The organism is Aeromonas sp. 604443, assembly GCF_049170315.1.
GTDB lineage: Bacteria > Pseudomonadota > Gammaproteobacteria > Enterobacterales > Aeromonadaceae > Aeromonas > Aeromonas veronii_A.
In genome coordinates, this window is the sequence record NZ_JAAKMI010000009.1 from 113,417 (window position 1) to 166,247 (window position 52,831).

Consider the following 52,831-nt stretch of genomic DNA (forward strand, 5'->3'; position numbering starts at 1 on the left):
CGGGTGCGGGTGCCCTGACCGCGAGCCCGCTGCCAGGCCAACGCGATTTTGAGTGCGGTATCGACCGACTCTGAGCCGGAGTTGGTATAGAAGACATGGCCAAAGCCCTGGGGAGCGATCTCCACCAGCCGGTTGGCCAGCTCGAACGGCAAGGGGTGGCCCATCTGGAAAGTGGGGGCGAAATCGAGGTGGGAAATCTGCTGGGAGACCGCCTCGGCAATCTCGCGCCGACCATGGCCCGCGTTGCAACACCAGAGTCCGGCAGTGCCATCCAGTATCTTGCGGCCATCCTCTGAGTGATAATACATCCCCTCCGCCGACTTCAGGATGCGCGGCGCCGCCTTGAACTGCTGGTTGGCGGTGAACGGCATCCAGAAGGCGGACATGTCGGAGGGGGTATTGATGTCGCTGATCGGTTTCATGGTCACCTCATCCTTAAGGTGTTTAGCAACTATTGGCTATTGCCCATTAAATTAAACACCTGAATCCATAAAAAAGGGCTCATTATCGCCCTGTCTGATGCCACCCCTAGCTAGATGACTCTACAGGGTGGTATAAGATATTTAACACAAATTTAATAATAGTAAACAGTCAAGGAGTGTCTATCGATGGATATCGGTCACCGTCTCAAGGCGGTTCGCACCAAGGCGGCCCTCTCCCAGCGCGAGCTGGCCAAACGCTCGGGCGTGACCAACGGATTCATCTCCCAGATCGAAAAGAATCAGGTGAGCCCGTCAGTTGCCTCCCTGCGCAAGGTGCTGGAAGGGATCCCCATGTCACTGGCCAGCTTCTTTACTGACGAGACCGAAATGGACTCCGAAGTGATCTTTCGCGCCGCCGATATGCCGGATCTCGGCACTCACCCCATCAGCTACCGGCTGGTGGGCCACAGCCGTGCCAACCGTGCCATCGGCATGTTGCAGGAGGTGCTGCCACCGGGCGCCGACACTGGCGACGACATGCTGAGCCACGAGGGTGAAGAGTGCGGCATCGTCATCAAGGGCGAGGTTGAAGTGACCGTGGGTGAGCAGATCTACCTGCTGACACCGGGGGACGGCTACTACTTCGACAGCCGCACTCCTCACCGTTTTCGCAATGTGGGCGAGCAGGAGTGCGTATTGATTTCGGCCAATACCCCCGCCAGTTTCTAACAGGGTGATAAGGGGTCAGCCAGCCGCCAATGTTTAATGAATTGTTACAAAATGGATTTACAAGTGGCAGGATGTTTAGCATATTGATACGCGGACAATGACTTTTGCCGGTTCAAGGAGTGAACATGAGTGACCTGACCCTGGCCCAGTGGCAACACAAGGCCGCCCATCTGACCCTGCCCTCACAAGCCTTTATCAACGGTAGCTATCGGGATGCCGTCGATGGTGCCACCTTCGACTGTATCAACCCGGCCAACGGCAAGCTGCTGACCAGGGTAGCAGCCTGCGATGCCGCCGATGCCGAGCTGGCGGTACAGGCCGCGCGTGATGCCTTCAACGACAAGCGCTGGAGCGGCCTGCCGCCGAAACAGCGCAAGCTGATCATGCAGCGCTTCGCCGAACTGATGCGTCTCAACAAGGTGGAGCTGGCACTGCTGGAGTCGCTGGACATGGGCAAGCCCATCGGCGATGCCATGGGCTACGATGCTCCTGCCGCCGCCAACTGCATCGCCTGGAACGCCGAAGCGATCGACAAGATCTACGATCAGGTCGCGCCGGTCGAGGAATCCGCCCTGGCGCTGGTGACCCGGGAACCGCTCGGAGTCGTTGCCGCCATCGTGCCGTGGAACTTCCCGCTGGTGATGGCCTGCTGGAAGCTGGGGCCGGCGCTCGCTACCGGCAACTCGGTCATTCTCAAACCTTCCGAAAAGTCCCCCCTGACCGCCTTGCGTATCGCAGGTCTGGCCAAAGAGGCAGGCATTCCTGACGGCGTGTTCAACGTACTCCCGGGCTTTGGCCATACCGTGGGCGAGGCGCTGGCCATGCACATGGATGTGGATTGCATCACCTTCACCGGATCCACCAAAATCGGCAAGCATCTGGTGGAGTGCTCCGGCAAGTCGAACCTCAAGCGCGCCTTTATGGAGTGCGGCGGCAAGAGCCCCAACATCATACTGGCAGATGCGCCGGACCTGGACGCCGCGGCCAAGAGCGCCGCTGGCGCCATCTTCTACAACCAGGGCGAGGTGTGTACCGCCGCCTCTCGCCTGCTGGTGCAAAACAGCATCAAGCCGCAATTTATGGAGCGACTGCTGGCCCATGCCCGCGAGTGGATCTCAGCCAACCCGCTCGACCCTGCGACCCGCATCGGCGCCATGGTGGATCACATCCAGATGGAGCAGGTGCTGCGCTATGTCGAGATTGGCAAGCAGGAGGGAGCCAAGCTACTGCTGGGAGGCAAACGCACCAATCTTGAGAGCGGCGGCTTCTATATCGAGCCCACCATCTTCGACGAGGTGACACCCGAGATGCGGATCTTCCGCGAGGAGATTTTCGGCCCTGTGCTGGCAGTGACCGGTTTCGACACGCTCGAAGAGGCCATTGCTCTGGGCAACGACACCGACTACGGGCTGGCGGCGGCGATCTGGACCGCGGATCTCAACAAGGCGGTGAAGGGTTCCCGCGCCCTGCGTGCTGGCACCGTATTCGTCAACAACTGGGATGGCGGCGACATGACCATGCCGTTTGGTGGCTTCAAGCAGTCTGGTAACGGTCGTGACAAGTCGCTGCACGCGCTGGAGAAGTACACCGAGCTGAAAAGTACCTGGATCCAGCTCGAATAAAGGTATATATAGCCATCATCATCAGCAATGGGGGAGAAATCCCCCCTTTTGCATTTTGGTCTTCCATCAGGCGGCACAATCGATATAATCATCAAATAAGCAAACCATTAAATATAAAGACAAAAATGCTATTTTTTCTGGGAAGCGTACTTTTTCTGGTGATCGGGTTGCCCCTGCTGTTTTTCGTGCTGGGGCACGGCGAGGCCTACGTGACCTGGGGCCCCTGGATCTCCGCCATCGCCCTGATGTTGTGGCTGTTGATGGACGTCGACAAGATCCGTCGCGGTAAAGGCTGACCTGCCAGCCACACTCCTCCTATCCCTCAAACTTCGTTTATTCGCTTCTTTCCCCGCAAAAGGATCGCTACACTGATTTTTTGCGATGTTTTCCCGCATCCAACGCTTCAGTAAAGGTCATCCGCATGCCGCAACAGATCCAGCGTCAGGGCGTCATCTACGCCCTGTGCGCCTATACCCTTTGGGGCATAGCCCCCATCTATTTCAAGACCATCTCTGCCGTCCCGGCCGCTGAAATTCTGACCCACAGGATGATCTGGTCCTGCGTGCTGCTGATGGTGCTCACCCTGGCTGGCCGCCAGTGGCACAAGGTGCAGGCAGTGCTGCGTCAGCCAAAAGTGCTGCTCACCCTAGCTTTTACCTCGGTCACCGTTGGCGGCAACTGGCTGCTGTTTATCTGGGCCATCAACAACGGCCACATGCTGGATGCCAGCCTCGGCTACTACATCAACCCGCTGTTCAACGTGCTGCTGGGGATGGTGTTTCTGAGCGAGAAACTGCGCCGCCTGCAGTGGTGGGCGGTGGCGCTGGCCTTTGCCGGGGTGGCGATCCAGCTTATCGCCTTTGGCTCCCTGCCCTGGATTGCACTGGTGTTGGCATCGAGCTTCGCCATCTATGGCCTGGTGCGCAAAAAACTGGCCCTCGATGCACTTACCGGTCTGCTGATCGAAACCATGATCATGCTGCCACCGGCAGCAATCTATCTGTGGGGCATTGCCGACAGCCCCACCAGCCATCTCACCCAGAACGACTGGCACCTCAACCTGCTGCTGATCGCTGCTGGCGCCGTCACCACAGCCCCTCTGCTCTGCTTCACCGCCGCCGCGACACGGCTCAAGCTCTCCACCCTGGGCTTCTTCCAGTACATAGGCCCCAGCCTGATGTTCATCCTCGCTGTCACTCTCTACGGCGAGGAGCTGGCAATGGACAAGGCTCTTACTTTCGCCTGTATCTGGAGCGCGCTGCTGATCTTCACGCTGGATGGGCTGCGCAACGGCAAGCGTCCTGCTGCAACGAGCAATATAAAGCCTTCAAAATCAAATCAGTAGCTAACAAAGTCATCAGAAGCGATATGCCATTTTCTCGCCCCCTGACCTGTTAAACCGGTAGCCTTGGACTCAATGTGGGAATAGGATCCGCACTCCCTATTCTCCATCCAGCTATAAGGAATTACAGCTATGACTCGAAAATGGTCGCTCCCCATCGTGGCAATCGCGGGGGGAGCGTTACTCTGGCTTGGCAACACCTTTGGTATGAAATGGGCCCTGATGGCCCTGATCGGATTCGGCTTTGGCTTCACCCTCTCCTTCAGCCGCTTCGGCATCGTGTTCGGTTGGCGCGAAATGCTGACCAAGCGCAACAGTTACTATGTGCGGGTTCACCTGCTCACCATCGCCATCGAAATTCTGCTGTTCACCACCTTCCTCTCCTTTAGTCACGCCCTGTTTGGCGATGCCATGGTGGGCAACGTGATGGCTATCGGCATTCCCTTCATCGTCGGTGCCTTCCTGTTCGGCATCGGCATGCAGCTGGCAGGCGTCTGTGCCACCGGCACTCTTTATTGCTGCGGCGAGGGACAACCCCGCTTCTGGCTGGTGCTGATCTGCTACGGAATCGGCACCCTCATCAGCAACCAGTTCCGCCCCGAACTGGAGGCCACCTTCTCCAGCCATGTGGTGCTGGCCAAGGATTTGACCGGCAATATCTGGAGCGGCATGCTGCTCAACCTGGCGCTGGTCGCCGCGCTGTTCCTGCTGTTTCGCAACAGCGAACTCAAGCGTACCGGCGAACTCAAGCCCCTCTTCAGCGGCGGCAACCTGTTCTGGCGCGATGGCCGCTTCACCGTGCTGACCGGCGGCATCATCATCGCCATACTCAACTCCACTGTCGTCGCCCTGCACGGCTCGGCCTGGACCATCACAGGCGCCGTCTATGACATGGCGCTGCGCGGCGCCTCTCTGTTCGGCCTGTTCGAGGGCAACCCCAAGCTGGCCCAGCCACTCTTCATCAATCCCATGGTCGGCATGTTCTGGCTCGGCATTCTGGGGGCCATGCTGGCGCGCTGCATCAGCGGTGGCGGAAACTTCGCCCCGATGCGGATCGGCAACAGTCTGGCATCCATCCTCGGCGGCCTGCTGATGGGGATGGGCGCCATGTACAGCGCCTGCAACCTCGGCGGCTTCTTCGACGGCACCGCCTCCGGCAGCCTGCACGGCTGGGTCTGGATGCTGATGGCCCTCGCCGGCAGCCTGATCGGTATTCGCCTGCGCCCGCTGTTCAAGCTCTAAGCCACAGGCCGGTACTCGCCAACAAGGGAGTCGGGTCACACCAAATAAAGAGAGCCAGTCCGCTTGCGTGGGCTGGCTCTCTTTTTTCTGTCGCGCCGGGATCACACCGGCCCGTCAGCTAGCACGTCATCAGAACCACTGGCCGTGGCGCTTGATGTAGATGGTCTTGACGGTCTGGGTCAGCCCCATGTAGGCCAGCATGGTGATCACCAGCCACATGAAGTACTTGGGCCCATCCAGAGTGATGAAGCCGAAGTGCTCAGCCACAGGCGAGAAGGGCAGGTAACAGCCGATGGCAATGGCGATCGAGGTGGAGAGCAGCACCGGCAGGGTAGCGGTACTCTGCAGGAACGGGATCTTGCGGGTACGCAGCATATGTACCACCAGCGTCTGCGACACCAGCCCCTCGATAAACCAGCCGGAGTTCATGATGGCCTGACCGTTGACCAGCGGATCCATACTGCCGTTGGCGGTGGCATAGAGGGCGCCAGCACCGAACACGAACCACATCAGGCAGTAGGTGCTGATATCGAACACCGACGAGGTCGGGCCGAGCCAGAGCATGAAGCGCTTGATGTTGCTCGCCTCCCACTTGCGCGGCCGCTTGAGGAACTCGGGATCCATCTTGTCCCACGGCAGCAGCATCTGGGAGACGTCATACACCAGGTTCTGGATCAGCATCTGCATCGCCAGCATGGGTGCCCATGGCAGCCAGGCGGAAGCCACCAGCACCGAGAAGACGTTGCCGAAGTTGGAACTGGCGGTCATGTTGAGGTACTTGAGGATGTTGCCAAAGGTCTCGCGCCCCTTGATCACCCCCTCCTCCAGCACCATCAGACTCTTCTCCAGCAGGATGATGTCGGCGGTCTCCTTGGCGATGTCGGCACCGCTGTCCACCGAGATCCCTACGTCCGCATCCCGCAGCGCCGGCGCATCGTTGATGCCGTCACCGAGGAAACCGACGGTGTTGCCGTTGGCCTGCAGCGCCTTCACCACCCGCGACTTCTGCAGCGGGGTGAGCTTGGCGAAGATGGTGGTCTGCTTGACCACCTCGCACAACGCCACGTCATCCATTCCTTCGATATCCTTGCCGAGCAGCGGTAAGCCGGGCTCCAGCCCTACGTCACGACACACCTTGCTGGTGATGATGGGATTGTCACCGGTCAGCACCTTGACCGCCACACCATAGTCGTTCAGCGCACGGATGGCCGGTGCGGCCGAATCCTTGGGCGGATCGAAGAAGGTGAGGAAGCCGCGCACCACCAGATTGACCTCATCACTGGTACGATAGCTCTGCTTGCACTCGCCTGCCGGGATCTCGCGGGTCGCCACGATCAGTACCCGATAGCCCTCGGCATTGAACTCCTCGCTCTGGCGCAGCAGGGCAAGGCGATCGGCGTCGGTCAGATCCCGCACCTCCTGGCCATCGGCGATCTGGCTGGAGACGGCCAGCATCTCTTCCACCGCCCCCTTGGAGACCATCAGCTGCTGGCCACGCTCATCCTGTACGATCACCGACAGACGGCGGCGCACGAAGTCGAATGGCAACTCATCCACCTTGCTGTAACCAGCCGGCTTGCAGCCAGCTCCCAGCACATCGGCATGCTCGATCACCGCGATGTCCATCAGGTTCTTCATGCCGCTCTGATGATAACTGTTGAGCCAGGCCAGCTGCAGGATCCGGTCGTCCCGGTTGCCACGCACGTCGTAGTGGTGCTCGAGGATGATCTTGTCCTGGGTCAGGGTACCTGTCTTGTCGGTGCAGAGCACGTCCATGGCACCGAAGTTCTGCACCGAGTTGAGCCGTTTGACCACCACCTTGCGCTTGGCCATGGCCACCGCCCCTCGCGCCAGGTTGGCGGAGACGATCATCGGCAGCATCTCGGGGGTGAGCCCTACCGCCACCGCCAGCGCGAAGGTGAGCGCCGACATCCAGTCACCACTGCTGATACCACTGAGCATAAAGACGATGGGCACCATCACCAGCATGAAGCGGATCAGCAGCCTGGTGACGCTGTTGACGCCGCGATCGAAACTGGTCTCGATGCGCTTGTGGCTCACCACGTTGCGGGCCAGCGAACCGAAGTAGGTGTCGCTGCCGGTGGCCACCACCACAGCCTTGGCTGTACCGCTCACCACGTTGGTGCCCATGAAGCAGATGTTGGGCTGATCGAGCAACCCCACGTCCCCTGTGCTGTTGCCGTCTGCCGACTTCTCGGCCACAGCTCCCAGAGTGTCATACTTCTCTACCGGCAGTGCTTCACCGGTCAGCACCGCCTGGCTGATGAAGAGATCGCGGGATTCAATCAGCTTGATGTCGGCGGGGATCATGTCTCCCGCCTGCAAGTGCACTATGTCTCCGGCCACCAGCTCGGTCATTGCCACCTCCTTGCGCTGGGGGGTAGCGCCCGGCGAGGGACGACGCTGTACAGTGGCAGTGTTGCGCACCAGTGACTTGAGCGCCTCGGCCGCCTTGGCGGAACGGTACTCCTGCCAGAAGCGCAGCAGACCGCTCAGGCCCACCATGACACCGAGGATGATCACCTTGACCCAGTCCTCATCACCCGGCTCGGCCATCAGCACGTCCATCACGTAACTGACCAGCCCAAGCACCATCAAGACCATCACAAACGGGTTTTTGAACGCCTGCAGCAGCTGGATCAATGGATGGGGCGGCTTGTCGTGGGTCACCTCGTTGGGGCCAAACTGGACCAGACGGTTGGCCGCCTCGGTCGCGGTCAGGCCGTCGATATTGCCGCGCACGGCAGTGAGGGTGTATTCGAGGGACTTGTCGGCCTCGTCGAGCACCCGGGAGGAGAGCTTCTCATTGGCACGGCCCGGGGCGACGAACCCCTGTTGCTTGTGCCGGCTGGCAGTATGTTGTTGCTTCATAACTTTAAATCCTGATTTTCGCTTGCAGAAGGGCCCTGTCGCGGGCCAGGCCAGGCGTCAGTACTGATATCGAAAGCTGTGAACCCGACTCGTTGCCGGCACGCTCAACTGGCGCGCACGGGGCGGCTCGTCAGACAAATGTCTGCCGTCGAGCTAACCTGCATGGTTGGGTCAGATCAGGGGTCAGAACACCGCATCCCGTCCCCGCAGGGGGGATCAGGAGTGGGGAGACGTGAACCCCGAGGGTCGAGGTTTGGGCTCTTCGGTCATACGATATCCTCCGAGTGGGGTGGAGAGAGGGCCGGACGAACCATGGACAGCGATACACACTGTCGTTGGCAGGCATGGCCGCGAGTCTGCATTATCAGCGGACCAATCCGGTGATCCCGCAACTAGAGCGGCATCACCCATAAAGAAAATCAGGATTACGACAGTTTGAAATAACTGGATGCGGGCAGGAAATAGTATCAGTGATATCTGGCGGGTAAGAACATCGGAGAAAACCACGCCTATAGAAATATTACAGCGCGACCCTTGCCACCGCCGAAATATATTAATCAATCACATCATTTATTTTAATGTGCAACCTGCCATATCGAAAACGAAATAGTTTTCAATATGAGATTATCCATCTTGTTATTTTACGCTTGATCCCTTCCCGACCACGGCACGGATGCATGGTTCCGACGCTGTGACGGCCCTGACGGGCAGTACCGGGATGCATGATGAAGCGTTCAATTGCAGGGGTCGCGAGGCGCGCATGGCTCGCAGATGAGCGGAACGATCCAGATTTACAACCGGAATCCCTGATGAAGGCGGGATAAAGAGGTTGTGAGAGTCGATGCTGACTCATATAGATGCTGCACTCTATGCTTGTGATTCGAGCAATCAGAGTGAGAGAGAAGATAAAATATTCGGCCTCAGCTCTGGTAAACCCGCATCGCGATTTGCAATCGGCTACAACTGTCGCAGTCCATAATATTTACCTGTCTATTGATAACACGCAGAGATTCTAACCAAAAGGATCTTCAGGCGCAAAGTTTAATTCTATTTTTTTACCCTGTAATTTCCTGGAAATATAATAACTATTCCTATTAGGAAAAGATTCGATAACTCATGATGTTGGCAAATCAGGTCTGCACCACCATCCGATCACGCTGACCATAGAAAACGGGAGGCCTGGCCTCCCGTTCTTCTCGAATCCCATCTCTAGCCGCAGCATCACTGCGCCGGCTGGGAAACCCCTTCCAGATGGATTTCAACCCGACGATCCGGTGCCAGACAGGCAATCAGCTCCTGTTTGGAACGGCTGGCGCAGTTGTTGCCAGTAACCGGATTGGCCTTGCCACGCCCTTCGACCCGCACCTTGTCAGCATACAAGCCTTTGGCTACCAGATAGCTGGCCACGCTCTGGGCCCGCTTCTCGGAGAGGGCCAGGTTGTAGTTGTCGGAGCCGATGCGGTCGGTATAACCGACCACGGTCGCGACGCCATCCTTCGGATTGGCCGCCACAATCTGGCTGAACAGGGCATCGAGCGCCTGGCTGGCGGCTGGTTTCAGGGTCGCCTTGTTGAACTCGAACAGCACATCGGAACTCAGGCTGAAGGTCTTGGGCTCCACCACCACAGCCGGGGCAGGCTCGGCTGCCGGAGCTGGCGCCGGCACAGCAACCTCACCCCCTTGCTGACCGAAACGATAGAGCATGCCGAACGAAATCAGGCCGTTATCCAGCTCGATGCCTGAGCGATCGAGAGAGGCATCTCCCAGCGGCGTAGTGTACTGGTACTCCAGACGGGCGGCCCAGTCACGATCGATGGCGTACTCGGCACCCAGCGCCCCGACAAATGCGGCGCCATGCTTTTTACCGGTCTCGCTGCTATTGGCGAAGCTGATCTCGCTATCCGTCCAGGCATAGGCACCGCCGAGCCGGCCATAAAGATCGAGCACATTCGTTGCCGGGAAGCTGATCTTCATGGTGGCCTGAATCATCTGGCTCTTGGCTTCGGTATTGAGGGTATTGGCGCCGGTGCCCGAGGTGGTGTCGTATTTGCCAAGCCAGTCATAACCCAGCTCGAACCCCAGGTTGGGGTTGAGCTGGTAACCGGCGAACAGACCCAGACCCAGATCATCCGTGTTCTCGCTGGTATTACCCAACGTCTGGGCAATCGACTCGGCATACTGGTTGTGGTCAACGCCATAGTAATTGGACCAACCGGCCTTGCCACCGACATACCAGGTATTGTCCTGAGCAGCGGCCTGCACGGCTCCGGCCGCCAGCAAACCACTGACCAATACGGCAAGCATGGATTTATTCATATTTTCGCCTCTGCAATAAGTCGTTATGGGCGCCTGAGTGCGCACTCTTCCCTGTGTGAAGCCGTCAGGCGGCCTCTCCGCTATTCAGGGTATCCCATCCGAACGCAGCCTCAAATGACCAGCATCTCAGGAGTGTGAAGCGGCCTGCATTATCGCGCCATCGTCGGCCAAAATGGTCTTTGCCAGCATTCTGGCCTGCTCCAACGCCAGTGGCTGCTGATAGCTGTGAGCCATCACGATCGCCCCCTCCAGCAACAGGCAAAGCTCGGTGGCCTGTGCCAGAGAACAGTTGAGCTGGTTTATCACCCAGCCCAATAACGCCTGCTTGTGGGCCATCACCAGCTTGCGCACCGGATGGCGTGGGTCGGCAAACTCGGCGCTGGCGTTGATAAAGTTGCAGCCATAGAAATCAGAGCGGCCAAACCACGCCGCGAAACCATCGAACAGCGCCTGGAGGCGAGCTTCACGTCCGCTCACACCGGCCAGCCGCTGGTCAAGCAAGGCGAAGAACTCCCGGTCACGAGCGAGCAGCACCTCCTCAATCAAGGCATCCTTGGTCGGGAAGTGGCGATAGAGGGTGCGCTTGGTACTCCCCGCCTCGGCCCAGATGCGATCTATGCCGGTGGCATGAAAGCCATGACGGTTGAACAGACGGTAGGCCGTCGCCACCAGTTGTTGACGCTTCTCACTCATGATTTGCCTCTTGAAGTACACCGATCTGTCTACCTAATGTGCCTAATCAGTTCTGGCAAACCAAGAGGAAAGCATGATGACAAAATGGTATGGCCCGTTATGGGCAGGTGTGGGCGCCGCACTCACCATCGGCATATTGGGATGGCTCAATCTGAGCTGGCATGTCGCGCTAGTCATGGCACCTTTCGGGGCCAGCTGTGTGTTGTTGTTTTCCCTGCCAGATAGTCCGCTGGCGCGCCCCAAAAACGTGCTGGGTGGACACCTGCTGACGGCCTGCGTCGGACTGGTCATCGGCCTGCTTCCCCTCCCTGCTGAAATGCAGATGGCTCTGGCAACCGGGCTGGCCATCGCCCTGATGCAGGGACTGAATATTCTTCACCCTCCGGCGGGCGCCAATCCCTTGCTGATCCTGATGACAGGACAAGAGCCAGCCTTCCTGTGGCAAACGGTGCTGCCCGGCACCCTGCTGCTGATGGCACTGGCCCATGGATTTCAATGGCTCAGACAGAAGTTCCCAATTGCAGCCTAAAAACAGAGGGAGGACAACGCCTCCCTCCTGCTTCATCGCGATCCCGCCATCAACTAGCCAGGAATAGCCGGTAGGCGGGGTCGTCGCTCACCTCTTTCCAGCCGTAGCCAATCTCGCGCAGGTAGTCGTGGAAGGCTGCCACGTCTTCATCCGGCAGCTCGAAGGCGCAGAGCACGCGGCCATAGTCGGCACCGTGGTTACGGTAGTGGAACAGGCTGATGTTCCAGCGACAACCCAGTGTCTCGAGGAAGCGCATCAGGGCGCCCGGCTGCTCCGGAAACTTGAAGCTGTAGAGACGCTCACCAAGGGGCCGGGCCGGGCGGCCGCCAATCATGTAGCGCACATGATTCTTGGCCAGCTCGCTCTCGGTCATGTTGACCACTGGATAGCCGTTGCCACCGAGCTGATCGATGATCTGGCCGAGCTCTTCGTCACCGCCGGTGAGGCGCACCGAGACGAACAGCGACGCCTGTTCGGCATCGGCGTAGCGATAGTTGAACTCGGTCACCATGCGGGGGCCAAGCTGACGACAGAAGTCGAGGAAGGCCCCCTTGCGCTCGGGGATGGTCACCGCCAGCATGCCCTCGCGCTTCTCGCCGATCTCGCAGCGCTCCGACACGTAGCGCAGGCTGTGGAAGTTAACGTTGGCGCCGGAGAGAATGGCCGCCATCCGCCCCCCTTTGACCTGCTCCCGCTCGCTGTAGGCCTTGAGGCCCGCCAGCGAGAGGGCGCCCGACGGCTCGGCGATGGCGCGGCAGTCGTCGAAGATGTCTTTCAGTGCGGCGCAGATCTGGTCGTTGGAGACGGTCACCACCTCGTCCAGATACTGGTTGCACAGGCGGAAGGTCTCCTCGCCGATGCGCTTGACCGCCACCCCGTCCGCAAACAGCGAGACCCGCTCCAGATTGACCGGCTCGCCGGCCGCCAGCGCCGCCTTGAGACAGGCAGACCCTTCAGCCTCCACCCCGATCACCTTCACATCCGGCAGCAGTTGCTTGATATAGACCGCCACCCCGGCGGCCAACCCACCGCCGCCCACCGGCACAAAGACGTGAGTGAGGTGGGTATCCTGCTCCAGCAACTCCTTGCCGATGGTGCCCTGCCCGGCGATCACCTCGACGTCGTCAAACGGCGGGATCAGGGTGTAACCCTCCAGCTCGGAGAGGCGGCGGCTCTCGCCGTAGGCCTCGTCGAAACTGTTGCCAAACAGCATGACGTTGCCGCCCTGCCGGCGCACCGCGTCGATCTTGATATCCGGCGTGGTCTTGGGCATCACGATGATCGCCTTGATGCCGAGCTTGGCGGCCGACAGGGCGACCCCCTGTGCGTGGTTGCCAGCAGAGGCGGCGATAACGCCGCGCGCCTTCTGCTCCTCGGTCAGGGTGGCGATCTTGTGATAGGCGCCGCGCAGCTTGAAGGAGTGGACCGGTTGCAGATCCTCCCGCTTCAGGCTGACATGGTTGCCGAGCCGCTCGGAAAGTTTCTTCAGGGTTTGCAGGGGGGTCACCCGCGCCGCCTCATAGACGGGGGAGAGCAACACCTTGCGTAGATAATCCGCCGCAGAGACCATGATTTATTCCCCCAGCATCGAGCGATCGCGAACCGCGCCCTTGTCGGCACTGGTGGCGAACATGGCGTAGGCGCGCAGGGCAAAGGAGACCTGACGCTGACGATCGAGCGGCTTCCAGCCCCGAGCCTCGACGGCGACGCGGCGGGCGGCCAGCACGCTGTCGGCCACCTCCAGCACCATGCTGCGGGCCGGGATATTGATGCTGATGATGTCGCCATCCTCCACCAGACCTATGGTGCCGCCAGAGGCTGCTTCCGGCGAGACGTGGCCGATGGAGAGGCCCGAGGTACCGCCGGAGAAGCGGCCGTCGGTGATCAGGGCGCACGCCTTGCCGAGCCCCATGGACTTGAGATAAGTGGTGGGGTAGAGCATCTCCTGCATGCCCGGACCCCCTTTCGGCCCTTCGTAGCGGATCACCACTACCTCGCCTGCTTTCACGGTACCATCGAGGATGCCGCTCACCGCGCTCTCCTGACTCTCGAATACCCGGGCCGGGCCACGGAAGGTGAGGTTCTCCTCATCCACCCCGGCGGTCTTTACGATGGCGCCGTTGACCGCGAGGTTGCCAGAGAGCACCGCCAGCCCCCCCTCCTGGCTGTAGGCGTTATCCAGCGAGCGGATGCAGCCTTCGGCGCGGTCCAGATCCAGCTCCGGCCAGCGGCAATCCTGACTGAACGCCTTGGTGGTGCGGATCCCGGCCGGCCCGGCGCGGTAGAAGTCCACCACCTCCTGACTCGGCTGGCGGCTGACGTCATATTCATTGAGCTGTTCGACGAGGGAGCAACCCAGCACGGTACGGGTATCCCCATGCACCAGGCCCGCTTTTTCCAGCTGACCCAGAATGGCGACCACGCCACCGGCACGGTGCACATCTTCCATATGGTATTTCTGGGTAGAAGGCGCCACCTTGCAGAGCTGCGGCACCTTGCGCGACATGCGGTCGATGTCGGCCATGGTGAAGTCGACGCCCGCCTCCTGGGCCGCCGCCAGCAGGTGCAGCACGGTATTGGTGGAGCCACCCATGGCGATGTCGAGCGCCATGGCGTTCTCGAACGCCGCCTTGGTGGCGATGTTGCGCGGCAGTGCCGAGGCATCGTCCTGCTCATACCAGCGTTTGGCCAAAGTCACGATGCGCTGGCCCGCCAGCTTGAACAGCTGCTCGCGGTCGCTGTGGGTCGCCAGCAGCGAGCCGTTACCCGGCTGGGAGAGACCCAGCGCCTCGGTCAGACAGTTCATGGAGTTGGCGGTGAACATGCCGGAGCAGGAGCCGCAGGTGGGGCAGGCACTGCGCTCCACCTGTTCGCTCTGGGCGTCGGAAACCTTGGGGTCGGCGCCCTGGATCATGGCGTCCACCAGGTCCAGCTTGATGATCTGGTCGGAGAGCTTGGTCTTGCCCGCTTCCATCGGGCCGCCGGAGACGAAGATCACCGGGATGTTGATGCGCAGGGCGGCCATCAGCATCCCCGGAGTGATCTTGTCGCAGTTGGAGATGCAGACCATGGCGTCGGCGCAGTGGGCGTTGACCATGTACTCCACCGAATCCGCGATAAGCTCGCGCGACGGCAGGGAGTAGAGCATGCCGCCGTGGCCCATGGCGATGCCGTCATCCACGGCGATGGTGTTGAACTCCTTGGCGACGCCGCCAGCGGCTTCAATCTCGCGCGCAACCAGCTGGCCCAGATCCTTGAGGTGGACGTGGCCCGGCACGAACTGGGTGAAGGAGTTGACCACGGCGATGATGGGCTTGCCGAAATCCTGATCGGTCATTCCGGTGGCACGCCACAGGGCGCGGGCCCCGGCCATGTTACGTCCGTGGGTGGTGGTGGCGGATCTCAACTTCGGCATGTCTCTACTCCCTGAATGCCCATATGGGCTCGATGCGTTATGCGGTGATGATACGAGTGGATCGGAATCGATCCTGGTGAAAGCTCCTCTGGGAAGTTCTCACCGGAAGCGACTCGGGGAGGCACAGCGCCTCCCCTCTCTCATCAGTCGTTGACTGGCGTCAGCCAGCCCCACTTGTCCTCGGTCTTGCCATTGAACAGGCCGAAGAAGGCGTTCTGCAGCTGCTCGGTCACCGGGCCACGGCTGCCAGCCCCTACCTTCATCCGATCGACGGAGCGCACCGGGGTCACTTCGGCGGCGGTGCCGGTCATAAAGATCTCGTCTGCGACGTAGAGCGCCTCACGGGGCAGCGCCTGCTCGCGCACCTCGTAACCCAAGTCACGCGCGAGCGTCATGATGGTGTCGCGGGTGATGCCGGGCAGGATGGCTGCGGTGGCAGGCGGGGTAAACAGCACGCCATTCTTCACCAGGAACAGGTTCTCCCCCGCCCCTTCGCTCAGGTAGCCGTTCACATCCAGCGCCAGCCCCTCGGCAAAGCCGTTGCGCTTGGCCTCGCGGCTGATCAGCTGGGATGACAAATAGTTGCCGCCCGCCTTGGCGCCAGTGGGAATGGTGTTGGGAGCGAGCCGGTTCCATGAGGTGACGCACACATCCACCCCGTTTTTCAGCCCCTCTTCCCCCAGATAAGCGCCCCACGGCAGGGCAGCCACCATCAGGTCAGCCTTGGCATCCAGCGGCGGATGCAGCCCCAGCCCCACGTTGCCGACAAAGGCCAGCGGGCGCAGGTAGCCGCTCTTCAGGCCGTTCTCGCGCACCACGGTGCGGCAGGCTTCATTCACTTCGGACTCGCTGTAGGGGACATCCATCCAGTAGATCTTGGCGGAGTCGAACAGGCGGCGGGTGTGCTCCTGCAGACGGAAGATGCAGGTGCCTTTGGGGGTATCGTAGGCACGCACCCCCTCAAACACCGAGGAGCCGTAGTGCAGGGCGTGGCTCATCACGTGCACCTGGGCATCCTGCCAGGGCACCAGTTTGCCATTGAACCAGATGTATTGCGGGTGAGTGGCGGATTGGGAAGGCTGTGACATTGGCTTGGCTCCTTAAGCTCTGATTCGGGGTTGCTGTTCCAGTGCATCGACCCGGGAGACGTCCACCAACTTCACCAGCTGGCTCCACAACTGCTGGATGGGACGTACCGACTCGACAGTAACCGTGATCCGCAGCTGTTGGCAATCCTGCTCCATATTAAGGGCGCAGAGATTGAAACCGCGGTGACGCACCACCCGCAGCACCCGCTCCATCACTTCCGGTCTGGGCTGGGCGTGGATATGCAGGGTGTGTTGTGCAAATGCGGGCTGGGCAAGGGTGTGCGGGTTCATGGGCGTTGCTCCATCATCTGGTGGTTGGCGACTCCCGGCGGAACCAGGGGCCAGACGTTTTCTTCCTCTGAAATAGCCACATGCAGCAGGTAGGCACTCTCGCTTGCCAGCAGGCGATCGAGGGCTCCGGCTATCTGCTCCTTGCATGTGATGGTCTCACCCGGAATGCCGAAAGCGGCAGCCAGGGCAACGAAATCGGGGTTGTCGGAGAGGATGGTCTCGCTGTAGCGGCCGTCGAAGAACAGCTCCTGCCACTGGCGCACCATGCCGAGGCGCTGGTTATCCAGCAGCACCATCTTCACCTTGAGCTGGGCGCGGCGGATGGTGCCGAGCTCCTGCACGTTCATCATGAAAGAGCCGTCACCGCTTACCAGCACCACTTCATCCTCCGGGCGCGACATCTTGGCGCCGATGGCGGCGGGCAGACCGAAACCCATGGTGCCGAGGCCGGCGCTGGAGAGGTGGTTGCGCGGGCTGGTGAAACGCATGTGCTGGGCCACCCACATCTGGTGCTGACCCACGTCGCAGGCGACCACGCTGCTCTCCGGCAACTTGGCAGATAGCTGTTTGAGCAAAGCCGGAGCGTAGATGGCCTGACCCGGATGGTCGTAGCGAAACGCATATTCGCGGGCCATGGCGGCGCAGTGTTCACGCCAGGGGGCGATGTCGAGAGTCATGGCGAGGCGTGGCAACACCTGCTTGAGATCCGTGGTGATACCCACCTCGGCGGCGCGGCGCTTGCCGAACTCGGCGGCATCCACATCGAGATGGATCACCTTGGCTTCGGGAGCAAACTCCTCCAGCTTGCCGGTCACCCGATCATCGAAACGGGCGCCCACCACCAGCAGCAGATCGCACTGCTGCACCGCGTAGTTGGCGGCCTTGGTGCCGTGCATGCCGAGCATGCCCAGATAAACGGAACTATCGGGGTCGAGCGCTCCAATCCCCTTGAGGGTGGTGACCGCAGGCATGCCGGTTGCGGCAGCAAAGTCGCGCAACTGCTGCTCGGCATTGGCCATGCCCACTCCGCCACCGACGTAGAGCACCGGACGCTCGGCGGCAGCGATCAGAGTGCGGGCTGCGGTCAGCTCCGAGAGGTTGAGCACCTCCGGCTCTTCTACCGCAAACAGCGGGCTCTGGGGCGGCACGGCGGCCAGCTGCACATCCTTGGGGAGATCAATGAGCACAGGGCCGGGGCGCCCTTCGGTGGCGATGGCGAAAGCTTCTGCCAGCACCCGCCCCAGATCGGTGGCATCGGTCACCATGAAGGAGTGCTTGGTGCAGGAGAGGGACATGCCGAGCACGTCGACCTCCTGAAACGCATCGGTGCCGATGGCGGAACAGGGCACCTGTCCACTGATGGCCACCAGAGGCACCGAATCGAGCAGCGCCTCCGCCAGACCGGTTACCAGATTGGTAGCTCCGGGGCCGGAAGTGGCGATGCAGACCCCCACCTGACCGGAGGCGCGGGCATAACCGACCGCGGCCATGGCGGCACCCTGCTCGTGGCGGCAGAGCTGATGGGCCAGACCACCGTCATACAGGGCATCGTAGACCGGCATGATGGCCCCGCCCGGGTAACCAAACACCTGGGTCACACCCTGTTTTTTGAGAGCCTGTACCAAAAACTGCGCGCCGTTCATGTGGAAAATCCTGTCCTTTGGTCGAAAAAAAACCCCCGGGCTGTGAGGCTCGGGGGTCGCTTGTTTCGTTCTGTCCGGTGGTGGGTCTATCCCTTGTTCCGTGCAGCTAAACGAGCCCCGAGCGGTGAGATAATAATCACCACTAGGACCACAATAATGCTGACGAAACGGGAGGCCATGTTCATAGTTACAACCGGAAATCCTGTGAAATTGGGGCGGTTTCTACCGCGAATGGCTATTAGAACTAGCACGGTGATTTTTATTGGGCAAGCCTTTTTTCTGTGACAACCCACTGATTTTGGCTATTCCTCAGCCGGAACTATGGAATAAAAAACCAACAATAAGCAGTTAGTCAGAACATATATCAACTCAAGGACGGGATTTATGTCATTAGCTGTGGTTTATAGCCGTGCCAGCCTCGGGATCGCGGCCCCGCAAGTTACAGTGGAAGTCCACCTATCCAACGGCCTGCCCGCCTTCAACATGGTCGGCCTGCCGGAAACCTCGGTGAAGGAGTCGCGGGATCGGGTGCGCAGCGCTCTGCTCAACGGCAATTTCGAGTTCCCGAGCAAACACATCACGGTCAATCTGGCCCCCGCCGATCTGCCCAAGGAGGGGGGCCGCTTCGATCTGGCCATCGCCATCGGCATTCTCGCCGCTTCCAAGCAGATACCCGCAAAATACCTGCTCGATCACGAATTTTTGGGGGAGTTGGCCCTGACCGGAGAGATCCGCCCCGTACTCGGGGTACTGCCTGCCGTACTCGCCTGCCGGGATGCGGGACGCACCCTGCTGGTGCCGCGGGAGAACGGCCCGGAAGCCTCCCTCATTCAGGATGCCGAGGTGCGCACCGCCCACCAGCTGCTGGCAGTCACCGCCTGGCTGGCAGGACAATACGAACTGCCACTGCCGAATCCCCAAAGCGCGGAGAGCCTGCCCGATGTGCCAGACCTGCAGGATGTGATTGGCCAGTCACAGGCCAAGCGGGCGCTGGAGATCGCCGCTGCCGGCAGCCACAACCTGCTGTTCATCGGCCCACCCGGCACCGGCAAGAGCATGCTGGCGAGCCGATTGCCCGGCATTCTGCCGCCGCTCAGCGAGCAGGAGGCGCAGCAGACCGCCGCCATCCACTCCATCGGCGGCCTCACTCCGCGCGCCGGTCACTGGCACCACAGACCCTATCGCACGCCCCACCACAGTGCCTCCGCAGTAGCGCTGGTGGGCGGCGGCAGCCACCCAAGGCCCGGCGAAATATCGTTGGCCCACAACGGGGTACTGTTTCTGGATGAATTGCCCGAGTTCGAGCGCAAGGTGCTCGACTCCCTGCGCGAGCCGCTGGAGACGGGCCACATCACCATCAGCCGTGCCGCCCGTCAGGTAGACTTTCCCGCTCGCTTCCAGCTGGTGGGCGCCATGAACCCCAGCCCCTGCGGCCACTATGGTGACGGCCAGACCCGCTCCAGCCCGGATCAGATCTTGCGCTACCTCGGCAAGCTCTCCGGCCCCTTTCTCGACCGCTTCGATCTGACGGTGGAAGTGCCACTGCTACCCAAGGGCAGCCTGACCGGCAAGGCGGAGCGGGGGGAGTCGAGCCAGCAGATCCGCGATCGGGTACTGGTGGCACGGGAGCGCATGCTGAGTCGCAACGGCAAGCTCAACAACCTGCTGGATAGCCGTGAGATAGAGGATATTTGCCGCCTATCACCGCAAGATGCCGAATTTTTGGAGAACGCCATCCAGAAGCTGGGGCTCAGCATCCGGGCCTGGCATCGCATCCTGCGGGTGTCACGCACCATCGCCGATCTGGCCGGGCAACCCGCCATCAGCAAGGAGCATCTTATCGAGGCGCTCGGTTATCGCGCCATGGACAGGCTGCTGTCGCGACTGCGCAGCAGCTGACAGAAGGGAAAGGGTGAGTCCGACCCCATAACGGCTCTGAATGGTCTCACGGGCAATCGGCTGATATTATGGCCACAGATCTGACCACTTGATGGCCCTTTATCGACAGCAAGACGGACCCGACTCATGCCCAACAAGCTGACAGAGCGACTGCGCGGCAGCCTCTCCACCCTGCTCTATTTTTTCAACACCCTCTTCTGGTTTGTCCCCATCTTCTCGCTGGGTCTGCTCAAGCTCCTGCTCCCCCTCAAGGGGTGGCGCACCCTCTGCAACTGGCTGCTGGATGGCTGTGCCAGCTGCTGGATCGGTTTCAACAATTTGATCCAGAAAACCATCATCAAAACCCCTTTCGATGTGGTCGGAGTGGACAAAGGGCACCGGAATGAGTGGTATATGGTGATTGCCAACCATCAATCCTGGGTCGACATACTGGTACTGCAGCGGGTTTTTAACCAAAAAATCCCCTTCCTGAAGTTTTTCCTCAAGAAAGAGCTGATTTGGGTACCTTTTCTCGGTCTGGCATGGTGGGCGCTCGACTTCCCCTTCATGCGGCGATATTCCAGGAAATTTCTGGAAAAGCATCCCCATCTGAAGGGAAAAGACATTGAAACAACCCGTAAAGCCTGTGCCAGGTTCCGCCACATTCCAGTGAGTGTGATGAACTTCGTCGAAGGCACCCGCTTCACCAAGGGCAAACATCAGAAGCAGGGTTCGCCCTATCGTCACCTGCTCCACCCGAAAGCAGGCGGCATCGCCTTTACCCTGGCAGCCATGGGTGACCAGTTGCATCAACTGGTGGATGTCACCATCGCCTATCCGGACGGCATCCCCAGCTACTGGGACTTCATGTGTGGTCGGGTCGGGCAAATCAAGGTTCAGGTCCGCTATTTGCCGATCGACCGCAAGCTGGTGGGGGATTACTTCAATGACCCCGAGTTCCAACAAGAGTTTCAACAGTGGTTGAACGGGATCTGGCACGAGAAGGACCAGACCCTGAGCCAACTGCTGGCAACCAAGGCGCAGTAAACATTCATGCTATCCCTGCTTCCCGGCCCGCTGGTGCTGATCATCAGCGCGGGCCTGACCATCCTTTTCACCGCCTGGTGCGCCAGCCTGATCCTGCTGGTGTCGCTGGCCAAACTAGTGCTGCCGATCCCGGCCTTTGGTCGCGCCTGCAGTCGCCTCAATAACCGCTTCATGCGCCTGTGGCTGGCCTGCAATGCGCTGGTGATCAGCCTCACCACCCGCATTGACTGGCAGGTTGAGGACAATACCAAGCTGCGCAAGGATGGCTGGTATCTCATCATCAGCAACCATATGAGCTGGACCGATATCGTGGTGCTCGGCCACCTGTTCCGCGATAGGATGCCGGTGCCCAAGTTCTTTATGAAGCACGAGCTCATCTACATCCCGCTGTTGGGGCTCGCCTGCTGGGGGCTCGATATGCCCTTTATGCGCCGCTATTCACGGGAATTCCTGCTGCGCAACCCGCACCTGCGCGGCAAGGATATCGAGACCACCCGCAATGCCTGCGAGAAGTTTCGCCACATCCCCACCACCGTCATCAACTTCGTGGAAGGGACCCGCTTCACCGAGCAGAAACGGGACGCATCACGCTCCCGCTATCGTCACCTGATGCCCCCCAAGGCGGCAGGATTGGCCTTCACGCTGGCAGCCATGGGCGAACAGTTCGACAGCCTGATCAACGTCACCATCCGCTATCCGGACAACGCCGAGACCCCGTTCAAGGACTTCCTGATGGGACGGGTAAAACGCATTCAGGTGCGGATTGAGGAGCTGCCGGTGAATGAACAACTGATAGGAGATTACTTCAACGACAAGCAGTTCAAACGCGGTTTTCAGGAGTGGCTAAACCAGCGCTGGCAGGAGAAAGACGAGGTGCTGGAGGGGTGGCAGAGCGGTCAGTCACCGCTGCCAGTTGCCGCCAAATCCGGGAATGAATCCAAAGAGAGCGCAGAAGCCAACTCGGCCAACTGATCTTCGGAAAAGACAGCAATCCCGTGGCGGCGCAGCAGGGCGGTGGTCTTGCCCTCGCCCGCCACAGAAACACCTTCGAAGCGGCCGTTATAGATACGGCCGCTGCCACACGAGGGGCTCCCCTCTTTCAGCAGGGCGAAGCGAATGCCCTGCGTCTGACAGATTTCCAGCGCCAGCTCGGCGCCGCGATCAAACTCGTCAGTCACATCCAGTCCGCTCGCCGTCACTACGCGCTCGCCCTGCCGCTCGGCAGGAAGGCGCGGGGTCGGCAGACCGCCCGCCACTTCGGGGCAGAAGGCCAGCGCCCGTCCTTCGGCTCCCAGCGCACTCAGCCAGTCGCTGACGATTCCCTTGCTCTGACCGTCGTAACGCACCGGCTGACCCAGCAAGCAGGCGCTAACTAAAACCTTCCCTCTCATACTTCTGCTCTATGAATTTTATTGAACCCAACCCATCCGGAATTTTTTGCTGTTTCAATAATGAAATCCATGTCTATCAAATCACCATCGGACAATAATTCTTCACTCATTTCTACAGAACAATAAAAGCACTGTTCATTGTCTGCCCACCCAACAGTCGCTAGTGTGTAGACTTGCATATCTTCATGCAAACGGAGCCCAACAAATGGAACGAAGGGCAAGCTAAGCTCTTTGGCGCCAGCACAAAAACAGGTTTTATCCACATCTCGCACAATTAGCGAAAGTTTCACTTTGTAATTCATAGCAACAACGATCTCTCTTTTACGCTTCTGCTCCGTGCATCACCTGATCGAACATCACGCAGCAGGGGCTCTCCAGCCGATAGAGAATGGCGGGGCGCTGTTTGCCGGTGCGCTTACGGCCGGTATCTACCAGAATGTCGGCGCGATGGATCCGCTTGCGAAATGCCGCCGTATTCATGGGTGTTTGCAGGATGATTTCGAAGGCGCGCTGCACCTCGGAGAGGGTGAACTCGGGCCCCAGCAGTTGCAGCGGCAGGGTGCTGTAGCGGCTCTTGATCCGCAGCCGCTCCAGTCCCTTGGCGATAAGCTGGACATGGTCGAAGGCGAGGCTCAGCCCCGGCAGGTTGGCGAGCGGATGCCAGCAACCGTGGATCGCCTCCACTTCCGGATCCACCAGACAGAGATAGACCAAGGTCGTGGACCAGCCGCGGGGATCCCGCTCCAGATTGCCGAGGGTGCAGACCTGCTCGCTGTAGCAGTGACCGAGCCCCCACTCCGCCAGCAGACGGCGCTGGGCGGCATCGAGATCCCGATCCCGGGTCTCGTCGATGCGCAGCGCAGGCAGTTGCCAGCAGTGGGCAAAGGGGGGGCGATCGCGGGTCTCGAGCAGCAGCTCGAGCCGCTCCTCATGCAACCGCAGCACCACCATATCCAGACTCATTCTCAGCATGCCGATCGCCCTGCTCGCCTTCCATTAATGTTTGGTAGATAATATCACACGAATAGTATGTGCAGGAGCCAATCATGGGAACCGTCGCCAGCCTGGATATTGATGCGCAGAAGGGCTTTACCCCTCTCTGCCCGAACGAACTGCCCGTCGCGGGCGGTGATGATATTGTGGCTGCGCTCAACGCTCAGGCCACCCTCGCCACGCTGCGGATCGGCAGCAAGGACTCTCACCCTGCCAATGCCGACTGGGCCGTCTCTGACCCTGCCGGTATGCTGTTGCCGCTGGATCTGCCCAACGCCGACCTCACCTGGCCGGTGCACTGCGTACCGGGCAGCAAGGGCTTCGAGCTGCTCGACGGCCTGCCCGCTCCCATCGACTATGACTTCTTCGTCTGGAAGGGGGTCGAGCCGGATCTCCATCCCTACGGCACCTGCTTCCACGACCTGGCAGAACGGCGCAGCACCGGACTCATCGAATTCCTGCAAGCCCGCCAGGTCGATACCGTACTGGTCGGCGGCCTTGCCACCGACTACTGTGTCAAAACCAGCGTGCTGCAACTGCGCCGCGCCGGTTTCCGGGTAATCGTCCATCTCGATGCCTGCCGTGGCATCGCCCCCGAGACGGTTGCCAGCGCCCACACCCAGATGATCGAAGCTGGCGCCGAACTGGCCCAGACCCTGATCGATGTACAACGCCTGCTGGACGCCTGATATGCCACCGATTCTTACCAGCCTGCTCGACACCGACGCCTGCACGTTACATATGCGGCAGGGGAGCTCCATCGTGCTCACCAGTCTGCGAGGAGCCTGATATGCCCCCAATCCTCACCAGCCTGCTCGACACCGACGCCTACAAGCTGCATATGCAGCAGGCGGTGTTCCATCGCTATCCGGATGCCGAGGTGGTGGCCGAGTTTCACAGCCGCAATGAAGAGGATCTGCTGCCCATGATGGGGCAGATCGAGGAGCAACTGCGCCTCGCCGGTTCCCTGCGACTGACCAGGCCAGAGCTCGATTTTCTGGCCGAGCGTCCCTTCTTCACTCCTGACTACCTCGACCACCTGCGCCGCAAGCCGCTCGATGCCTCGCTGCTCAAGGTGTTCGAGCAGGATGGCCGCATCAATGTGCGGGTCGAGGGCCCGTGGCAGGATGTGATCCTGTGGGAGATCCCGGTGCTCGCCATCATCAGCGAGATGCGCAACCGCTTCCGCTACCCCCAGTTCGGCGTCAGCCACGCGCTGGATCGGCTCGATCAGAAGATCGATAAGCTGGAACGGGAGCTGAGCAGCGACGAGATGAGCGAGTTCAACCTCATCGACTTCGGCACCCGCCGCCGCTTCTCCCATGCGGTACAGGATGCGGTAGTGGGTCGCCTCAAGGAGCGTCTGCCGGCGTTTCGCGGCACCAGCAACTATATGCTGGCCCAGAAGTACAAGCTGCCCGCGGTCGGCACCCAGGCCCATGAGTGGTTCCAGGCGCACCAGCAGCTCGGCTTCCCGCTGGAGCACAGCCAGCGCGCAGCCCTCACCAGCTGGCTGGACGAGTTCACCGACCATCTCGGCATCGCCCTGACCGACTGCATCACCATGGATGCCTTCCTGCGCGACTTCGACTTCGAGCTGGCCAGCAGCTATCAGGGCTTGCGCCACGACTCCGGCGATCCCGTGGTGTGGGGCGAGAAGGCGATCAGCCACTATCAGCGCCTTGGCATCGACCCCACCGACAAGACTCTGGTCTTCTCCGACGGGCTCAACCTCGACAAGGCGGTGCAGCTGTTCCGCCACTTCCGTGGCCGCATCAACACCAGTTTCGGCATCGGCACCAAGCTCACCTGCGATCTGCCCGGTGTCAGCCCGATGAACATCGTCTTCAAGCTGATCGAGTGCAATGGCGGCCCGGTCGCCAAGATCTCCGACAGCCCGGGCAAGACCCTCTGCCGGGATGCGGAGTTTATCCGCAACCTCAAACAGGCGTTCCACGTCGGGGTCTGATCTTCCCCAACACCAGAAAACAAAAAGCCCGCTGGTTCGCACCGGCAGGCTTTTTTAATCAACTCAAAAGGTATCAGTCTTTCTTGGCCAGCAGGAACTGCACCAGCTTGTTGAACTGCTCTTGAGAGGTGATGGATTCAATCTTCACCATGTACTTGCCGTTCACCAGGAAAGCCGGTACACCGCGAATGTTGTAGCTCTCGGTGTTGCGATCGAACTGGGAGACCATGCCGGAGACGGCGAAGCTGTCGACAGCACCGTCGAACTCTTCAGCCGGTACGCCGTTATCCACGAAGATCTTCTTCACATCGTCACGGCTCATCGGCGGCTGACGCTGGGTGTGGATCTTGGTAAAGATGGCCGGAGTCAGCTTGGCTTCGGCATTGAGCAGGCTGGCAACGGCATAGGCGCGCTGCATCTCGGGGCCCATCTCGCGGCCGAGGAAAGCAACCGGGTTCTTCTTGAGGGGCACACCCTCTGGCAACCCGGCCTTCAACTGTTCAACGATCGGTTCGAAGGTAGCGCAGTGCGGGCAGTAGTAGGAGAAAAACTCCATTACTTCCGGCTGGGCACTGCCAGTCTGTTTGACCACATCGTAGTTGACGCCTTCCTTGAACTCGGGGGCGGCGTGAACCATGGGGATCATCAGCATGGCAGCAAGGAAAAATAGAACTTTTTTCATGATGTTTCCTGTTAAGGGATCACTGTGAGGCACGCCCGGCGAACCGAAGCAGTGCCAAGCCTATTGTTTCGCCATGCTGACGTCAATGGTCAGGGCCGGAGATCGAGTCCCGCTTGCCGCGCAAGATCCCTTCTATTTCACCAGTTTGGCATCAGACTCAACGGCGGTGCCTTCAGTACTTCCAGCTGATCGTGCCAAAGGTGGGGCTATCTGCTGGCCGCCGGATAAGTTACCACCCCGGCATAAGGGTCAACGGCGGTGCCTTCAGCGTCTCCAGCTGATCGTGCAGTGTCGCTATCTGTTGACGCCAGTAGTGATCGGTATTGAACCAGGGGAAGTGACGGGGGAAGGCGGGATCTTCCCAGCGCCGCGCCAGCCACGCCATGTAGTGAACGATGCGCATCGCCCGCAGCGGCTCGATCAGCGCCAGCTCCCGCGAGTCGAACTCCATAAACTCCTCGTAGCCCGCCAGCAGAGTGTCGAGCTGGATCTGCTGCTCGTGGCGCTCGCCGCTCAGCATCATCCAGAGATCCTGAATCGCGGGGCCGGTGCGGCAATCATCGAGGTCGACAAACATGGGGCCATCGCGCCACAGGATGTTGCCCGGGTGGCAATCGCCATGCAGGGAGATCTGCGCCACATCCAGGGTCATAGCGTCGCTGACATGCTTGATCAGCTCGTCGAGCACCCCGAAGAATTGCTTCGCCAGCCCGCTTGGCAGCCATTCGCCAGACGCCAGCAGCTGACGCGGTTCATGCAGCATGCTCTCCACATCGAGTCGCACCCGATGATGAAACGGCTTGCTGGCGCCGATCTGATGAATGCGGCCGAGGAAACGCCCCACCCACTCCAGCTGATCGAGGTTATCCACCTCGAACTGGCGGCCACCGACGCTCTGCCAGATGGCAAAGGGGTAGCCCTCGTGCTCCAGCAGGGTCTCGCCCGCGAAGGCGAGTGGCGCGGCGACCGGGATCTCCGCCTCTGCAAGGCGGGTGGCAAACTCGTGCTCCTCGAGGATCTGGGCCCGGCTCCAACGGCCGGGACGGTAGAACTTCACCACATAGCGGCGACGATCCTCATCCTGAAACTGGTAGACCCGGTTTTCGTAGCTGTTGAGCTCGATAAGGCCGGAGTCGAGCCGCAGGCCACTGAGATCGAGCGCATCCATGATGAGGTCGGGATTGAGGTCGGAATAGTTGAAACGCATGTCATCCACCATAAGAAAGGGGCGCCGTTGCGCCCCATTCTATCACTACTGACCGGCATTGCCGTGCTCGTTGGTGACCGGACTGGTGTCACGCCCGGCCCGCAGCCACACGCAGTTACAACCGGCTGATAAACTTGCTGCCCTGGCGCAGGTTGCCCTTGCTGTCATCGGGCGCCGCACCCTCCCGTTTCAGCACGAACTGGATATCCAGCGCCGGCCGTTTCAGGTTGTAAGGATCGACCGCCAGACTGACCGGCAGGGTGTAGATCTCGCCCGCCTTCAGGGTCACTTCACGGGGGCCGAACCACTGATACTCGGGCAAGCCCTCCACATCCAGCTGGTAGGTCTGGGACTGCAGGGTCTTGTTGAGGATCTTGAGGGTGTAGGTGTTCTCAATCAGCCCCTCGCTGTTTTCGCGGAACAGCTGGTTGCGATCCCGTAGGATATCGAGCCCCATCGGCATGATGGACATGGCGTTGTAGACAAACACCCCCAGCATCACCGCCATCACCAGACCGTAACCAATCAGCTTGGGCCGCGCCACATGGGTGGAGTCGTTGGCCAGCTTGTGCTCGGTGGTGTAACTGATGAGCCCTTTCGGGTAGCCCATCCGCTCCATGGTCTGGTCGCAGGCATCGACGCAGGCGCCGCAGTTGATGCACTCGTACTGCAGGCCGTCGCGGATATCGATACCGGTCGGGCAGACCTGCACGCAAAGATCGCAGTCGATACAGTCGCCCAGCCCCATCGCCTTGGGATCTGCCTTGCGGGAGCGGGCACCACGGGTCTCGCCACGCTTGGTGTCATAGCCGACGATGAAGGTGTCCTTGTCGAACATGGCGGACTGGAAGCGGGCATAGGGGCACATGTGGATACACATGATGGCACGCATCCAGCCTGCATTGCCGTAGGTGATGATGGTGAAGAAGAGCACCCAGAACAGCACCCATCCGCTGGCCTGCAGAGTGAAGAGGTCCGGCACCAGTTCAGTCACATCCTGGAAGTAGGCGACGAAGGTCAGACCGGTCACCAGCGAGATCGCCAGCCAGGCCAGATGCTTGGCCCCCTTGCGAGCCAGCTTCTCGCCGCTCCAGGGCGCCTCGTCCAGCTTGCGCCGTTTGTTGGCGGGCCCTTCCAGCTTCTCTTCAAACCAGATGAACATGAAGGTCCACACCGTCTGCGGGCAGAGATAGCCACACCAGACCCGACCGAGGAAGGTGGTAATAAAGAAGAGTCCGAAGGCGGCGATCATGAAGAGCCAGGCGAGCAGGGTCAGATCCTGCGGCCAGATGGTGGCGCCAAAGATATGGAACTGCTGGTGACCGAGGTCGAACAGCACCGCCTGTCGCCCGTCGTAACGCAGCCAGGGCAGCAGCACGAACAGCGCCACAAAGAACCAGCCCATGGCCTTGCGCATCCGCTGCCAATACCCTTTCTGGGCCCGCACATAGATGCGGTTGCCTGGGTTGAATCTGTCGTCGCTGGCTTTGAACGTATTGGGGTTGAAGGTCCCGGTTACGCCCTTGTCGGTGACATCCTTGATATCGATTTTGTCGTGATCGGCCATTGCAAGACATCGCTCCCTTATTTGTTATGGAGCGGATTATATCTTAAACGGCATGCTAATTGTGTGGATTAGATGTATCTAATATTGGGGTTGGATCGCAATTTTCGGCAACAAAAAAGCGCATCACCACGAGGTGATGCGCTTCCGCTAAAGATTCACTTGATTCCGCGCGCCTTGAGCAGCGCCTCTTTGAAATCGGGCACATGATCCTTGGCCAGACCGGGGATCATCGCCTGCTTGTCGGATTCCCGCATCTTGAGGTGATAGATCAGCATGTCGTCGGTCAGCTCGGACAGAGGCCCTTCAAATCCCGCTTCTTGGGCCAGTTTGGCAACAAACTGCACCAGGCTGAGATCCTGTTCCTTGATCCAGGCAGGCTGCAACAACTCCAGCAGCTCTTCGATACGATGACATTGCATAGACAACCTCTTTAATCTGTCACGTTAAATTCAGGCAACCTTACCCATCAAGGCTACTTCGATTCGATCCCGTCCATTATGCTTGGCCTGATAGAGTGCCGCATCCGCTTTTTGGATCAAATCGGCGATTTTCATGCTGTTGTCCGGTATCAGTGTCGCAACACCAAAACTACATGTGACCCGACCGGAGACCAGTGACTTCTGGTGCGGGATGGCCAGCTCCTTGAGTGCCTGCCGCACATTGTCCGCCACCTGCAGTGCCCCCTGCATGCCGGTGCAGGGCAGCAGCAAGGCAAACTCTTCGCCACCGTAACGGGCTGCCAGATCGTCCTCGCGCCGCTCCACCTCGGCCAGCAAGCCAGCCACCTGTTGCAGGCAGTCATCCCCCAGCTGATGGCCGTAGAGATCGTTGAACTGCTTGAAGTAATCCACATCCACCAGCACCAGCGACAGCGGTGCCCGGGCACGGTGACAGCGGCGCCAGGCCCGCTCCAGAGAGTCGTCGAGGTGGGCGCGGTTGGCGATGCCGGTCAGGCCATCGAGGCGGGAGGTTAGACGCAGATGTTCGGAGACCGCCTTCAGCTCGGCCACCAGTTCGGCGTTGGAGAAACGGTGGTGGAGCGAGGCGATCTGCTCCCGCCGCATCCGGCGCAGCAGAGTCGGCAGAAAGACAAACAGATAGCCCGCCAGCATGCAGGAGACGATTCGCTCCTGCTCATTGCCCGCCCCCAGTTCAAACAACATAGCGCAACCCAGCGGCAACACGGCACCATAGAGGGTACGGCGGCTGCCAAACAGCATGATGGCGCTGCCGGTAAGAATGAGGCTGGAGAGCATCATCATGGCGGCCCGGTAGGTGTCGGGCAACTTGTCCATGTAGAGCAGCACCCCGAGGGCCCAGATAATGGAGGTGATGGTGGCTCCGATAAAGAGCTCCCGCTCCAGCACCGGCAATGGCGTCTGGTACAGGCGGGATTGCCTCCAGCGCAGGTGCCACCCCCGACCAAGCAGCCAGAAGAAGATCCCGGCCAACCAGCCGAGCGCTTCGACGGCAGGCAGATAGTCGTGAAACAGCAGACTCCAGCCAAACGCCAGCAGGCCCAAACAGGGGAGACTGAACGATGCATGGGTATAGAGCTGGACCATGATGGCCTGCTTAACCTGGCGTGTCACACTCTGGGTCAACTGAGTACTCCTGTACAAGAGCCGAGCAGTCTACCACTCCCCCCTGACCGGCAACAATAAAGCGCCGTTTATTAAGAAGTTAATCAATCATCGGCGCTTTCTCCTGCGCTGGCCGGTGAGCCCTTGCTCACCCCTTCTCCAGCTCGTCTAGGATCGGGCACTCGGGATTTTCATCCCCGTGGCAGCAGCAGACCAACCCTTCCAGCGAGCTGAGCATGGCCTGCAGCCCGGCGATGCGAGCACGCAGATCGACGATCTTCTCCTGCGCCAACTTCTTCACCTGAGCGCTGGTTCTGTGCTCGTCCCGGTAGAGCGCCAGCAGCTCCTGACACTCCTCCAGATTGAAGCCGGTCTCCCGCGCCCGCTTGACGAAACGCAGCTCGCGCAAGGCCCCCTCGGTGTAACTGCGATAGCCGTTGTCACTGCGTACCGGGGCTGTGATGAGGCCGATGCTCTCGTAGTAGCGGATGGTCTTGGCGGTCAGCCCCGTCGCCTTGGCTACCTTGCTGATGTTCATGGATGACTCCTTAACGGTTCGATTCTGTGCTGAGATTGTGGCCGACTTGGGCGAGGGCCCGCGGCTGCCAACGCTTCAATAACAGGGAATTGCTCAAAACGGTAATACTGCTCAGGGCCATGGCCGCCCCCGCCAACTCGGGGCTGAGGTAGCCCAATGCCGCCAGCGGAATGCCAATGATGTTGAACACGAAGGCCCAGAACAGATTCTGCTGTATGGTGCGCCAGGTCGCCGCCGAGATGTCGATGGCATCGGCCACCAGCCGCGGGTCGGATCGCATCAGGGTGATGGAGGCGGTCTCCATCGCCACATCGGAGCCGGAGCCCATGGCGATGCCGACATCCGCCGCCGCCAGCGCCGGGGCGTCGTTCACCCCGTCCCCCACCATGGCCACCAGCCCGCGGGTTTGCGCCCGCAGCGCCGCGACCTTCTCCACCTTGCCGGCCGGCAACACGGAGTCAAAGGCTCCGTCCAGTCCCAGCTTGGCTGCGATATGGGCCACCGGCGCCGGCGCATCGCCGCTCACCAGCCAGCTGGCGATGCCGCGCAGACGCAGGGTGGCGATGGCTTCCGGGCTCTCGGGGCGCAGGGTATCAGCCAGCGCCGCAATGCCGGCCACCACGCCGTCGATGGCCATCCAGACCCGGGTCGCACCGTCGGTGGCTTGTTCATCCTGTTGTGGCACCTCAATGCCGAGCTGGGCCAGCAGAGAACGATTGCCGATGGCGACCCTGTGGCCCGCCACCTGACCGACAATACCGGCACCGACCCGCACCTCGACCGCCTCCGGCTGGGGCAGTATAGCCTCCTTGCCGACCGCCTCGCGCATGGCCAGCGCCAGCGGATGTTCGCTCGCCTGCTGCAGGGCGGCGGCGAGACGAAGCTGCTCGGCTGTGCCGCTCCAGCTGGCCAGCACAGGCCGCCCCTGAGTCAGGGTGCCGGTCTTGTCGAAGATGAGCGCCTTGATGGCGTGAGCCTTTTGCAGGGTATCCACATCCTTGATCAGAATGCCGTGGCGCGCCGCCACTCCGGTACCGGTGACGATGGCAGCCGGCGTGGCCAGTCCCAGCGCACAGGGACAGGCGATCACCAACACCGCTACCGCCGCCAGCAGCGCCTGACCGAAGTCGTTGCTGATGGCATACCACACCAACAGAGTGAACAGGGCGATGGCCATCACCACCGGCACGAACACGGCAGAGACCTTGTCCACCAGCTGTTGTAGCGGGGCCTTGCCCATCTGGGCGCTCTCCACCAGGGCGATGATCTTGCTGAGGCTGGAATCCTCCCCCACGGTAGTGGCTTCGATCTCCAGCACGCCGGAGCGGTTGATGGCACCGCCCAGCACCTTGTCGCCCTCGCCGCGCGGCACCGGCAGGCTCTCGCCGGTGAGGATCGACTCGTCCAGCTCGCTGGCGCCGCTCACGATTTTGCCATCCACCGGCACCCGCTCACCCACCAGCACCCGCAGCCGATCGCCGCGCAGCACCTCGTCGATGGCGACGCTCTGCCAGCTCTCACCACGCCAGACGGTGGCGGTTTCCGGCCGCAGCGCCATCAGTTCGCGAATAGCGGACTGAGTGCTGCGTCTGGCCCGAGCCTCCAGCAACTTGCCGAGGGAGATCAGGGTAATGATGATGGCGCTCGCCTCGAAATAGAGCTTGCCGCTGGCGGCCATCCCCAACGTCAGCAGCAGATAGAGGCTGTAGAAGTAGGCGGCGCTGGTACCGGTGGCCACCAGCACATCCATATTGGCTGCGCGATTCTTGATGGCAAGCCAGGCGCCGCGATAGAAACGGGCCCCGATCCAGAACTGCACCGGGGTGGCGAACACCAGCTCCAGCCAGGCGGGTAGATGCCAGGGGAACAGTCCGGCCATGGCCAGCATCCCCACCAGCAGCGGCAACGTCAGCAAAGCCGAGACGATGACCCGGGTTTGAGCCTGACGGGCTGTGGCGGCCTCCTGCGCTTCCCGCTCCAGCAACTGCTGGCGGCGGCCGCTGGCCGAGCCTTGTGCCAGCTGGGCGCCAAAGCCGAGCGCTTCGATCTGCTCGCGCAAAGCGGCGGGCGTCTGCATCCCGGGGACCAGCACGATGCGGGCCTGTTCGATAGAGAAATTGACCTCGGCCGAGATAACGCCGGGCAGCGCGGCCAGCATCTTGTTCAACCGAGCCGAACAACCGGCACAAGTCATGCCGGTAATTTGGAACAAAAAGGTCTCGCTGCCGTAGTCGTAACCCTGACTCTTGATGCTGTCGAGCACCGCAGGCAGGCGATCGGGGCTGGCCAGCTCGATGGCCGCCTGCTCCAGCGCGAAGTTGACGGTGGCCTCGACCCCTTCAAGCTTGTTGAGGGCGGTCGCGATGCGGCCTGCGCAGTTGGCGCAGCTCATGCCGCTGAGCGGCAACTGCAGATGAATGGGTGATTGAAGATGAGTGGTCATGTTGTTCCTCCCCGGAACCCGTCGGCACAACAAAACGCCGACTGGCAAACCCTAACCTTTACTGTAAGGGCAAGCTCAAGCCACATGATCCACTTTTTGCAGATGAAAAAAACGGCGCCCGTTTGCTGCCAGAGAACAAACGGGCGCCGCATTCAGCTATTGCGCGGTGCGAGCGGAGCTCAGATACCGTACTGGGCGCGATAAGCCTTCATGGCCGCCAGTTGCGCCGCCAGCTCCGGCTGTTCGGCCTGCTTCTCTTCCAGATACTGGATCAAGTCGCTCATCTGGATGATGGCGATGATGTGAGCGCCGTAGTCACGCTCCACTTCCTGAATGGCGGAGAGTTCGCCCTTGCCCTTCTCCTGACGGTCCAGCGCGATCAGTACGCCAGCCAGCGAGGCGCCGTTGGCCTGGATCAGATCCATGGATTCGCGGATGGCAGTGCCGGCGGTGATGACGTCGTCCACCAGCATGACGCGCCCCTTGAGCGGGCTGCCCACCAGATTGCCGCCCTCGCCGTGATCCTTGGCCTCCTTGCGGTTGAAGCACCAGGGCACGTCCACATCGTGCTGCTCCACCAGCTGCACGGCGGTAGCGGAGGCGATGGGGATCCCCTTGTAGGCCGGGCCAAACAGCACATCAAACTCGATACCGGCATCCATCAGAGCGGCGGCATAGAAGCGGCCGAGACGGGCCAGATCGCGGCCGCTGTTGAACAGACCGGCGTTGAAGAAGTAGGGGCTTTTACGACCGGATTTCAGGGTAAATTCACCGAATTTGAGGACCTGTTTCTCCAGGGCGAACTCGATAAATTGACGCTGGTAGGCTTTCATTCTGGCTCCTTGCTTGGCTTGTCGTTGTCTTGTGTGGGGGTATAAAAAAACGCGGTCAATGCCGCGTTTGCAGGATCTGTTGACGCTTCGTCACAGCCGCGACGGAGTCGGTTTTTGCGCAGAACTAGGCATGAGATGCGAAGTTTGGTAATCCAAACGAGGCATCGAATAACGACGTTATGCACAAAAACAGACCCGTCCCTACGGGTTGCGTGGCAAAGGATGCCATGCGTTGTTGCAGGACTTGCCAAGGGAATAACCATTGGCGGCATCCTGCGCCTAGCCTGGCATCCTTTGACACTGCAACGCGACTTGTGCCGAAACATCAACAGGTCCTGGTATCAGGAGAGCGACTGCTTCTGCAGCGCAATGATGTCGGCGATGCCGCCCTTGGCGAGCGCCAGCATCTCCAGCAGCTCCTCATGGGTGAAGGGCTCGGCCTCCGCGGTGCCCTGCACCTCAATGATGCGACCATCTTCGGTCATCACCACGTTCATGTCGGTCTCGGCGGCGGAGTCTTCGATGTACTCCAGATCGCAGATGGCTTCACCCTGATACATACCGACGGAGACGGCGGCGATCATCTGCTTGAGCGGGCTCTGCTTGATCATGCCCTTCTCGACCATCCAGTTCAGCGCATCCACCAGCGCCACGCAGGCACCGGTAATGGAGGCGGTGCGAGTGCCGCCATCGGCTTGCAGCACGTCACAGTCAACGGTAATGGAGTGCTCGCCCAGCGCAGTCAGGTCTACCGCGGCGCGCAGGGAGCGGGCGATCAGACGGGAGATCTCCAGAGTGCGGCCACTCTGCTTGCCGGAGGCCGCTTCGCGGTTCATCCGGGAGTGGGTGGAGCGCGGCAGCATGCCGTATTCGGCAGTAACCCAGCCCTGGTTCTTCCCTTTCAGGAAGCGCGGCACGCTGGTGTCGACGCTGGCGGTGCAGAGCACGCGAGTGTTACCGAACTCCACCAGCACTGAGCCTTCTGCATGTTTGGTGAAATTGCGGGTAATGGTAACCGGGCGAAGTTGCGCGGCACTGCGATCGCTTGGACGTGACATGGAACGGACCTCTGGGCTGGCTCAAATTGGCGGGGGATTATAAGTGATCCCGCCCCAAATATCAGCCGCTAAAACCACGGCATCGGCTGACGAGCAGGGCCGGGCTGAGTATACTGGCCGCACACTTCATCAAGCCCGGAACAATCAATGATTCACAGCATGACCGCCTACGCCCGCAAGGAATTCAAGGGCGACTGGGGCACAGCCGTTTGGGAAATTCGTTCGGTCAACCAGCGCTATCTGGAGACCTACATTCGCCTGCCGGAGCAACTGCGCAGCCTGGAGCCGGTTCTGCGTGAGCGTTTCCGCGCCAAACTGCAGCGCGGCAAGGTGGAGTGCAACCTGCGCTTCGAGGCCGCTCAGGCCGCCGCCAGCCAGCTGCACATCAATGAAGAGCTGGCCAAACTGATCATCGACAGCGCCAGCTGGGTAATGAAAGAGGCGGGTCAGGGCCAGCTCAATCCGGTCGACGTATTGCGTTGGCCGGGCGTCATGGCTGCCGCCGAGCAGGACATGGACGCGGTCGCCACCGAGCTGCTCGGCGGTTTTGACCAGACTATGGAAGATTTCCTCGCCTCCCGCGCCAGCGAAGGGGCCAACCTCAAGGCGCTGATCGAACAGCGTCTGGCCGGTATTCAGGTGGAAGTGAAGAAGGTGCGCGTCCACCTGCCGCAGATCATCGAGTGGCAGCGCCAGAAGCTCACCGACCGTCTGGCCGAAGCCAAGGTCGAGCTGGACCCGGCCCGCATCGAGCAGGAGATCGTGCTGCTGGCCCAGAAGATCGACGTGGCCGAAGAGCTGGATCGTCTGGAAATGCACATCAGCGAAACCAACAAGATCATGAAGAAAGGTGGCGCCTGCGGTCGTCGTCTCGACTTCATGATGCAGGAGTTCAACCGCGAGTCGAACACCTTGGGCTCCAAGTCCATCAATGCCGAAGTGACCCAGTCCGCCGTCGAGCTGAAAGTCCTTATCGAGCAGATGCGCGAGCAGATCCAAAACATCGAGTGATGGGTCGCTGACTATCCGGTTGTTGCCTGCGAAAGAGCCCTTGATTCCTCAAGGGCTCTTTTATTTTCAGGCCATCGCACCGGTCGCACGCCGCCAGTGAGTCAACTGGCGGGGAGCGCCCTAGCCTATCGGCATCACCAGCGCCGGTTGGTGAGGGTCGCTCAGCCGCTCGGCCAGATAGTCCACCAGCAGCCGCACCTTGGGGGAGAGGTGGCGATTGTGGGGATAGAGGGCCCAGATCCCCTCGGCCGGGGCCCGCAGTTCAGGCAACAACTCGATCAGCTCCCCTCGGGCCAGATGGTCGCTCACGTAGTAGTCCGGCAGCTGGATGATGCCGATCCCCTTGAGCGCCGCATCCAGCAGGGCGTGGCCACTGTTGCACTGCAACAGACCGCGCACCCGCACGCTGTGGGGGCGGCCATCCAGAGTGAAGTGCCACTCGTCGCCGTTGCCCACCAGACAGGTGTGACGAGTTAGCTCGGAGAGGCTGTTGGGCATGCCGTGGCGAGCGGTGTAAGCCGGTGAGGCGCAGACATAGGGCACCCGCTGCGCCAGCTTGCGCGCCACCAGCGTCGAATCCTTGAGATGGCCGAGCCGCAGCGCCAGATCGTAGCCCTCGTGCACCAGATCCAGCAGCTGGTTGGTGAGATTGAGGGTCACCTCCAGCTGGGGGAAACGCACCATGAAGTCGTTCACCAGCGGGGCGATGCGGCTCTCGCCGTAGGAGACGGGGGCCGTAATGCGCAGGGTGCCCTGCGGCACCGCCTGATGGCGCCCCACCGCCAGCTCCGCCTCGTAGAGGTTGTCCAGCAGCTGACGGCAGTGGCGATAGTAGATCTCGCCAAGCTCGGTGAGCCGTACCTGACGGGTGGTACGCAGCAGCAACTTGGCCTGCAGCCGATCTTCCAGCTGTGCCACCTGACGGCTGACCTGCGCCACCGACACTCCCAGCTTGCGTGCCGCCGGGGTAAAGCCCCCCAGCTCCGCCACGCTGACAAATTCACAGATCCCTTCCCAGCCGAACATTATTACCTGTGTGTAAAAGTGATTTGAGATTTGCCCTCATTATCACCAAATCGGCGGGAAACTACACTGACTGTCCGAACTCATCTCTGTTCACCCTGCTCAACAAGAAGGATGTCATTCATGGCACAGGTTCAAAGCATCAAGTGTAAGGCCGCCATCGCCTGGGGTCCGGGTCAGCCCCTCTCCATCGAAGAAGTCGAGGTCATGCCACCGCAAGCGGGCGAAGTGCGGGTACGCATCGTCGCGACCGGCGTCTGCCACACCGATGCCTTCACCCTCTCCGGTGAAGATCCGGAAGGGGTCTTCCCCTGTATTCTCGGCCACGAGGGGGGCGGCATCGTCGAATCGGTCGGCGAGGGCGTCACCAGCGTCAAGGTAGGCGATCACGTGATCCCGCTCTACACCCCCGAGTGCGGCGAGTGCAAATTCTGCAAATCCGGCAAGACCAACCTCTGCCAGAAGATCCGTGCCACCCAGGGCAAGGGGCTGATGCCGGACGGCACTACCCGCTTCTCGAAAGATGGCCAGCCCATCTATCACTACATGGGTACCTCCACCTTCAGCGAATACACGGTACTGCCGGAGATCTCCATCGCCAAGGTGGACCCGGCCGCCCCGCTGGAAGAGGTCTGTCTGCTCGGTTGTGGCGTCACCACCGGCATCGGCGCCGTGATGAACACCGCCAAGGTGAAAGAGGGTGAGAGCGTCGCCATCTTCGGGCTGGGGGGCATCGGCCTCTCGGCGGTGATCGGGGCTCGTCTGGCCAAGGCCGGTCGCATCATCGCCATCGACATCAACGAGAGCAAGTTCGAACTGGCCCGCAAGCTGGGTGCCACCGACTGCATCAACCCGAACGACTACGACAAACCGATTCAGGAGGTGATCGTCGAACTGACCGATGGCGGCGTCGACTTCTCCTTCGAGTGCATCGGCAACGTCAAGGTGATGCGTGCGGCGCTAGAGTGCTGCCACAAGGGTTGGGGCGAGTCGGTCATCATCGGCGTGGCCGGAGCGGGTCAGGAGATCAGCACCCGTCCGTTCCAGCTGGTGACCGGTCGGGTCTGGCGCGGCAGCGCCTTCGGCGGGGTTCGCGGTCGCAGCGAACTGCCGAGCTATGTGCAGCGCTACATGCAGGGTGAGTTCCGTCTCGATGACTTCATCACTCACACCATGGGGCTTGAGCAGATCAACGAGGCGTTCGATCTGATGCATGAAGGCAAGAGCATCCGCACCGTCATCCACTACTGAGCATGATCACCCCGCCCGCCATCGTGGGCGGGGTGCAGGAGTCCTTCGATGAATCTGGAGATTATCAGCAGCAACAAGAGCTTCGGCGGCTGGCACAAGCGCTATCGCCACAACGCCAGCGTGCTCGGCTGCGAGATGAATTTTGCCATCTATCTGCCGCCTCAGGCCCTCACCGGCCAGAAAGTGCCGGTGCTCTACTGGCTCAGTGGCCTCACCTGCACCGATGAGAACTTTATGCAGAAGGCGGGGGCCCAGCGTATCGCCGCCGAGCTGGGCATAGCACTGGTGGCGCCGGACACCAGCCCCCGCGGTGACGGCGTAGCGGACGACCCCAGTTATGACCTCGGCATGGGCGCGGGCTTTTACGTCAATGCCAGCCAGAGCCCCTGGCAGGCGCACTACCAGATGTATGACTACGTCACCCGCGAACTGCCTGACTTGATAGAGACCCACTTCCCGGTCTCGACCCGCCGCGCCATCAGCGGCCACTCCATGGGCGGTCACGGTGCGCTGATCGCCGCGTTGCGAGAGCCCGGTCGCTACAGCTCGGTCTCGGCGTTCAGCCCGATCTGCCACCCGAGCCGCTGCCCCTGGGGCCAGAAGGCGCTCGGCGCCTATCTCGGCAGCAATCCTCTGCTGTGGCAGGAGTGGGATGCCTGCCAACTGCTGCGCCACCAGCCGGTCACGCCGCTACCAACCCTGGTGGATGTGGGGCTGGATGATCCCTTCCTCGCCGAGCAGCTGCATATCGATGCGCTGGCCGAGGTGGCGGCCAGCAAGGGGTGGCCGCTGGAGCTCAACCGCCACGAGGGCTATGACCACAGCTACTACTTCGTGGCGAGCTTTATCGAGGCGCACCTGCGCTTTCACGCCCGCCACCTCTGATCAAAACAGGCCCGTTGCGGGCCTGTTTCAGTTGTGGTGATCGGTTGATATCAACTGCCCGCTCGGGTCACGCCGCCGGAGCCTGCGATCTGCTGCTCCACCTTGGGATCGCCCCAATAAGCGATGTTACCTGAGCCGGCGATGCCGACTTTCAGCGTCTCCTGCGCCCGTACCGCCACATCACCACTACCGGCGATATTGACCTCTACCTCGTTGCCGCGCATCTCGCTCCCGAGCACATCGCCAGCACCGGCAATGTTCAGCTCGATGGCCTGTGCCGAACCGCTGCCCAACTCCAGACTGCCGGTGCCAGCGATATTCCCTTCCAGCCGTTTCAGCTCCAGCTGACTGGCGACGATGTCACCGGTACCGGCCACCGACAGCACCAGCTCATCGCCCTTGAAGCCGCTCAGATCGCCGTTGCCGGTCCCGGCCAATGCCAGTTCGTTCAACACCGGCAAGGTGATGGTCAGCTCCAGCGGCTCGGTAGGATAGAGCCGGTAACCCTCCTTCACCTCAATCTCCAGCTTGTCGCCGCTCTCGGTCAGCACCAGATAGGGCAGCAGGTTCTCCTGCCCCTTGATCAGGATACCGCGCGGCTCCCCCGCGACCAGATGGAGGGTGGCAGGCACCCCCGCCAGCACACGGGTCACCCGCTCGCCCAGTGCCTGCTGGCGCTCGACCACAGCTCCCGTTCCGGTCACTCTGGTCTGATCCAGCCAGTGACAACCACTGAGCCCTGCCATCAACATGACAACCATCATCCATTTCATCACTACTCTCCTCCTTATGTGTTGGCCATCCAGGGCCAATTGGTTTTCATGCTCTGCAAAGCGCGAGCCAAAAATTAACATTATGATTCAAAAGGAAATAACCATTTAAACCAGAACAGACAGAAGAATTTAGAGAGCCATTTAGACCATATTTTGGTGAAAATAACCATTCTCGAACGGATATGATCGTGGCTGATTGGCGGGTCGTCCTGCCGGTCACTATGCTGACAGCCCGTGGAAGTTTTTAATTGCCCTGCCGGTCTGTTGAGCCAATAGTGGTACTTCGTGCGTACCAAGCTCTCCATTGCGGTAATGTCATTACCACTGTCTTGTCAGTCTTCACTGCCAACAAGGAGCCAGAGCGTGACCCAAGCAAGCCCTCTCTATGCCACCGCCACCGGTCTGCCGGAACCGACTCGCACCCCGCTGCTGACCGGCAGCGATCCCGAGCAGAAACGGCGCGAGCTGCTCGCCTACTTCTGCCAGACCTTCGATCTCTACGACTCACTGTTCGACTGTCTGGCCGATGAGCGCGCCTGGTTCAACAAGGCGATCCCGCTGCGCCACCCGCTCATCTTCTACTACGGCCACACCGCCGCCTTCTTTATCAACAAGCTGCTGGCGGCACGCCTGATCGATCAGCGGCTGGATGCCCGCATCGAGGCCATGGTCGCCATCGGGGTGGACGAGATGAGCTGGGACGATCTGGACGAGACCCACTACGACTGGCCCAAGGTCAGCGAGCTACGCAGCTATCGGGCCAAAGTCCGTTCGCTGGTGTGCGATTTTATTCGCCAGATGCCGCTCACTCTGCCCATCGACTGGCAGAGCCCGGCCTGGGTGATCCTGATGGGGATAGAGCACGAGCGCATCCACCTCGAAACCTCCAGCGTGCTCATCCGCCAGTTGCCGCTCGCCTGGGTGCGGCCGCAGCCTTATTGGCCCGCCTGCACTGAAGCCCGCAACCACATTGATCAGGTGCCCGCCAACAGCCTGCTGCCGGTGGCTGGCGGCAAGGTGCGCCTTGGCAAGCGGGACGCCACCTACGGCTGGGACAACGAATATGGCGAGCGCCAGATCGAGCTGGCCCCGTTTCAGGCCAGCCGCATGCTGGTGAGCAATGCCGAGTACCTCGCCTTCGTCCAGGCGGGCGGCTACGGCCAGCAACAGTGGTGGGATGAGGAAGGGTGGGGCTGGTGCCAGTACGCCAAGGCGCAGATGCCCACCTTCTGGGTCGGCGACCCCGCCGAGCCCGAACAATTGCAGCTGCGGCTAATGACCGAGCAGGTCGCCATGCCCTGGGACTGGCCGGTCGAGGTGAATCAGCTGGAAGCGGCTGCCTTCTGCCGCTGGAAGGCGGCCCGGACCGGACTCCCCATCCAGCTGCCGAGCGAGGCGGAATGGATGCTGCTGCGCGAGCAGCTACCCGGCGATCAGCCGGACTGGACGGAGGCACCCGGCAATATCAATCTGGCCCGTTTTGCCTCCTCCTGCCCGGTGGATGCCTGCCCGCACGGGGAGTTCTTCGATCTGGTGGGCAATGTCTGGCAGTGGACCAGCACCGCCATCGACGGTTTCGACGGCTTTAAAATCCACCCGCTCTACGACGACTTCTCTACCCCCACCTTTGATGGCAAGCACACCCTGATCAAGGGGGGCAGCTGGATCAGCACGGGCAACGAAGCGCTCAAATCATCCCGTTACGCCTTCCGGCGTCACTTCTTCCAGCATGCGGGTTTCCGCTATCTGGTCTCCCGTTATCAGGAACCCGTTATCGTGAATCCCTATGAAACCGACACGCTCGTCGCTCAGTACCTCGACTTCCAGTACGGCCCCAGCCACTTCGGGGTCGCCAACTACGCCAAGACGCTTGCTGATCTTGCTGGCGAGCTGTGCAGCAACCACCAGCGGGCGCTGGATATCGGCTGCGCCACCGGCCGCGCCAGCTTCGAACTGGCCCGCCACTTCCAGCATGTGGACGGGGTCGACTACTCGGCCCGCTTCATCGACGTGGCGCTGTCCCTCGCCAGCCAGGACAGCTTCCGCTACGCCATTCCGCTGGAGGGTGAACTGGTGGAGTATTGCGAGGCACGCCTGTCGAGCCACGGGCTGGGGGCAAGTCAGGCTGAGCGCATCCACTTCAGTCAGGGGGATGCCTGCAACCTCAAGCCCAAATATGACCACTATGATCTGGTGCTCGCCTCCAACCTGATCGACCGGCTGCGGGAGCCCGCCCGCTTCCTGCGGGACATAGCTCCCCGACTGCGCAGCGGTGGCCTGCTGGTGCTTACCAGCCCTTATACCTGGCTGGCGGAATATACCCCGCCCGCCAACTGGCTCGGCGGCATTCGTGAAAACGGCGAGGCGCTCACCACCTATCAGGCGCTGCAACGGCTGCTGGCGGCGGAGTTCGAGGAGCACTGCCCGCCCCGGGATGTGCCTTTCGTCATCCGCGAGACCGCCCGCAAATACCAGCACACGGTGGCGCAGCTCACCGTCTGGCGCAAACGCTAATCCGCCGATCGGCATGCAGATGAGAAGAGGGAGGCCAATGGCCTCCCTCTTGTTATGGCAGTCAAACGGCGCGAGTATCAATCTCCCTGCTCGTGATAGCGGCGGGCCAGCACGGCGCAGACCATCAGCTGGATCTGGTGGAAGATCATCAGCGGCAGCACCATGACGCCGACACTGGCGGCCGGGAACATGACGTTGGCCATCGGCACCCCGTTGGCGAGGCTCTTCTTGGAGCCGCAGAAGACGATGGTGATCTCGTCCGCCTTGTCGAAGCCGAGACGACGGCTGATCCAGACATTCCAGCAGAGTACCTGCGCCAGCAAGACGCAGCTCAGCAACACGATACTGGCCAGATCGTACCAACTTACTTGACGCCAAATCCCCTGCACCACCGCCTCGCTGAAGGCGACATAGACCACCAGCAGGATGGAACTCTGATCCAGCTTGCCGATGAGCGGACGGTGGCTATCGACCCAGCGACCAATGAGCGGGCGCGACAGGTGGCCCACCACGAACGGCAGCATCAGCTGCATCATGATGGACTGGATAGAGTGCCAGGTGTCGATCCCCTCCCCCTGTACGTGGATCATCATCCCCACCAGCACCGGCGAGAGGAAGATACCGAGGATGCTGGAGGCCGAGGCGCTGCACACCGCCGCCGACACATTGCCCCCCGCCATCGAGGTGAAGGCGATGGCCGACTGCACGGTGGCAGGCAGGGCGCAGAGATAGAGGAAGCCGAGGTAGATGGCCGGGCTCAGCCAGCCCGGTACCAGCGGGGTGAGCAGCAGCCCCAGCAGCGGAAAGAGCACGAAGGTGCTGAGCATCACTACCAGATGGAGCCGCCAGTGGCCGAGGCCCGCCAGCAGGTTCTGGCGCGACAGCTTGGCGCCATGCATGAAGAACAGGAGCGCCACCGCCAGCTTGGTCAGCAGACCGAACCAGACAGCCACCTGCCCCTCGCAGGGAAAGAGGGAGGCCAGGGTGACCACCGCAATCAGTACAACAGTAAAGGGATCCAGACGCACGAAAGGTCTCCATCAGAAGGGCATCCTGCAGCCATGGCGACAGTCAGGATTGGGGAGGACAAGAAACAGAGCGGGAGATGTCTGGCACCTCCCGCTAAAACGAACCTCCAGCTTACCCCGATAACGGAGAGGCGCAAAGTTGAGCGGCGAATAATTGTTCATCAATGCTTAACGCATTCGCCATATTGCGCAGCAAAAGTTGACGATAAACCGGCCCTGACAGCTCCCAAACGGCTAAAAATGGATAAAAAAACGGGCGACCAAGGCCGCCCGTTCCGCTTTTTCACCCAGCCGATCAGCGCTGGCTGGCCAGCTTGCCGTTGCCGGTTTTCTTCTCATTGCCACCGAGCTTGCGGGCCTGCCGCTTCTCGAAGCGGGAGATCCACCAGTAGGCCAGCGCCGAGAAAACCGCGGTCATGAAGACGTTGATGAAGAAGGCGCGCACCAGATCCACCCCGGCCGGGAAGGCGGAGGCGCTCATGCTCACCACGAAGATGGCGATCAGCACCGACACCACGCCCATCCCGAAGGTGCGCGACCCCATGCGGAAGTCGCGGGGGGTGTCGTCATGTTTCCAGCGGAACACGAAGTAGGCCACCATGATGAAGATCGGCGGCAACATGGCGGTGCCGGCAGTGAGGTTGATGGCGGTGTTCATCATCTGCTGCACCGACTCGGAGCCGAAGCCGTTGACCACCAGCATCGCGAACACGAAGACAAACTGCCACCAGGCGGCGCGCACCGGCACGCCGTGCTCGTTGAGCTGGGTGGTCTTCTCGCCGTAAACCCCCTGCGGGATCTCGGAGAAGTGGATCTTCACCGGCGCCGAGGTCCACATCATCATGGAACCGAACATGGCGATAAACAGCACCACACCGACGAAGCGGCCCACCAGCGCCTCGGAAAGCCCGAAATACTGCGCCATGCCGGTGAAGATCTCTACCATGCCGCCGGCATAGGTGAGGCTCTCGCGCGGCACGAACACGTTCACCAAGAGGGAACCAACCGCATACATGGCACCGATGACGATACCGGCACTGATGATCACCTTGATAAAGGACTTCTGGCCCCCCTTCACATCATTGAGGTAGGCCGCTGCGGTCTCGGCACCACCCGCCGCCTGGAAGATCCAGCACATGATGCCGAGGGTCGCCCAGTTGACGGTGGGAGTCATCGCCTCCAGCGTGATGGGCTGGGCCGGCACATGATCGCCACTCAGAGCCATCAGGGCACCCAGCACATAGATGGCGAACAGGGCAAACACCCCGTAGGCCACGATCTCCGCAATCTTGCCAAGCCAGCTCGCCCCCTTGGTGGAGATGTGGGTCGCCGCCGCAAACAGCACGATGGAGATGATCGAGGTGACCATGGGCGAGAAGCTGTACTCATAGCCCAGCATGGCGTAGGAGGCGTAGGCGATGACGTTGGGCAGCAGGGAGACGAACCAGAACAGGTTCACGAACCAGTAGAGAAACGAGCCCAGATAGGCCATCCGGGTGCCGAGCGGTTTTTTCAGCCAGTCATACATCCCCGACTCGGAGTTTTTATTGGCCGAAACGAACTCGGCGATGATGAAGACGAACGGAATGAAGTAGACGATGGTCGCCAGCAGGAAGATAGGGGCGGAGCTGAGCCCCAGCTCGATGTTGTTGTTGACGATGTTGCGCACGTTGAACACGGCGGCAAAGGTCATCGACAACAGGGCAAACTTGCCTATGGTGCCGCGTACGGATTCAGACATGGTGTCCTCCAGTGGACTCGCGCTCCCTGCGGGTAACGCTGTGACTCTGTGATGTGTTCGGCAAGGGTCTGTCGGCCCCGCGCTTTACTCTCTTATTATGATCGGGCCGCGTGGACGGCCTCGTAGATGAACCGGTGCCGTCTCCCGCACCGGCTCGCAATATCGTTCAGACGATCGGGGTGCCCGGCGCCATCGGCACCCGCGGTTGCAACAGTACGCTCTGGCTCTCGTCCGGGGTCTCGGCGCAGAGCAACATGCACTCGGAACGCTCACCGCGCATCCTGGTGGGCTTGAGGTTGGTCAGTACCACCACCTCGCTGCCCATCAGCTCCTCTTCGCTGTAATAAGGCACCAGACTGGTGACGGTCTGCAGCGGCCGCTCGCCACCCACGTCGATCTGGACGATGTAGAGTTTGTCTGCCCCGGGGTGACGCACCACCTCCAGCACCTTGCCCACCTTCATCTCGACCCGTTTGAATTCGGCAAACTCGATCGTCTCGCTCATGCTCTTTTCCTTTTCTGGTTCAACGGTTTGCGGGTGGCCAACGGCCACCCGGTTTGATTGGGATTAAAAGCCGTGCCTATGGCGTCTGCATGGCAACCTGCGCTGTCGGCTGGGCCTCTTTGGCACGCGCTTCGGCACTGAGGGAGGCCTCGTATCTGTTGTATTTCCACCAGGCGAAGCCGAGGAAGATCACGATCCCGCCGACGTTGTAGAAGATGATGGTCATGATGTCGGCGCCGGTCGGGAAGGTGGAGGCGAGGAAGCCCACCGAGAAGATGGCGATCAGCACCGAGACCACGGCGATGCCGGTGGTGCGCGAACCCATCCTGAAATCCCGCGGCAGGTGATCGAGCTTCAGACGTAGATTGAGGTAGGCCAGCATGATGAACAGCGGCGGCAGCATGGAAGCGGCAGCGGTCATGTTGATGACGGTGTTCATCAGATCCTGCGCGGTGTTGGAGCCCAGGGTCGGGATCACCATCAGCGGCAGCACTATGAGGTACTGGATCCAGGCTGCACGGGCGGGCACGCCATTCTCGTTCAGCTCGACCGTCTTCTTGCCGAAGATGCCGGCCGGGATCTCGGAGAAGAAGATCTTCACCGGGGTCGCTGTCCACATCAGCAGGGAGCCGAACATGGCGGTGAAGGAGACCAGCCCGACGAAGCGGTTCATCAGGATCTCCGGCAGGCCGAAGTAGGCCGCCAGCCCCTCAAATACCTGCACCGAGCCGCCGGTATATTTCAGGGTGCCGCTCGGCACGAACACGTTGATCAACAGCGAGGCGATGGAGTAGAGCACCCCGATAAAGATCCCGGCGATGATGATCACTTTCACGAAGGACTTGGAGCCCCCTTTCACGTCATTGACATAGACCGCCACCGACTCGGCGCCACCGGCCGCCATAAAGATCCAGGTGGTGATACCCAGGAAGGCCCAGCTGAAATCGGGGACCATGGCCTCTACCGTGATGGGGTCAGCCGGCTGCACGCCGCCCACCAGTGCCGCACCCGCCAGCAGGATGTAGGAGAGGGTCAGCAGCAGCATCAGGGACGAGGTCACCGAGGTGATGGGGCCGAGCATCTTGGCGCCGTTGGTGGAGACGTAGGTGGCAAAGGCGAACAGCACCATGCTCAATGCCGTGGTCGCCACCGGGGTGAGAATGTACTCGTAGCCGAGAAAGGCATAGGAGGCGTAGGCGATGACCCGCGGCAGCAGCGAGGTGAAGAAGAAGAGGTTCACGAACCAGTAGGTGTAGGCGGAGATAAAGGCCCAGCGCCCGCCGAGGGAACTCTTCACCCAGGCATACACCCCCGCTTCGGAGTTTTTGTTCAGTGACACAAATTCCGCAATGATCAGGCAAAACGGAATGAAGTAGAAAATGGTGGCCAGAAAGAACATCGGGGCCGAGGCCAGACCGATTTCGATGTTGTTGTTGATGACGTTGTTGAAGCTGAATACCGCCGCGAAGGTGAGCGACAGCAGACCAAACTTGCCTATCGTATTGCGTTTGGAATCAGACATGGTGCATCTCCAGACCTGTAGTTATTGCCGCGAAAGGGCGGGGCATGGGTTGTAGGGTGAACCCCGCCCTTCCGGCTTTTATCAGTGCAGAACCGGCGGCTTGTTATTTGTTCTTGAAGTAGCCGCCTTCGACGGTGACCTTGATGATCACCTTGCGCACCGGGCTGTCGCCGACGAATCGGTAGGCCTCGTCGTTCTCGAAGATCACCACCTGACCATTGCCGACCTGCTGGCGCTCACGCACCTCGCCGGCCAGCCACTCGCGGTCTGTGGTGTCGTCATAGGCCTGCTCGACCCGCAGCTCGCTCTTGGCTGCCCACTCCACCGTCTCTGTTCCTTCCAGGTAGTAGTGAACGTCGAAGTAGCGGCGCTGCCCCTCGAACAGTGAGGTGGCCGGGCTGGCCCCCTCCTGCAAGCGGTAGGTGAGGGAGTCACCGATGGAGTGGCAGATGCCGGGCTTGAGGTTCGGCAGGTTGTTGATGGCCTCCACGCAGCGGCCCCACTTCTTGCCCACCCGGTAGATGTTTTTGAACAGGGTCAGGTTGTCCAGGGTGATCATGCGAGGTTCCTCCCGCCGTTGATGGTGAGATCGAGCCCGGCCAGCGCAGCCGGATTGAGGTTGCCACGGGCGATGGGCAGCAGGGTCAGGCCGAAGCTGAACGGCTCGAAGCGCACCCGCCAGGAGTCCAGCACCTCGGAGCCCCAGGAGTTGGAGCCGAGCCCCAGAACCTTGTGATCCAGATTGAGGGTGAGATAACCGCAGGGCTCCAACTCGTTGATGTGCTGCGCCGCGTGGATATGCTCCCAGCTGTAGGGCCAGACGCTCAGATTGATGGGGGCATCGGGTCGCACGTAGAGACCGGCGCCGTGGCGGTTGGTCAGGGTCGCCCAGCGCACCTGCTGGCGGTTGCCGTTATCCTGCGGGAAGGGATAATGCTCCCACATCTCGCTGACTGTGCTCTGGAAGCTGTCGATCCAGTTACTCTGGCGGCTGTCCTGATAGTTCTCGCCCGGGCCCATGCCGTAGTAGTGCACCCGGTCGAGATCCTGACGAATGCCCAGCTCGAAGCCGATCTTGGGGATGATGTCGTCATAACCGCCGTAGGGCTGGCCGGAGAGCGCCACGTGCAGTTGGCCGTTCGGGCTCAGTGTGTAGACGTAGCGGCAGCGCATGCCGAAGTCGAACACCGGCGGCGCGATCAGACTCTCGACCGTCACCTCGACCGCCTCACCCAGCTGGCGCCAGCTCAGAGTACGGAAGTGCTCCTGCATGATCTGCAGGTGGTTCGGGTGCCACAGGCTCTCGTACTCCTGCTTGTGGTTGTCGATCATCGGCTTGAAGAAGGTGAGGCGCGGCGAGCGCTCGATAAGCTCATTGCCATCCTGCTGCCAGCTCACCAGCTTGCCGTCGAGGCGCGAGAAGCGCAGGGCGAAGCCGCTACCGCTCAAGGTCAGGTCAAGCCGTTCGTCGGCGATATGCAACGGGGTGGCGTTGGGATTGGCAAAGGGCTGCAGCTGACGAGTCGACTCTTTCAGCTGGAACTGGTACTGGCCCAGCTCGTGCTCCGCCGCGCTATAGCGGGTGGCGGTGGCCTTGATGACCCGCAGCTGGACGAAGGTTTCCCGCCCATCGAGGGATGCCAGTTCGAGTTGCAGCTCTGTGGTGGCACCGGGAACCACCCCTTCCAGCCGGATTTGCTGGCTGGCCAGCAGCTCGCCCTCGGCCTTCACTTCAACCAGCAGGCGGATGTCGTCGAGAGTGGAGAACCAGTAGCGGTTTTCCACCGCCAGCTTGCCGCTCGCCAGATCCAGCGCACGCACCTTGACCGGGCAGATCACCTGCTTGTATTCACGCAGGCCCGGCCCCGGAGTCTGATCCGGGTAGATGAGGCCATCCATGCAGAAGTTGTAGTTGTTGGGGTAGTCGCCGTAGTCGCCGCCGTACTTGTAGACCGGGCGCCCCTGCTCGTCCTGATCCAGAATGCCGTGATCGCACCACTCCCAGATGTAGTGACCCTGAATGTGGGGATGGCGGTCGAACACCTGCTGGTATTCGCTCAGGCCACCCGGGCCGTTGCCCATGGCGTGGGCGTATTCACAGAGGATGCGTGGCTTCTCCATCGGGAACTCGCCGAAGCAGTTCATCTGGGATACGCGCGAATACATGGTACTCACCACATCCACCACCTCGGCATCGCGATCCTCTTCGTAGTGCACCAGCCGGGTCGGGTCGATCGCCTTGCAGCGCTGGTACATGGCTCTGATGTTGCAGCCGTAGCCGGACTCGTTGCCGAGCGACCAGATGATGATGGAGGGGTGGTTCTTCTGGGCGTGCACGTGGCGCTCGATGCGATCCACGAACACCGGCTCCCAGAAGGGGTCGTCGGTGATGCGGCTGAGATCGCCGACGTTGGCAAAACCGTGGGTCTCCACGTCGGTCTCCGCCATCACAAACAGACCGTACTGGTCGCACAGCTCGTAGAAGCGCGGGTCGTTCGGGTAGTGGGCGGTGCGCACCGAGTTGAGGTTGTGCTGCTTCATCAGCACGATATCGCGTTCAACACGGTCCATGCCGACCGCACGGCTCTTGAGGTGGTCGTTGTCGTGACGGTTCACCCCGTGCAGCTTGAGGTAGTGGCCGTTGACGTAGAAGAGGCCATCCTTGACCTTGATTTCACGCACCCCGACCCGCTGCGGGATCACTTCCAGCAGCTCGCCCTGACCGTTGTAGAGGGAGAGTTGCAGCTGATAGAGGTAAGGGTCTTCGGCGCTCCACAGATGGGGGTTGGCCAGATCCAGCGTGAAGTGGCAATCACACTTGCCATCGATGGCGAGATGGTCGAGCGAGCCGCTGGCGATCTCACTGCCCTGATCCAGCAGGGACCAGACCAGACGGTGATCACGGGCGGGAGCCCCCAGATTTCCCAACTGTATATCGCAGCTCAGGGTGGCGCTTTGATTGTCATCAGCCAGCGCGGTGCGGATAAAGAAGTCCTGCACATGGGCGGCCGGTTTGCCCACCAGATAGACGTCGCGGAAGATCCCAGCCATCCACCACATGTCCTGATCTTCGATATAGGTGGAGTCAGCCCACTGCATCACCCGCACCGACAGCAGGTTCTCGCCAATGTTGGCGTAGGCACTGATATCGAACTCGGCGGTGAGGCGGCTCCCCTTGCTGAAGCCGACATAGTGGCCGTTCACATAGACCTCGAAGTAGGTTTCCACCCCGTCAAACTTGATGATCACCTGCTCCCCATCCCAGGCCGGGCTCAGCGTGAAGCTGCGCTGATAGGCGCCGGTGGGGTTGTGGGTCGGCACGAAGGGCACGTCGATGGGGAAGGGAAAGCCTTCGTCGGTGTACTGCAGCTGGCCGTGCCCTTCCATCTGCCACATGTTGGGCACGGTGATCTGGCCCCACTCGCTCATGGGGCTGTGATAGAAGGCCTCCGGCACCTGCAGGGGGTGGTCGAAGTAGTGGAACTGCCACTGGCCGCCAAGGCTCAGAAAACGGCGGCTCAGCTCGCGCTGCATGGTGGCCGCCAGCGCGTGGTCGGCATAAGAGAAGAAGTAGGCACGCGGGGCCAGCCTGTTTTCACCAACGAATTGGACGTTTTCCCAGTTATTCACATGTCCTCCCGGAACAAGGCAACTTTGACTGGGTAAACTTTAGATAAACATTTACTAAATATCAGCTTTGGATTGGTAAAGTTTTAACCTGATCACAATGAACAGATGGTTTTGTGAGCGAGATCAGAAGCGGGAGATAAAGGAGGGCAAGATATGGATGAGTGGCATGGATGTTGATAACAGTTGGCTGATTAGCAATAAAATCAACTATAAAACAATATGATATGAAGTTACTGGATGATATGGGAAAGAGGTTTGCTTGGGAGAGGTGTCGCACCACCGCAAGATGGCGCGACTAAAAAGCAGAATGTTTTACTAAAATCAGCGAGTAGTGCCACGCAGGGTCAACTTGCTCGGCACCAGCACCCGAAGTGGAATATCACGCTCGTCACGCAGCCGTTCGACCAACAGATTGACTCCCTGGGAGCCCATCAACTCGGAGTGGATCCGCACTGTAGAGAGCGGCGGGAAGGTGAACTTGGCGGTTGGAATATCGTTGACGCTGATAAGCTCAATTTGCTGGGGAATCGCCAGTCCCTTCTCATGAATGGCACGCAGCACGCCAATGGCGATGGAGTCGGAGGCAACGAACAGCGCCTTGGGCCAATCCCCTGCCAGCATCTCCTTCGCCAACTGGTAGCCGGAAGCGCTGGAGAAGTCCCCACGATAGAGATCGCTCTCCTGCACCACCCCCAGCCGCTGGCCATAATCGCGGAAGGCCAATTCACGCAGATCCGGATTCTCATCCTGGCCACCGATATAACCGATGCGCTGATGCCCCTGCGCGATGAAGTAATCAACCACTTGCTGGCTGATCAGGGCGAGATCCACATCGACCGAGTCAAACTCTCCCTGTGAACGGCAGTCGACAAACACCAGCTGGCTGGAACAAGCCCTGAGTTGGGCTAGGCGCTCGGCTGTGAGGGTGCCGACCACCAGAATGCCATCCACGGCGCTCAGTTCGCGCCCTTCACCACAGTTGTAGAGATGGGTCAGCTCGATATTGAGGCGGGCACTCTGGGTCTCGATACCATAACGGATGGCGAGATAGTAAGGGTCGTTGACCTCGGTACTCTGGGGATAGGCATAGACCACCAGAAAGTGCAGCTTGCTCTTGTGTACCCCCTTGCGGGCGCTGCTGGTCTTGTACTCCAGCCGTTCGGCAATCTCGAAGATCCGCTGCTTGGTCTCTTCCTTGACGCTCAGGCTGGGATCCTCGTTCAGTACCCGGGATACCGTGGCGAGAGAAACCCCCGCCTCCTGTGCAATTTCCTTCAACGTAGCCATCAATACCTCGCTGGCAGCATCACGTGTTAATCGGCAACGGCTAAAGAGTAACGGGCAATCCCTTGATAGCCCAGCATTTTTACTAAAATGCCGATAGCAGGGCCGATTTTTTAAACGCAGAAATGCAAAAAGGCCTCCCGAATGGGAGGCCTCTTCTAAATAGGTGCCTGACAGTGTCCTACTCTCGCATGGCGAATGCCACACTACCATCGGCGCTACCGCGTTTCACTTCTGAGTTCGGCATGGGA

General features: G+C 60.7%; 45 protein-coding genes (1 of these 45 only partly in view). 15 read left to right on the forward strand and 30 right to left on the reverse strand.

The genetic code is table 11. The features are described from left to right. A protein-coding gene (locus tag G5380_RS13700) for an aspartate aminotransferase family protein (protein ID WP_266135664.1) crosses the window boundary here: on the reverse strand, positions 1–422 show its beginning. Its footprint begins 910 nt before the window's first position; 422 of the gene's 1,332 nt are visible here — the first part of the coding sequence; the start codon lies at positions 420–422; its stop codon lies beyond the left edge, outside the window. A gap of 186 nt (positions 423–608) precedes the next feature. On the opposite strand from G5380_RS13700, the gene G5380_RS13705 reads away from it, so the two are divergent. The 5 genes from G5380_RS13705 (at position 609) to G5380_RS13725 (ending at position 5,357) form a co-directional block, all read left to right on the forward strand. Further along, positions 609–1,151 (forward strand): cupin domain-containing protein, encoded by a 543-nt coding sequence (locus G5380_RS13705; RefSeq protein ID WP_042012327.1) that lies wholly within the window; start codon positions 609–611, stop codon positions 1,149–1,151. Between the two features lie 125 nt (positions 1,152–1,276). Then, on the forward strand, positions 1,277–2,773 hold the full coding sequence (locus G5380_RS13710; protein WP_421209101.1) for an aldehyde dehydrogenase: 1,497 nt from the start codon (positions 1,277–1,279) through the stop codon (positions 2,771–2,773). A gap of 125 nt (positions 2,774–2,898) precedes the next feature. Further along, entirely contained in the window at positions 2,899–3,069 is a 171-nt protein-coding gene (locus G5380_RS13715; protein WP_005341999.1) for a hypothetical protein, read from the forward strand. A gap of 125 nt (positions 3,070–3,194) precedes the next feature. Then, on the forward strand, positions 3,195–4,118 hold the full coding sequence (gene rarD, locus G5380_RS13720; RefSeq protein WP_421209102.1) for an EamA family transporter RarD: 924 nt from the start codon (positions 3,195–3,197) through the stop codon (positions 4,116–4,118). A 129-nt stretch (positions 4,119–4,247) separates the two neighbouring features. Beyond that, positions 4,248–5,357 (forward strand): YeeE/YedE thiosulfate transporter family protein, encoded by a 1,110-nt coding sequence (locus G5380_RS13725; protein ID WP_216952316.1) that lies wholly within the window; start codon positions 4,248–4,250, stop codon positions 5,355–5,357. A 129-nt stretch (positions 5,358–5,486) separates the two neighbouring features. Here the strand turns inward: G5380_RS13725 and mgtA are convergent, their stop codons facing one another. The 3 genes from mgtA to G5380_RS13740 all read right to left on the reverse strand — a co-directional run bounded on the left by mgtA (position 5,487) and on the right by G5380_RS13740 (position 11,258). Continuing rightward, entirely contained in the window at positions 5,487–8,249 is a 2,763-nt protein-coding gene (mgtA, locus tag G5380_RS13730) for a magnesium-translocating P-type ATPase (RefSeq protein ID WP_421352820.1), read from the reverse strand. A gap of 1,221 nt (positions 8,250–9,470) precedes the next feature. Further along, positions 9,471–10,565, reverse strand: a complete 1,095-nt coding sequence (ompA, locus tag G5380_RS13735) for a porin OmpA (RefSeq protein WP_216952325.1) — start codon at positions 10,563–10,565, stop codon at positions 9,471–9,473. 126 nt (positions 10,566–10,691) lie between these two features. Beyond that, positions 10,692–11,258, reverse strand: a complete 567-nt coding sequence (locus G5380_RS13740) for a TetR/AcrR family transcriptional regulator (protein WP_182963048.1) — start codon at positions 11,256–11,258, stop codon at positions 10,692–10,694. Between the two features lie 76 nt (positions 11,259–11,334). Between G5380_RS13740 and G5380_RS13745 the strand changes: the two genes are divergently transcribed. After that, positions 11,335–11,787: an HPP family protein gene (locus G5380_RS13745; protein WP_227342965.1), complete on the forward strand. Its 453-nt coding sequence runs from the start codon at positions 11,335–11,337 to the stop codon at positions 11,785–11,787. Between the two features lie 49 nt (positions 11,788–11,836). Here the strand turns inward: G5380_RS13745 and ilvA are convergent, their stop codons facing one another. The 5 genes from ilvA to ilvG all read right to left on the reverse strand — a co-directional run bounded on the left by ilvA (position 11,837) and on the right by ilvG (position 18,224). Continuing rightward, positions 11,837–13,357, reverse strand: coding sequence for a threonine ammonia-lyase, biosynthetic (ilvA, locus tag G5380_RS13750; protein WP_167570662.1), 1,521 nt, complete (start codon positions 13,355–13,357; stop codon positions 11,837–11,839). Positions 13,358–13,360: 3 nt separating this feature from the next. Beyond that, positions 13,361–15,202 (reverse strand): dihydroxy-acid dehydratase, encoded by a 1,842-nt coding sequence (ilvD, locus tag G5380_RS13755; RefSeq protein ID WP_421209105.1) that lies wholly within the window; start codon positions 15,200–15,202, stop codon positions 13,361–13,363. 143 nt (positions 15,203–15,345) lie between these two features. Further along, positions 15,346–16,290: a branched-chain amino acid transaminase gene (locus tag G5380_RS13760; protein ID WP_040067634.1), complete on the reverse strand. Its 945-nt coding sequence runs from the start codon at positions 16,288–16,290 to the stop codon at positions 15,346–15,348. Positions 16,291–16,302: 12 nt separating this feature from the next. Beyond that, complete coding sequence (ilvM, locus tag G5380_RS13765) at positions 16,303–16,581, reverse strand: acetolactate synthase 2 small subunit (protein ID WP_005342011.1); 279 nt, start codon at positions 16,579–16,581, stop codon at positions 16,303–16,305. After that, positions 16,578–18,224 (reverse strand): acetolactate synthase 2 catalytic subunit, encoded by a 1,647-nt coding sequence (ilvG, locus tag G5380_RS13770; protein ID WP_421209106.1) that lies wholly within the window; start codon positions 18,222–18,224, stop codon positions 16,578–16,580. Before ilvG ends, ilvM begins: the two co-directional genes overlap by 4 nt. Before the next feature lie 384 nt (positions 18,225–18,608). Between ilvG and G5380_RS13775 the strand changes: the two genes are divergently transcribed. From G5380_RS13775 to G5380_RS13785, 3 genes are all read left to right on the forward strand, one after another. Then, entirely contained in the window at positions 18,609–20,123 is a 1,515-nt protein-coding gene (locus tag G5380_RS13775; RefSeq protein ID WP_421209107.1) for a YifB family Mg chelatase-like AAA ATPase, read from the forward strand. A 126-nt stretch (positions 20,124–20,249) separates the two neighbouring features. Then, complete coding sequence (locus G5380_RS13780) at positions 20,250–21,149, forward strand: acyltransferase (protein WP_421209108.1); 900 nt, start codon at positions 20,250–20,252, stop codon at positions 21,147–21,149. Between the two features lie 6 nt (positions 21,150–21,155). Next, positions 21,156–22,121: an acyltransferase gene (locus G5380_RS13785; protein ID WP_421209109.1), complete on the forward strand. Its 966-nt coding sequence runs from the start codon at positions 21,156–21,158 to the stop codon at positions 22,119–22,121. On the opposite strand, the gene G5380_RS13790 is transcribed toward G5380_RS13785, so the two are convergent. The 3 genes from G5380_RS13790 to G5380_RS13800 are packed head-to-tail and all read right to left on the reverse strand — an operon-like array spanning position 22,046 to position 23,512. Then, positions 22,046–22,540 (reverse strand): DUF523 domain-containing protein, encoded by a 495-nt coding sequence (locus tag G5380_RS13790; protein WP_201990897.1) that lies wholly within the window; start codon positions 22,538–22,540, stop codon positions 22,046–22,048. The genes G5380_RS13785 and G5380_RS13790 overlap by 76 nt on opposite strands. Then, positions 22,537–22,842 (reverse strand): hypothetical protein, encoded by a 306-nt coding sequence (locus G5380_RS13795; protein WP_120416227.1) that lies wholly within the window; start codon positions 22,840–22,842, stop codon positions 22,537–22,539. Before G5380_RS13795 ends, G5380_RS13790 begins: the two co-directional genes overlap by 4 nt. A gap of 19 nt (positions 22,843–22,861) precedes the next feature. Beyond that, positions 22,862–23,512 carry an NUDIX hydrolase gene (locus G5380_RS13800; protein WP_005339607.1) on the reverse strand — a complete coding sequence of 217 codons (651 nt, stop codon included), beginning with the start codon at positions 23,510–23,512 and terminating at the stop codon, positions 22,862–22,864. 74 nt (positions 23,513–23,586) lie between these two features. Here G5380_RS13800 and G5380_RS13805 point away from each other — a divergent pair, with 74 nt between their 5' ends. Continuing rightward, on the forward strand, positions 23,587–24,222 hold the full coding sequence (locus G5380_RS13805; protein ID WP_043823230.1) for a nicotinamidase: 636 nt from the start codon (positions 23,587–23,589) through the stop codon (positions 24,220–24,222). Between the two features lie 101 nt (positions 24,223–24,323). After that, entirely contained in the window at positions 24,324–25,502 is a 1,179-nt protein-coding gene (gene pncB, locus G5380_RS13810; protein ID WP_075116071.1) for a nicotinate phosphoribosyltransferase, read from the forward strand. Between the two features lie 73 nt (positions 25,503–25,575). Here pncB and G5380_RS13815 read toward each other — a convergent pair whose 3' ends face one another. From G5380_RS13815 to rph, 9 genes are all read right to left on the reverse strand, one after another. Beyond that, complete coding sequence (locus G5380_RS13815) at positions 25,576–26,184, reverse strand: thiol:disulfide interchange protein DsbA/DsbL (RefSeq protein WP_005339604.1); 609 nt, start codon at positions 26,182–26,184, stop codon at positions 25,576–25,578. Between the two features lie 229 nt (positions 26,185–26,413). Continuing rightward, positions 26,414–27,403: a serine/threonine protein kinase gene (locus G5380_RS13820; RefSeq protein WP_139438151.1), complete on the reverse strand. Its 990-nt coding sequence runs from the start codon at positions 27,401–27,403 to the stop codon at positions 26,414–26,416. 103 nt (positions 27,404–27,506) lie between these two features. After that, positions 27,507–28,958: a cytochrome c oxidase accessory protein CcoG gene (gene ccoG, locus G5380_RS13825; protein WP_005356121.1), complete on the reverse strand. Its 1,452-nt coding sequence runs from the start codon at positions 28,956–28,958 to the stop codon at positions 27,507–27,509. Positions 28,959–29,113: 155 nt separating this feature from the next. After that, positions 29,114–29,377 (reverse strand): YihD family protein, encoded by a 264-nt coding sequence (locus G5380_RS13830; protein WP_005339598.1) that lies wholly within the window; start codon positions 29,375–29,377, stop codon positions 29,114–29,116. Positions 29,378–29,407: 30 nt separating this feature from the next. Further along, positions 29,408–30,562, reverse strand: coding sequence for a GGDEF domain-containing protein (locus G5380_RS13835; RefSeq protein WP_216952339.1), 1,155 nt, complete (start codon positions 30,560–30,562; stop codon positions 29,408–29,410). Between the two features lie 127 nt (positions 30,563–30,689). After that, complete coding sequence (gene cueR, locus G5380_RS13840) at positions 30,690–31,079, reverse strand: Cu(I)-responsive transcriptional regulator (RefSeq protein WP_106844324.1); 390 nt, start codon at positions 31,077–31,079, stop codon at positions 30,690–30,692. A gap of 10 nt (positions 31,080–31,089) precedes the next feature. Continuing rightward, positions 31,090–33,522, reverse strand: coding sequence for a heavy metal translocating P-type ATPase (locus tag G5380_RS13845; protein ID WP_421352821.1), 2,433 nt, complete (start codon positions 33,520–33,522; stop codon positions 31,090–31,092). Positions 33,523–33,701: 179 nt separating this feature from the next. After that, positions 33,702–34,355, reverse strand: a complete 654-nt coding sequence (pyrE, locus tag G5380_RS13850; protein WP_139460235.1) for an orotate phosphoribosyltransferase — start codon at positions 34,353–34,355, stop codon at positions 33,702–33,704. A gap of 341 nt (positions 34,356–34,696) precedes the next feature. Next, on the reverse strand, positions 34,697–35,413 hold the full coding sequence (gene rph, locus G5380_RS13855; RefSeq protein WP_005339589.1) for a ribonuclease PH: 717 nt from the start codon (positions 35,411–35,413) through the stop codon (positions 34,697–34,699). A 147-nt stretch (positions 35,414–35,560) separates the two neighbouring features. On the opposite strand from rph, the gene G5380_RS13860 reads away from it, so the two are divergent. Continuing rightward, positions 35,561–36,424: a YicC/YloC family endoribonuclease gene (locus G5380_RS13860; RefSeq protein WP_005342032.1), complete on the forward strand. Its 864-nt coding sequence runs from the start codon at positions 35,561–35,563 to the stop codon at positions 36,422–36,424. Positions 36,425–36,544: 120 nt separating this feature from the next. On the opposite strand, the gene G5380_RS13865 is transcribed toward G5380_RS13860, so the two are convergent. Beyond that, positions 36,545–37,450 (reverse strand): LysR substrate-binding domain-containing protein, encoded by a 906-nt coding sequence (locus G5380_RS13865; RefSeq protein WP_421352822.1) that lies wholly within the window; start codon positions 37,448–37,450, stop codon positions 36,545–36,547. Between the two features lie 120 nt (positions 37,451–37,570). Here G5380_RS13865 and G5380_RS13870 point away from each other — a divergent pair, with 120 nt between their 5' ends. Further along, positions 37,571–38,698: an S-(hydroxymethyl)glutathione dehydrogenase/class III alcohol dehydrogenase gene (locus G5380_RS13870; RefSeq protein ID WP_167570651.1), complete on the forward strand. Its 1,128-nt coding sequence runs from the start codon at positions 37,571–37,573 to the stop codon at positions 38,696–38,698. Positions 38,699–38,746: 48 nt separating this feature from the next. Further along, positions 38,747–39,583 (forward strand): S-formylglutathione hydrolase, encoded by an 837-nt coding sequence (gene fghA, locus G5380_RS13875; protein WP_421352823.1) that lies wholly within the window; start codon positions 38,747–38,749, stop codon positions 39,581–39,583. Between the two features lie 50 nt (positions 39,584–39,633). On the opposite strand, the gene G5380_RS13880 is transcribed toward fghA, so the two are convergent. Further along, on the reverse strand, positions 39,634–40,356 hold the full coding sequence (locus tag G5380_RS13880) for a head GIN domain-containing protein (protein ID WP_421352824.1): 723 nt from the start codon (positions 40,354–40,356) through the stop codon (positions 39,634–39,636). A gap of 363 nt (positions 40,357–40,719) precedes the next feature. On the opposite strand from G5380_RS13880, the gene ovoA reads away from it, so the two are divergent. Further along, entirely contained in the window at positions 40,720–42,870 is a 2,151-nt protein-coding gene (gene ovoA / locus G5380_RS13885) for a 5-histidylcysteine sulfoxide synthase (RefSeq protein ID WP_421352825.1), read from the forward strand. A gap of 77 nt (positions 42,871–42,947) precedes the next feature. Here the strand turns inward: ovoA and G5380_RS13890 are convergent, their stop codons facing one another. The 7 genes from G5380_RS13890 to ebgR all read right to left on the reverse strand — a co-directional run bounded on the left by G5380_RS13890 (position 42,948) and on the right by ebgR (position 52,583). Beyond that, positions 42,948–43,898 carry a bile acid:sodium symporter family protein gene (locus tag G5380_RS13890; protein ID WP_421352826.1) on the reverse strand — a complete coding sequence of 317 codons (951 nt, stop codon included), beginning with the start codon at positions 43,896–43,898 and terminating at the stop codon, positions 42,948–42,950. A 295-nt stretch (positions 43,899–44,193) separates the two neighbouring features. Continuing rightward, the gene (locus G5380_RS13895) at positions 44,194–45,639 is read right to left on the reverse strand and encodes an amino acid permease (RefSeq protein WP_421352827.1); all 1,446 of its coding nucleotides are present in this window, start codon (positions 45,637–45,639) and stop codon (positions 44,194–44,196) included. A 166-nt stretch (positions 45,640–45,805) separates the two neighbouring features. Beyond that, the gene (locus G5380_RS13900; protein WP_026080427.1) at positions 45,806–46,144 is read right to left on the reverse strand and encodes a tRNA-binding protein; all 339 of its coding nucleotides are present in this window, start codon (positions 46,142–46,144) and stop codon (positions 45,806–45,808) included. Between the two features lie 76 nt (positions 46,145–46,220). Further along, the gene (locus G5380_RS13905) at positions 46,221–47,666 is read right to left on the reverse strand and encodes an amino acid permease (RefSeq protein ID WP_058056269.1); all 1,446 of its coding nucleotides are present in this window, start codon (positions 47,664–47,666) and stop codon (positions 46,221–46,223) included. A 103-nt stretch (positions 47,667–47,769) separates the two neighbouring features. Continuing rightward, complete coding sequence (locus G5380_RS13910) at positions 47,770–48,225, reverse strand: beta-galactosidase subunit beta (protein ID WP_421352828.1); 456 nt, start codon at positions 48,223–48,225, stop codon at positions 47,770–47,772. Beyond that, positions 48,222–51,296 (reverse strand): beta-galactosidase subunit alpha, encoded by a 3,075-nt coding sequence (gene ebgA / locus G5380_RS13915; RefSeq protein WP_421352829.1) that lies wholly within the window; start codon positions 51,294–51,296, stop codon positions 48,222–48,224. The genes G5380_RS13910 and ebgA overlap by 4 nt, the downstream gene beginning before the upstream one ends. A 321-nt stretch (positions 51,297–51,617) precedes the next feature. Then, complete coding sequence (gene ebgR, locus G5380_RS13920) at positions 51,618–52,583, reverse strand: transcriptional regulator EbgR (protein ID WP_058056272.1); 966 nt, start codon at positions 52,581–52,583, stop codon at positions 51,618–51,620. Between the last annotated feature and the right edge of the window lie 248 nt (positions 52,584–52,831).

Bases quoted from the DNA above. Each gene is read 5' to 3' on its own strand.
- G5380_RS13705 (WP_042012327.1), top strand. From the start codon at position 609: ATGGATATCGGTCACCGTCTCAAGGCGGTTCGCACCAAGGCGGCCCTC.
- G5380_RS13710 (WP_421209101.1), top strand. From the start codon at position 1,277: ATGAGTGACCTGACCCTGGCCCAGTGGCAACACAAGGCCGCCCATCTG.
- G5380_RS13715 (WP_005341999.1), top strand. From the start codon at position 2,899: ATGCTATTTTTTCTGGGAAGCGTACTTTTTCTGGTGATCGGGTTGCCC.
- rarD (WP_421209102.1), top strand. From the start codon at position 3,195: ATGCCGCAACAGATCCAGCGTCAGGGCGTCATCTACGCCCTGTGCGCC.
- G5380_RS13725 (WP_216952316.1), top strand. From the start codon at position 4,248: ATGACTCGAAAATGGTCGCTCCCCATCGTGGCAATCGCGGGGGGAGCG.
- mgtA (WP_421352820.1), bottom strand. From the start codon at position 8,249: ATGAAGCAACAACATACTGCCAGCCGGCACAAGCAACAGGGGTTCGTC.
- ompA (WP_216952325.1), bottom strand. From the start codon at position 10,565: ATGAATAAATCCATGCTTGCCGTATTGGTCAGTGGTTTGCTGGCGGCC.
- G5380_RS13740 (WP_182963048.1), bottom strand. From the start codon at position 11,258: ATGAGTGAGAAGCGTCAACAACTGGTGGCGACGGCCTACCGTCTGTTC.
- G5380_RS13745 (WP_227342965.1), top strand. From the start codon at position 11,335: ATGACAAAATGGTATGGCCCGTTATGGGCAGGTGTGGGCGCCGCACTC.
- ilvA (WP_167570662.1), bottom strand. From the start codon at position 13,357: ATGGTCTCTGCGGCGGATTATCTACGCAAGGTGTTGCTCTCCCCCGTC.
- ilvD (WP_421209105.1), bottom strand. From the start codon at position 15,202: ATGCCGAAGTTGAGATCCGCCACCACCACCCACGGACGTAACATGGCC.
- G5380_RS13760 (WP_040067634.1), bottom strand. From the start codon at position 16,290: ATGTCACAGCCTTCCCAATCCGCCACTCACCCGCAATACATCTGGTTC.
- ilvM (WP_005342011.1), bottom strand. From the start codon at position 16,581: ATGAACCCGCACACCCTTGCCCAGCCCGCATTTGCACAACACACCCTG.
- ilvG (WP_421209106.1), bottom strand. From the start codon at position 18,224: ATGAACGGCGCGCAGTTTTTGGTACAGGCTCTCAAAAAACAGGGTGTG.
- G5380_RS13775 (WP_421209107.1), top strand. From the start codon at position 18,609: ATGTCATTAGCTGTGGTTTATAGCCGTGCCAGCCTCGGGATCGCGGCC.
- G5380_RS13780 (WP_421209108.1), top strand. From the start codon at position 20,250: ATGCCCAACAAGCTGACAGAGCGACTGCGCGGCAGCCTCTCCACCCTG.
- G5380_RS13785 (WP_421209109.1), top strand. From the start codon at position 21,156: ATGCTATCCCTGCTTCCCGGCCCGCTGGTGCTGATCATCAGCGCGGGC.
- G5380_RS13790 (WP_201990897.1), bottom strand. From the start codon at position 22,540: ATGAGAGGGAAGGTTTTAGTTAGCGCCTGCTTGCTGGGTCAGCCGGTG.
- G5380_RS13795 (WP_120416227.1), bottom strand. From the start codon at position 22,842: ATGAATTACAAAGTGAAACTTTCGCTAATTGTGCGAGATGTGGATAAA.
- G5380_RS13800 (WP_005339607.1), bottom strand. From the start codon at position 23,512: ATGCTGAGAATGAGTCTGGATATGGTGGTGCTGCGGTTGCATGAGGAG.
- G5380_RS13805 (WP_043823230.1), top strand. From the start codon at position 23,587: ATGGGAACCGTCGCCAGCCTGGATATTGATGCGCAGAAGGGCTTTACC.
- pncB (WP_075116071.1), top strand. From the start codon at position 24,324: ATGCCCCCAATCCTCACCAGCCTGCTCGACACCGACGCCTACAAGCTG.
- G5380_RS13815 (WP_005339604.1), bottom strand. From the start codon at position 26,184: ATGAAAAAAGTTCTATTTTTCCTTGCTGCCATGCTGATGATCCCCATG.
- G5380_RS13820 (WP_139438151.1), bottom strand. From the start codon at position 27,403: ATGGTGGATGACATGCGTTTCAACTATTCCGACCTCAATCCCGACCTC.
- ccoG (WP_005356121.1), bottom strand. From the start codon at position 28,958: ATGGCCGATCACGACAAAATCGATATCAAGGATGTCACCGACAAGGGC.
- G5380_RS13830 (WP_005339598.1), bottom strand. From the start codon at position 29,377: ATGCAATGTCATCGTATCGAAGAGCTGCTGGAGTTGTTGCAGCCTGCC.
- cueR (WP_106844324.1), bottom strand. From the start codon at position 31,079: ATGAACATCAGCAAGGTAGCCAAGGCGACGGGGCTGACCGCCAAGACC.
- G5380_RS13845 (WP_421352821.1), bottom strand. From the start codon at position 33,522: ATGACCACTCATCTTCAATCACCCATTCATCTGCAGTTGCCGCTCAGC.
- pyrE (WP_139460235.1), bottom strand. From the start codon at position 34,355: ATGAAAGCCTACCAGCGTCAATTTATCGAGTTCGCCCTGGAGAAACAG.
- rph (WP_005339589.1), bottom strand. From the start codon at position 35,413: ATGTCACGTCCAAGCGATCGCAGTGCCGCGCAACTTCGCCCGGTTACC.
- G5380_RS13860 (WP_005342032.1), top strand. From the start codon at position 35,561: ATGATTCACAGCATGACCGCCTACGCCCGCAAGGAATTCAAGGGCGAC.
- G5380_RS13865 (WP_421352822.1), bottom strand. From the start codon at position 37,450: ATGTTCGGCTGGGAAGGGATCTGTGAATTTGTCAGCGTGGCGGAGCTG.
- G5380_RS13870 (WP_167570651.1), top strand. From the start codon at position 37,571: ATGGCACAGGTTCAAAGCATCAAGTGTAAGGCCGCCATCGCCTGGGGT.
- fghA (WP_421352823.1), top strand. From the start codon at position 38,747: ATGAATCTGGAGATTATCAGCAGCAACAAGAGCTTCGGCGGCTGGCAC.
- G5380_RS13880 (WP_421352824.1), bottom strand. From the start codon at position 40,356: ATGAAATGGATGATGGTTGTCATGTTGATGGCAGGGCTCAGTGGTTGT.
- G5380_RS13895 (WP_421352827.1), bottom strand. From the start codon at position 45,639: ATGTCTGAATCCGTACGCGGCACCATAGGCAAGTTTGCCCTGTTGTCG.
- G5380_RS13900 (WP_026080427.1), bottom strand. From the start codon at position 46,144: ATGAGCGAGACGATCGAGTTTGCCGAATTCAAACGGGTCGAGATGAAG.
- G5380_RS13905 (WP_058056269.1), bottom strand. From the start codon at position 47,666: ATGTCTGATTCCAAACGCAATACGATAGGCAAGTTTGGTCTGCTGTCG.
- G5380_RS13910 (WP_421352828.1), bottom strand. From the start codon at position 48,225: ATGATCACCCTGGACAACCTGACCCTGTTCAAAAACATCTACCGGGTG.
- ebgR (WP_058056272.1), bottom strand. From the start codon at position 52,583: ATGGCTACGTTGAAGGAAATTGCACAGGAGGCGGGGGTTTCTCTCGCC.